The 55385-nt window shown below is 69.0% G+C and carries 56 protein-coding genes, 1 tRNA gene and 1 pseudogene (2 of these 58 running past the window's edge); 26 read left to right on the top strand and 32 right to left on the bottom strand.

From position 1 onward, the window contains the following. Together ACBI99_RS15230 and ACBI99_RS15225 are read right to left on the bottom strand one after the other, a co-directional pair. Positions 1–23 carry the 5' portion of a VOC family protein gene (locus ACBI99_RS15230; RefSeq protein ID WP_375072546.1) on the bottom strand. The gene continues 235 nt to the left of window position 1, outside the view, so 23 of the gene's 258 nt are visible here — the first part of the coding sequence; the start codon lies at positions 21–23; the stop codon falls past the left edge of the window. 190 nt (positions 24–213) lie between these two features. After that, positions 214–1470 carry a protein kinase gene (locus tag ACBI99_RS15225; protein ID WP_375072545.1) on the bottom strand — a complete coding sequence of 419 codons (1257 nt, stop codon included), beginning with the start codon at positions 1468–1470 and terminating at the stop codon, positions 214–216. Positions 1471–1621: 151 nt separating this feature from the next. Here ACBI99_RS15225 and ACBI99_RS15220 point away from each other — a divergent pair, with 151 nt between their 5' ends. The 8 genes and pseudogenes from ACBI99_RS15220 to ACBI99_RS15185 all read left to right on the top strand — a co-directional run bounded on the left by ACBI99_RS15220 (position 1622) and on the right by ACBI99_RS15185 (position 12203). Continuing rightward, the gene (locus ACBI99_RS15220) at positions 1622–2953 is read left to right on the top strand and encodes a 4Fe-4S binding protein (protein WP_375072544.1); all 1332 of its coding nucleotides are present in this window, start codon (positions 1622–1624) and stop codon (positions 2951–2953) included. Next, positions 2953–3627: an NADH-quinone oxidoreductase subunit J gene (locus ACBI99_RS15215; protein WP_219504630.1), complete on the top strand. Its 675-nt coding sequence runs from the start codon at positions 2953–2955 to the stop codon at positions 3625–3627. The genes ACBI99_RS15220 and ACBI99_RS15215 overlap by 1 nt, the downstream gene beginning before the upstream one ends. After that, positions 3627–3950 (top strand): annotated as a pseudogene (gene nuoK, locus ACBI99_RS15210) (NADH-quinone oxidoreductase subunit NuoK); the annotation flags it as partial. The gene ACBI99_RS15215 and the pseudogene nuoK, both read left to right, overlap by 1 nt. Positions 3951–4264: 314 nt before the next feature. Further along, on the top strand, positions 4265–6229 hold the full coding sequence (locus tag ACBI99_RS15205; RefSeq protein WP_375072543.1) for an NADH-quinone oxidoreductase subunit L: 1965 nt from the start codon (positions 4265–4267) through the stop codon (positions 6227–6229). Between the two features lie 43 nt (positions 6230–6272). Next, on the top strand, positions 6273–8129 hold the full coding sequence (locus ACBI99_RS15200) for a NuoM family protein (RefSeq protein ID WP_375072686.1): 1857 nt from the start codon (positions 6273–6275) through the stop codon (positions 8127–8129). Beyond that, a complete protein-coding gene (locus tag ACBI99_RS15195; RefSeq protein WP_375072542.1) occupies positions 8126–9700 on the top strand; it encodes an NADH-quinone oxidoreductase subunit N in 1575 nt (524 codons plus the stop codon). Before ACBI99_RS15200 ends, ACBI99_RS15195 begins: the two co-directional genes overlap by 4 nt. A gap of 144 nt (positions 9701–9844) precedes the next feature. Then, the gene (htpX, locus tag ACBI99_RS15190) at positions 9845–10696 is read left to right on the top strand and encodes a zinc metalloprotease HtpX (RefSeq protein WP_219504636.1); all 852 of its coding nucleotides are present in this window, start codon (positions 9845–9847) and stop codon (positions 10694–10696) included. 16 nt (positions 10697–10712) lie between these two features. Further along, positions 10713–12203: a hypothetical protein gene (locus ACBI99_RS15185; RefSeq protein ID WP_246644698.1), complete on the top strand. Its 1491-nt coding sequence runs from the start codon at positions 10713–10715 to the stop codon at positions 12201–12203. On the opposite strand, the gene ACBI99_RS15180 is transcribed toward ACBI99_RS15185, so the two are convergent. Further along, a complete protein-coding gene (locus tag ACBI99_RS15180) occupies positions 12178–12642 on the bottom strand; it encodes an NUDIX hydrolase (RefSeq protein ID WP_375072685.1) in 465 nt (154 codons plus the stop codon). The genes ACBI99_RS15185 and ACBI99_RS15180 overlap by 26 nt on opposite strands. 17 nt (positions 12643–12659) lie before the next feature. Next, positions 12660–13391, bottom strand: a complete 732-nt coding sequence (locus ACBI99_RS15175) for a TetR/AcrR family transcriptional regulator (RefSeq protein WP_357584588.1) — start codon at positions 13389–13391, stop codon at positions 12660–12662. Between the two features lie 129 nt (positions 13392–13520). Here ACBI99_RS15175 and ACBI99_RS15170 point away from each other — a divergent pair, with 129 nt between their 5' ends. Both ACBI99_RS15170 and ACBI99_RS15165 read left to right on the top strand, forming a co-directional pair. Further along, complete coding sequence (locus tag ACBI99_RS15170; RefSeq protein WP_375072541.1) at positions 13521–15029, top strand: MFS transporter; 1509 nt, start codon at positions 13521–13523, stop codon at positions 15027–15029. Positions 15030–15049: 20 nt separating this feature from the next. Next, complete coding sequence (locus ACBI99_RS15165; RefSeq protein WP_375072540.1) at positions 15050–16441, top strand: serine hydrolase domain-containing protein; 1392 nt, start codon at positions 15050–15052, stop codon at positions 16439–16441. A 177-nt stretch (positions 16442–16618) separates the two neighbouring features. On the opposite strand, the gene ACBI99_RS15160 is transcribed toward ACBI99_RS15165, so the two are convergent. Beyond that, positions 16619–17119, bottom strand: a complete 501-nt coding sequence (locus ACBI99_RS15160; RefSeq protein WP_219504645.1) for a YajQ family cyclic di-GMP-binding protein — start codon at positions 17117–17119, stop codon at positions 16619–16621. 246 nt (positions 17120–17365) lie between these two features. On the opposite strand from ACBI99_RS15160, the gene ACBI99_RS15155 reads away from it, so the two are divergent. Further along, a tRNA-Tyr gene (locus ACBI99_RS15155) sits at positions 17366–17450 on the top strand. Between the two features lie 226 nt (positions 17451–17676). Here the strand turns inward: ACBI99_RS15155 and ACBI99_RS15150 are convergent. The 10 genes from ACBI99_RS15150 to ACBI99_RS15105 form a co-directional block, all read right to left on the bottom strand. Beyond that, complete coding sequence (locus ACBI99_RS15150; RefSeq protein WP_375072539.1) at positions 17677–19041, bottom strand: tyrosine-type recombinase/integrase; 1365 nt, start codon at positions 19039–19041, stop codon at positions 17677–17679. Further along, positions 19038–19226 (bottom strand): helix-turn-helix transcriptional regulator, encoded by a 189-nt coding sequence (locus ACBI99_RS15145; RefSeq protein ID WP_375072538.1) that lies wholly within the window; start codon positions 19224–19226, stop codon positions 19038–19040. The genes ACBI99_RS15150 and ACBI99_RS15145 overlap by 4 nt, the downstream gene beginning before the upstream one ends. Next, positions 19223–20791: a replication initiator gene (locus ACBI99_RS15140; protein ID WP_375072684.1), complete on the bottom strand. Its 1569-nt coding sequence runs from the start codon at positions 20789–20791 to the stop codon at positions 19223–19225. Before ACBI99_RS15140 ends, ACBI99_RS15145 begins: the two co-directional genes overlap by 4 nt. Before the next feature lie 38 nt (positions 20792–20829). After that, positions 20830–20982, bottom strand: a complete 153-nt coding sequence (locus tag ACBI99_RS15135) for a hypothetical protein (protein WP_375072537.1) — start codon at positions 20980–20982, stop codon at positions 20830–20832. Then, positions 20975–21175 carry a hypothetical protein gene (locus ACBI99_RS15130; RefSeq protein ID WP_375072536.1) on the bottom strand — a complete coding sequence of 67 codons (201 nt, stop codon included), beginning with the start codon at positions 21173–21175 and terminating at the stop codon, positions 20975–20977. The genes ACBI99_RS15135 and ACBI99_RS15130 overlap by 8 nt, the downstream gene beginning before the upstream one ends. After that, the gene (locus ACBI99_RS15125) at positions 21172–22590 is read right to left on the bottom strand and encodes an FtsK/SpoIIIE domain-containing protein (protein ID WP_375072535.1); all 1419 of its coding nucleotides are present in this window, start codon (positions 22588–22590) and stop codon (positions 21172–21174) included. Before ACBI99_RS15125 ends, ACBI99_RS15130 begins: the two co-directional genes overlap by 4 nt. 89 nt (positions 22591–22679) lie before the next feature. Further along, complete coding sequence (locus ACBI99_RS15120; protein ID WP_375072534.1) at positions 22680–22994, bottom strand: hypothetical protein; 315 nt, start codon at positions 22992–22994, stop codon at positions 22680–22682. After that, positions 22991–23407, bottom strand: coding sequence for a plasmid replication, integration and excision activator (locus tag ACBI99_RS15115; RefSeq protein ID WP_375072533.1), 417 nt, complete (start codon positions 23405–23407; stop codon positions 22991–22993). Before ACBI99_RS15115 ends, ACBI99_RS15120 begins: the two co-directional genes overlap by 4 nt. A gap of 122 nt (positions 23408–23529) precedes the next feature. Continuing rightward, the gene (locus ACBI99_RS15110) at positions 23530–24240 is read right to left on the bottom strand and encodes a GntR family transcriptional regulator (RefSeq protein ID WP_375072532.1); all 711 of its coding nucleotides are present in this window, start codon (positions 24238–24240) and stop codon (positions 23530–23532) included. A gap of 106 nt (positions 24241–24346) precedes the next feature. After that, positions 24347–24769, bottom strand: a complete 423-nt coding sequence (locus tag ACBI99_RS15105) for a hypothetical protein (RefSeq protein WP_375072531.1) — start codon at positions 24767–24769, stop codon at positions 24347–24349. 41 nt (positions 24770–24810) lie between these two features. Here ACBI99_RS15105 and ACBI99_RS15100 point away from each other — a divergent pair, with 41 nt between their 5' ends. Then, positions 24811–25062 (top strand): hypothetical protein, encoded by a 252-nt coding sequence (locus tag ACBI99_RS15100; RefSeq protein ID WP_375072530.1) that lies wholly within the window; start codon positions 24811–24813, stop codon positions 25060–25062. Positions 25063–25097: 35 nt separating this feature from the next. On the opposite strand, the gene ACBI99_RS15095 is transcribed toward ACBI99_RS15100, so the two are convergent. After that, on the bottom strand, positions 25098–25523 hold the full coding sequence (locus ACBI99_RS15095) for a hypothetical protein (protein ID WP_375072529.1): 426 nt from the start codon (positions 25521–25523) through the stop codon (positions 25098–25100). A gap of 108 nt (positions 25524–25631) precedes the next feature. On the opposite strand from ACBI99_RS15095, the gene ACBI99_RS15090 reads away from it, so the two are divergent. Further along, the gene (locus ACBI99_RS15090; RefSeq protein ID WP_375072528.1) at positions 25632–26849 is read left to right on the top strand and encodes an XRE family transcriptional regulator; all 1218 of its coding nucleotides are present in this window, start codon (positions 25632–25634) and stop codon (positions 26847–26849) included. Here the strand turns inward: ACBI99_RS15090 and ACBI99_RS15085 are convergent. The 7 genes from ACBI99_RS15085 to ACBI99_RS15055 form a co-directional block, all read right to left on the bottom strand. After that, complete coding sequence (locus tag ACBI99_RS15085; protein WP_375072527.1) at positions 26827–27390, bottom strand: NUDIX hydrolase; 564 nt, start codon at positions 27388–27390, stop codon at positions 26827–26829. The two genes, ACBI99_RS15090 and ACBI99_RS15085, sit on opposite strands and share 23 nt — an antisense overlap. A gap of 195 nt (positions 27391–27585) precedes the next feature. Beyond that, positions 27586–29517 carry an AAA family ATPase gene (locus tag ACBI99_RS15080; protein WP_375072526.1) on the bottom strand — a complete coding sequence of 644 codons (1932 nt, stop codon included), beginning with the start codon at positions 29515–29517 and terminating at the stop codon, positions 27586–27588. 3 nt (positions 29518–29520) lie between these two features. Further along, positions 29521–29949, bottom strand: coding sequence for a hypothetical protein (locus ACBI99_RS15075; RefSeq protein WP_375072525.1), 429 nt, complete (start codon positions 29947–29949; stop codon positions 29521–29523). A 107-nt stretch (positions 29950–30056) separates the two neighbouring features. Next, a complete protein-coding gene (locus ACBI99_RS15070; RefSeq protein ID WP_375072524.1) occupies positions 30057–31289 on the bottom strand; it encodes a hypothetical protein in 1233 nt (410 codons plus the stop codon). Between the two features lie 598 nt (positions 31290–31887). Further along, the gene (locus ACBI99_RS15065; protein ID WP_375072523.1) at positions 31888–32487 is read right to left on the bottom strand and encodes a hypothetical protein; all 600 of its coding nucleotides are present in this window, start codon (positions 32485–32487) and stop codon (positions 31888–31890) included. 1047 nt (positions 32488–33534) lie between these two features. Then, positions 33535–34023, bottom strand: coding sequence for a hypothetical protein (locus ACBI99_RS15060; RefSeq protein WP_219509274.1), 489 nt, complete (start codon positions 34021–34023; stop codon positions 33535–33537). Positions 34024–34444: 421 nt separating this feature from the next. Further along, positions 34445–34579: a DUF6461 domain-containing protein gene (locus ACBI99_RS15055; protein ID WP_375072683.1), complete on the bottom strand. Its 135-nt coding sequence runs from the start codon at positions 34577–34579 to the stop codon at positions 34445–34447. Positions 34580–35354: 775 nt separating this feature from the next. On the opposite strand from ACBI99_RS15055, the gene ACBI99_RS15050 reads away from it, so the two are divergent. Further along, a complete protein-coding gene (locus ACBI99_RS15050) occupies positions 35355–36311 on the top strand; it encodes a trypsin-like serine peptidase (RefSeq protein ID WP_375072522.1) in 957 nt (318 codons plus the stop codon). 500 nt (positions 36312–36811) lie between these two features. Here ACBI99_RS15050 and ACBI99_RS15045 read toward each other — a convergent pair whose 3' ends face one another. Further along, positions 36812–37060, bottom strand: a complete 249-nt coding sequence (locus tag ACBI99_RS15045; RefSeq protein ID WP_357584580.1) for a DUF3817 domain-containing protein — start codon at positions 37058–37060, stop codon at positions 36812–36814. 535 nt (positions 37061–37595) lie between these two features. Here ACBI99_RS15045 and ACBI99_RS15040 point away from each other — a divergent pair. Continuing rightward, positions 37596–38243 (top strand): DJ-1/PfpI family protein, encoded by a 648-nt coding sequence (locus tag ACBI99_RS15040; RefSeq protein ID WP_375072521.1) that lies wholly within the window; start codon positions 37596–37598, stop codon positions 38241–38243. 49 nt (positions 38244–38292) lie between these two features. After that, a complete protein-coding gene (locus ACBI99_RS15035; RefSeq protein WP_375072520.1) occupies positions 38293–39477 on the top strand; it encodes an MFS transporter in 1185 nt (394 codons plus the stop codon). Positions 39478–39979: 502 nt separating this feature from the next. Here the strand turns inward: ACBI99_RS15035 and ACBI99_RS15030 are convergent. Continuing rightward, entirely contained in the window at positions 39980–40315 is a 336-nt protein-coding gene (locus tag ACBI99_RS15030) for an SCO4225 family membrane protein (protein WP_375072519.1), read from the bottom strand. Positions 40316–40448: 133 nt separating this feature from the next. Between ACBI99_RS15030 and ACBI99_RS15025 the strand changes: the two genes are divergently transcribed. The 8 genes from ACBI99_RS15025 (at position 40449) to ACBI99_RS14990 (ending at position 46537) form a co-directional block, all read left to right on the top strand. Then, positions 40449–41699 (top strand): hypothetical protein, encoded by a 1251-nt coding sequence (locus ACBI99_RS15025; protein ID WP_357584572.1) that lies wholly within the window; start codon positions 40449–40451, stop codon positions 41697–41699. Between the two features lie 87 nt (positions 41700–41786). Continuing rightward, positions 41787–42299, top strand: a complete 513-nt coding sequence (locus ACBI99_RS15020) for a SigE family RNA polymerase sigma factor (protein WP_219509261.1) — start codon at positions 41787–41789, stop codon at positions 42297–42299. Continuing rightward, positions 42296–43234: an endolytic transglycosylase MltG gene (gene mltG / locus ACBI99_RS15015; RefSeq protein WP_375072518.1), complete on the top strand. Its 939-nt coding sequence runs from the start codon at positions 42296–42298 to the stop codon at positions 43232–43234. Before ACBI99_RS15020 ends, mltG begins: the two co-directional genes overlap by 4 nt. Positions 43235–43279: 45 nt before the next feature. Further along, on the top strand, positions 43280–43615 hold the full coding sequence (locus ACBI99_RS15010) for a helix-turn-helix transcriptional regulator (protein ID WP_219509257.1): 336 nt from the start codon (positions 43280–43282) through the stop codon (positions 43613–43615). 13 nt (positions 43616–43628) lie between these two features. Next, the gene (locus ACBI99_RS15005) at positions 43629–44693 is read left to right on the top strand and encodes a GNAT family N-acetyltransferase (RefSeq protein WP_375072517.1); all 1065 of its coding nucleotides are present in this window, start codon (positions 43629–43631) and stop codon (positions 44691–44693) included. A gap of 59 nt (positions 44694–44752) precedes the next feature. Beyond that, a complete protein-coding gene (locus ACBI99_RS15000) occupies positions 44753–45076 on the top strand; it encodes a metalloregulator ArsR/SmtB family transcription factor (RefSeq protein WP_308125950.1) in 324 nt (107 codons plus the stop codon). After that, positions 45073–46149, top strand: a complete 1077-nt coding sequence (arsB, locus tag ACBI99_RS14995; protein ID WP_219509250.1) for an ACR3 family arsenite efflux transporter — start codon at positions 45073–45075, stop codon at positions 46147–46149. Before ACBI99_RS15000 ends, arsB begins: the two co-directional genes overlap by 4 nt. After that, positions 46142–46537 (top strand): arsenate reductase ArsC, encoded by a 396-nt coding sequence (locus ACBI99_RS14990; RefSeq protein ID WP_219509248.1) that lies wholly within the window; start codon positions 46142–46144, stop codon positions 46535–46537. Before arsB ends, ACBI99_RS14990 begins: the two co-directional genes overlap by 8 nt. Before the next feature lie 3 nt (positions 46538–46540). On the opposite strand, the gene ACBI99_RS14985 is transcribed toward ACBI99_RS14990, so the two are convergent. The 6 genes from ACBI99_RS14985 to ACBI99_RS14960 all read right to left on the bottom strand — a co-directional run bounded on the left by ACBI99_RS14985 (position 46541) and on the right by ACBI99_RS14960 (position 51393). Beyond that, on the bottom strand, positions 46541–47857 hold the full coding sequence (locus tag ACBI99_RS14985) for a M28 family metallopeptidase (RefSeq protein WP_375072516.1): 1317 nt from the start codon (positions 47855–47857) through the stop codon (positions 46541–46543). After that, on the bottom strand, positions 47854–48036 hold the full coding sequence (locus ACBI99_RS14980; protein ID WP_219509244.1) for a hypothetical protein: 183 nt from the start codon (positions 48034–48036) through the stop codon (positions 47854–47856). The genes ACBI99_RS14985 and ACBI99_RS14980 overlap by 4 nt, the downstream gene beginning before the upstream one ends. Before the next feature lie 85 nt (positions 48037–48121). Next, the gene (locus ACBI99_RS14975; protein WP_375072515.1) at positions 48122–49174 is read right to left on the bottom strand and encodes an ArsO family NAD(P)H-dependent flavin-containing monooxygenase; all 1053 of its coding nucleotides are present in this window, start codon (positions 49172–49174) and stop codon (positions 48122–48124) included. Between the two features lie 10 nt (positions 49175–49184). After that, on the bottom strand, positions 49185–49541 hold the full coding sequence (locus ACBI99_RS14970) for a metalloregulator ArsR/SmtB family transcription factor (RefSeq protein WP_219509240.1): 357 nt from the start codon (positions 49539–49541) through the stop codon (positions 49185–49187). 66 nt (positions 49542–49607) lie between these two features. Continuing rightward, a complete protein-coding gene (locus tag ACBI99_RS14965; RefSeq protein ID WP_375072514.1) occupies positions 49608–50996 on the bottom strand; it encodes an FAD-dependent oxidoreductase in 1389 nt (462 codons plus the stop codon). Positions 50997–51075: 79 nt separating this feature from the next. After that, positions 51076–51393, bottom strand: coding sequence for a metalloregulator ArsR/SmtB family transcription factor (locus ACBI99_RS14960; RefSeq protein ID WP_357584554.1), 318 nt, complete (start codon positions 51391–51393; stop codon positions 51076–51078). 59 nt (positions 51394–51452) lie between these two features. On the opposite strand from ACBI99_RS14960, the gene ACBI99_RS14955 reads away from it, so the two are divergent. Then, positions 51453–52520 carry a flavin-containing monooxygenase gene (locus ACBI99_RS14955; RefSeq protein WP_375072513.1) on the top strand — a complete coding sequence of 356 codons (1068 nt, stop codon included), beginning with the start codon at positions 51453–51455 and terminating at the stop codon, positions 52518–52520. A 39-nt stretch (positions 52521–52559) separates the two neighbouring features. Here the strand turns inward: ACBI99_RS14955 and ACBI99_RS14950 are convergent, their stop codons facing one another. Beyond that, a complete protein-coding gene (locus tag ACBI99_RS14950; protein ID WP_375072512.1) occupies positions 52560–54110 on the bottom strand; it encodes a carboxylesterase/lipase family protein in 1551 nt (516 codons plus the stop codon). 370 nt (positions 54111–54480) lie between these two features. Between ACBI99_RS14950 and ACBI99_RS14945 the strand changes: the two genes are divergently transcribed. Further along, positions 54481–55385, top strand: the 5' portion of a protein-coding gene (locus ACBI99_RS14945; protein ID WP_375072511.1) for a cellulase family glycosylhydrolase. Its footprint extends 505 nt past the window's final position; 905 of the gene's 1410 nt are visible here — the first part of the coding sequence; the start codon lies at positions 54481–54483; the stop codon falls past the right edge of the window.

The raw sequence follows: 55385 nt of genomic DNA, 5'->3' as shown, positions 1-55385 counted from the left end.
CGGAACCCTTCCGTGTCGAGCATCACGTGCAGCCCGCCGGGCAGGTCGCACCCGGCATGCTCGGGCGAGGCGGCGTCGAGCTTGAACTCCAGCCCAAGCCCGGTCCCCAGTCTCAGCCCGGCGCTCAGCCCGCGCCCGCGCCCGGGCCCCAGCCTCAGCCCCAGCCCCGAGCCCCTGGCCCCACGGCACCCCGGCCCTGACCTCCCGGTTGGGTCAGTGCACGATGGCCAGCATCACGTCCGAGGCGCTGGGCCGGTCGTCGGGGCGTTTGGCCAGGCAGGAGCCCACGACCCCGCGAATGGACGGCGGTAACGGCGACAAGTCCGGATGATGCGTGAGCACCCGGTTGAAAACCGCCGGCACGCTGTCCTCCCCGAACGCCGGTCGCCCCGTCGCCGCGAACATCATCGTCACGCCCCAGCTGAACACGTCCGACGCGGGCCCCACCTGCTCACCGGACAGCTGCTCGGGCGACATGTACGGCGGCGTGCCGACCATCTTCCCGGACGTCATCGTCACCTGGTCGAGCGCCCGCGCGATGCCGAAGTCGATCACCCGCGGCCCGTCGTTGCCGATCAGCACGTTGCTCGGCTTGAAGTCACGATGGACGACCCCCGCCTTGTGGATAGCCGCCAGCGCACCGGCTGTGGACAACGCCAGCCGCGTCAGGCTGTCCTCATCCCTGGGGCCGTGGTTGCGTACGAGCTGCTCCAGGGACGGGCCGTCCACGTACTCACTCACGATGTACGCGAACTGCCCCGAAACGCTCACATCCAGCACCCGGGCCGTGGAGAACGTCGCCACCCGGCGGGCCGAGTCCACCTCCCTGGCGAACCGGGCCCTGGCCGTCTCGTCGACCAGGTCGTGCAGCACCTTGACGGCCACCCGTACCCCGTTGGGCGCGGTCGCCAGGTAGACGGCGCCCTGTCCGCCGCGCCCGAGCGAACGCACCACCCGATAGTGCCCGATCCACTCGGGCTCGCCGGGGCGGTGCTGGTAGGAGGGCGAGGTGGTGCGCTGGTGGATGGACAGCCCGTGCTGCCGGTGAGCAGGGCCGTGCTGCTGGAGGGTGGGCCCGTGCGGGTGATGGGCGGGGCCGCGCTGCGCGTAGGACGGAGGGTGGGGCTGGACGGGCCGGTAGTGGCGGGCCTTGGCCATCGCGGGCACGAGGATGCCCGAGTGGATCACGCCGCTCACCCACGCCCCCACGAACATCAGCGAGATGATCGTGCCCAGCGGCTCGGGCATGTCCTCGACCTGGTCGTACGTCATCAGCGACACCACGAACGCGCCGATGCAGACGCCGTAGGCGCACGCGGCGACGAACTGCCACACGCTCCGCAGCCAGAACGCCGCGAACCCGATCGTGAACGGAGTCGCCAGACCACACGAGATCAACGACAGAACGGCCCACACCACGGAAGCGGTCCAGGCGCCTGCGCTGGGACGGATCGGATGGCCGTACGACATGGCGAGAGACTATCGCTCCCTACTTGCACAAATCCGGCGTGACGCCTTCCTGTGGATAACTGTCCGCCAGCCTGTGGATAGCTGTGGAAAACCTGGGGACAACGCGCTTGCTCATTCACGTGCGCGGCCAAGTGCGCCATGATGTTGAACCATGGCGCGGATTCCCGGCGTAGGGCTGGCAAAGGGGTTGACCATCACCCTTCGCCACATGCTGCGCAAATCCGTCACTCAGCAGTATCCCGAGGTCAAGCCTGCCCTGCCGCCGCGCAGCCGAGGGGTTATCGCCCTCGTTGAGGAGAATTGCACCTCCTGCATGCTGTGTGCGAGGGAGTGCCCCGACTGGTGCATTTACATCGACTCCCACAAGGAGACCATCCCGGCCCCTGAAGGCGGCCGTGCCCGCCAGCGCAACGTTCTCGACCGGTTCGCCATCGATTTCGCCCTGTGCATGTATTGCGGCATCTGCATCGAGGTGTGCCCGTTCGACGCCCTGTTCTGGTCGCCGGAGTTCGAGTACGCCGAGGGGGACATCCGCAACCTTCTTCACGAGAAGGACAGGCTCGCCACCTGGGTCGAAACCGTCCCGCCGCCTCCCGCCCACGATCCAGGCGCCGAGCCCCCCAAGGAGCTCACGGCCGCCCCCCGCCGCCCCGTACGCGAACCCGCCGCCCCCCGCGCTCGTACGGGCGGCGCCGAGGCCACCCGCCCGGGAACGGCCGGAACCGCGGACAAGTCAGGCGCGACCGGAACCCCGGGCGCCTCCCCGGAAGCGCCCGAAGCCTCGGACGGCCCATCGGGAACGGCCCGAACCTCGGGCGCCGCTCGACGTGGCACGGCCGGGACGCCGGACGCAGGCCCCGGACGCCCTGCCGGGCGCGGCGATGCGTCGGGAGAAGCCGCCGGTCCGAGCGGCCGTCCCCAGCCCGGCGACGCGGAGTCCTCCCAGGTCACCGGCGATGCCGCACCCGCGCGAGACGCCGGTGACGCCCCACGCGCCGAGGCGGGCGCACCTCGCCAGGACACCACTGCGGCTCCTCAGGAAGCGCCCGAACAGCCCACTCCGGGCACCGGAACCCCGCCCGGCCAGGACCAGCCCGCCCGTGGCCGTCCGCGCCGTTCCATGGCGAACGTACGCGGCATCCGCCCCCCTGGCGCGCTGCCGTCCCGCCCCGAGAGCCCCACGCCCGGCTCGCCGGAAGGGGAAGCCCCTGCGGCTGGGGCTGCGGAAGGGGAAGCGCCCGCTACGCCGGGAGCCGGCACGGGCTCGTCCCCTGACAGGGACGCCACCGGCGAGGCGTCATCCACAGGCGCGCCCGCCGAGGGAGAGTTTTCCACAGGCGCGGAGGAATCGGGCCCGGCGTCCGGTCCACCGGGGCAAACTTCTGGCGCGAGCCCACGCAGGCGCAGGATGGCCGATCCACGCTCCATCCGTCCACCTGGGCGGCTCGACCCTGACCAGTCGAGGGAGACCGAGGAGGAGTAGTGACCGAAGCGGTGCCCTCCTACCTGTCGCCCACCGGGCAGGAGATCATCTTCTTGCTCCTGGGCGCTGTGGCAGTCGGATCGGCGCTGCTCGTCGTCACGACGCGGCAACTCGTCCATGCCGCCCTCTGGCTGGTGCTGACCTTCGGCGCCCTGGCGGGCTGCTACCTCGTTCTCACGGCCGAGTTCGTGGCCTGGGTGCAGGTGCTCATCTATGTGGGCGCCGTGGTGGTGCTGTTGCTGTTCGGCATCATGCTGACCCGTGCGCCGATCGGCCCCTCGACCGACCTCGACAGCCGCAACAAGGTCACGGCGGCCGTGGTGGCCGTGGCGACGGCGGCGGTCCTGGTCACGGTGGTGATCGACGGGTTCCGGATGGCCTACTCGCCGCTCACCCCCGGCGCGGGCGCGGCCAGTGAGCTGGGCGGGAGCATCTTCAGCACGTGGGTGCTGCCGTTCGAGGCGCTTTCCGTGCTGTTGCTGGCGGCTCTCATCGGCGCCATCGTCCTGTCCCGCACCGACATCTCCGGCAACTCCGGCGGATCCCGTACGGATGACCCGTCCGCCCCTTCGGACCCCTCCGAGCCCGGCACCTTGAGACGCCCCGACGCCTCCGCGGCTCCGCCCGGAGGAGAGGCAGCCGACGGGCCGCACCGCATGGACGGGGGGCTTTGATGCACATCGTCTACCCCGCTGTCGTGGCGGCGCTGCTGTTCTCCATCGGCGTCTACGGTGTGCTGGCCCGGCGCAACACGATCCTGGTGCTGATGTCGGTCGAGCTGATGCTCAACGCCGTCAACCTGAACCTGGTCGCGTTCGACGTGTGGCTCGGCGATCTGCTGCACAGCGGGCAGGTGCTGACGCTGTTCGTCATCGTGATCGCCGCCGCCGAGGTGGGGGTCGGGCTGGCGATCGTGCTCGCCCTCTACCGCAACCGGCGGACCGTCGACATCGACCACCTGCGCGACCTCGCGGAGCCTGCCGACCCGCCCGCCGAGACGTACGAAGAAGCCCCCGCCGACGACCGCCTCGTCCGCTCGGCCGCCCACAGCGGCGGCCTGACCAGCGCAAGCGCCCGTGCCGACAGCCCGCCTGGCGCGGACCTTCCGGCAGGTGATTCACCCGGTGCGGCGCCCCGGGAGGGCGGGCCGGCCGGTCCAGGGGTGCCGGGTGATGGCCTGACCGGCGCGGATGCCCCACGTCCGGACAGCACCCCGCGGCGCACGAACGATCAACCGGCTCCGGGCGGCCCCGAGGGCGGCTCGGCTGTGCGGGGCGATGGGCGTCGGGTCGATCGAGGAGGGGATACGCCGTGACGACCTTCCCGTTGCTGGCCGCGCTGCTGCCCTTCCTGGCCGCCGCCGCGGGCCTCCTGCTGTCCCGATGGCCCCACGGCCGCGTATCCCCAGCCGGGGCGCCAAGCCCAGGGCATGGCCATGACGGCCGGGGCGGCAACGACGCGGCGGGCTCATCGGCGCCGGCCGATCGGCGAGCCAACCAGCGGGCCGGGTGGATCGCGGTCGTGCCTACAGCCGCCTCGGCGGTGCTGGCCGCGTGGGTGGCGTGGGGGCACGGGTTCGGTTTCCTGACGGGCACGGGAACGTCGGCAGCCGTGGGTGAGACGTACGGGACCATCGAGACCGGCGGCGTGCCCATCTCGCTCACCCTGCAGGCGGACGCCCTGTCCGGCCTGCTCGGGGTGCTGGTGACGGTCGTGGCGCTGGCCGTGCAGGTCTACTCGATCGGCTACCTGCGCGACGATCCCCGCTACCCGTCCTACAGCGCGTTCATCAGCCTGTTCACCGCCGCCATGCTGCTGGTGGTCTACGCGGGTGACCTTCTTGTCCTCTATGTCGGGTGGGAGGTCATGGGCCTGTGCTCGTACCTGCTCATCGGGCACTGGTGGGAAGATCGCGGCAATTCGCGCGCAGCGGTCAAGGCGTTCCTGGTGACGCGGCTGGGTGACGTCGGGTTCCTGTTCGGGATCTTCGTGCTCGGGATGGGCGCGGGAAGCTTCCGGATCGGCGACGTGCTCGCGCGGGTGCCCGAGATGTCCGCCGCGACGCTGGTCACCGCGACGATGCTGCTGCTCGCGGGCGTCGCCGGCAAGAGCGCGCAGGTGCCGCTGCACACCTGGCTGCCCGACGCGATGGCGGGACCGACGCCGATCAGCGCGCTGATCCACGCCGCCACCATGGTCGCCGCGGGCATCTTCCTCGTGGCCAGGCTGTTCCCGGCCTTCGCCGCCGCCCGCCCGACGCTCGACGTGCTCGCGGTGCTGGCCGCGCTCGGCATGCTCGGCGCGGCGCTGGCCGCGTTCGCCCAGGACGACCTGAAACGCGTTCTCGCCTACTCGACCGTCAGCCAGCTCGCCTACATGGCCGGCGGGCTCGCGGCCGGCTCCGACACCGCCGCGATCTTCCACCTGATCGCGCACGGAGCGTTCAAGGCGCTGCTGTTCCTGTGCGCGGGCGTCGTCATCCACCACGTCGGCTCCAACCTGATGACGCGGATGGGCGGGCTGCGACGCGAGCTGCCGGTCACGTTCGCGGCGACGACGGTCGGGTTCGCCGCGCTCATGGGCCTGCCTCCGGCCAGTGGCTTCTTCAGCAAGGACGCGCTGCTGGTCACGATGGAGGGCGCGCTCGCGGGCGGCCTCGCCGACGCCGCCGCGCTGCTCCTGTACGGTTGCGCGCTCGCGACCGTCGCCGTCACCGGCGCCTACGCCACCCGGGCCTGGCTGCGTACCTTCTTCGGCCCGACGCGCACCGTCGCGCTCCCCGAGCCCGAACCCGGCACCGCCCACGTCATCGACACCCGCGAGGCGCCGCGCACGATGCTCGTGCCCGTCGTGATCCTCGCGGTGCCGGCCCTGCTGCTCGGGTTCGCCGGCGGGGTGCACCTCGACGTGCCGGTGGCCGCCACCAGCGTCGCCCTCGCGCTGCTCGGCGCCGGGGTGGTGTACGCCGCCTGGCGCGCCGACCCCGTGGCCGACCCGGCGCGCCTGCTCGGGCCGCTCCGGGTGCCGTGCGAGCGGGCCTTCTACGTCGACAGCCTGTACGCCGCGATCTTCGTACGCCCTGTCGTGTGGCTGTCCAGGCTCGTCGTCAGGACGGACGACACGGTCGTCGACGGCGCGGTGCGCGGCTCGGGCCGGTCGGCGTACGGGCTGTCGGGGATGCTGAAGCTCGCCCAGAACGGCAACGTGCAGCTCTACGTGAGCGGCCTGCTGGCCGGTGTCCTGCTGATCGCGGTGGGGGCGGTGGTGTTCACATGACTCCTGACCTGGCCGTCCCGCCCGGCGGGGCGGTGGTCGCATGATGGGCTGGGTGTCGGTCGCGCTGATCGCGGTGCCGCTGGCCGGGGCCGTGGCGCTGCTGGTGGCGCCGGGCGCGCTCCGGCCGGTGCTGCGAATCTACGGGCCGATCGTGTCCGGGGTGACGCTGGTGCTGGCCGTGGTCATGCTGGCCGCGTTCGACCAGGGCCAGGCGGCGCGGCCCCAGTTCGCGGTGGACCAGCCGTGGATCCCGGGGCTCGGACTGCGGTTCCACCTGGGCGTCGACGGGATCTCGCTGCCGTTGGTGGTGCTGACGGCGCTGCTGACGTTCCTCTGCTTCGCCTACCTGGGCTGGGGCGGCGGCAGGCGGCCAGGGCAGCTCCTGAGCGCGCGGCCGGGAGGAGCGCGGCCGAGGGCGCTGGTGTTCACGCTGCTCGTGCTCGAAGTCGGCATGATCGGCACCTTCCTGGCGCTCGACCTGCTCCTGTTCTTCGTGTTCTTCGAGATCGTGCTCGTGCCCATGTACTTCCTGATCGCCGTCTGGGGCGGCGAAGGGCGGCGGCGCGCGGCGGTCAAGTTCATCCTCTACACGCTGCTCGGCTCGGTCGTCATGCTGCTCGGGCTGCTGCTCGTCTGGGCGCAGACCGGCACGCTCGACATCGTGGCGCTCGGCGACGCGCACGGCGCGGGCATGCCGAGGGCGGTGCAGGTGCTGGCGTTCGCCGCGATCGGGATCGGGCTGGCGGTCAAGACGCCCATGTGGCCGCTGCACACCTGGCTGCCCGACGCGCACACCGAGGCGCCCACGGTCGGCTCGGTGCTGCTGGCGGGGGTGCTGCTGAAGATGGGCACCTACGGGTTCGCCAGGATCGCGATCCCGATCCTGCCCGAGGGCGCGGTGGCTGTGGCGCCCTGGCTGGGGGCGCTGGCGGTGGTCGGCATCGTCTACGGGGCGCTTGCCTGCCTCGCCCAGCGCGACCTCAAACGCATGATCGCCTATTCGTCGGTCGGGCACATGGGGTTCGTGCTGCTGGGGTTCGCGACGCTGACCACGGTGGGGATCAACGGCGCGCTGTTCGCCAACGTGGCGCACGGGCTGATCACCGGGCTGCTGTTCTTCGTGGCCGGGGGGATCAAGGACCGCTATCACACGGGCGACATGCCGTCGCTCGGTGGCGGCATGCTGGCGACGCTGCCGCACCTCGGGGCCGTTCTCACGTTCGCCGCGATCGCGTCGCTCGGGCTGCCGGGGCTGGCGGGGTTCTGGGGAGAAATGCTGGCGCTCCTGGGCGCCTTCCAGCCGGGCGGGGGGCTGCCTCGGGGGCTGTTCCTCACGTTCATGGTCATCGGTGGGCTGGGGGCGGTGCTGACGGCGGCGTACTTCCTGGTGATGCTGTCCCGCGTCACCCACGGCGTCCCCTCAGTCCCCGCCGGCCCCGCCGTTCCCGCCGTTCCCGCAGTTCCCGCCGTTCCCGCAGGTCCAGGCCCCGCCCCGGTGGTGACGGGCCCGGGCAGCGACGCGGTGGAATCGGGCGTGGGCAGCGACGCGGTGGTATCGGGCGCGGGCAGCGACGCGGTGGCGGCGGGCGCGGGTGCCGGTGCGGGGCTTGACGAGCGGGCCGCCGCGGTTTCGGCGACTGCCGAGGTGACCGGGGACGCGGCCGGGTGGGAGACGCCGGACGAACGCCCCGTACAACCGCTGGAAGCGCAGCCGGAGCAGGCCCGGTCACCTGGACGTGACGACGGCGCGCCCGCCGCGGGGATGCTCGACGTGCAGCGGTACGAGCTGGTCGCGTGGGTGCCGCTGATCGTGCTGACCTTGCTGTTCGGGCTCTGGCCCAAGCTGCTGCTCTCGCTCACCACGCCCGCCGTGCAGAACCTGCTGGGGGCCTTGTCATGATCCAGGAGATCGACTACTTCGCCATCGCGCCGCCCCTCACGCTGGCCCTCTTCGCCGGGCTGGTGCTGGTGCTCGACGCCTTCCTGCCCGCCCGGCCGCGGGTCAGGCCGGCGTTGGGGCTGGTCACGCTGGCGGGGGTGCTGGTCGCGCTGGGGTTCGTGGTGGCGCAGGCGGTCAGGGGCGGCTCGGCGCTGTCGACGTTCTGCGTCCCGCCCGGCCTGAACGCCCCGGGCGGGGGCTGCTCGTACGTGGTCGACCGGTTCACGCTGATCCTCGCCGGGCTGGTGCTGGTGGCGGCCGTGGTGGTCGTGCTGATGTCGATGACCGAGCTGGCCAGGGGCGGCATCCCGGTGGGGGAGTGGCACTTCCTCCTGCTCTGCACCCTCGTGGGCGCGGTCATACTGCCCGCCTCGCGTGACCTGATCATGCTCGTCGTGGCGCTCGAACTGGTCTCGCTCCCGGTCTTCGCCCTCACGGCGCTGAAACGCTACGACGGCCGCTCCTCGGAGGCCGCGGTCAAGCTCTTCCTGGTGTCCGTGGTGTCGACCGCCGTCATGCTGTTCGGGGTGTCGCTGCTGTACGGGATCGGGGGGAGCGTCTTCCTGGACCGGCTCGGCGCGGTGCTCGGCGGTGAAGCGGCGGCGCCAGGCCGGCCCGGCGCGGGGGCGTCCGTCCTGGGGGCGTCCGTGCTGGGGGCCGAGCACGGCCTGCCGGGAGTGGTCACCGTCGGGGTGGTCCTGGTCGTGGCGGGGTTCGCGTTCAAGATCGCGGCGGTGCCGTTCCACGCCTGGGCGGCGGACGTCTACCAGGGCGCGCCGATCCCGGTGGCCGCGCTGCTGTCGGTGATCTCGAAGGCCGCCGGGTTCGCCGGGCTCATCCTCGTCCTGGTCACCGCCCTGCCCGGCCAGGCGGGCGCCTGGGTGCCGATCGTGGCGATCCTCTCGGCGCTCACCATGACGGCGGGCAACCTGCTGGCCATGCGCCAGCGCTCCGCCGTACGCCTGCTGGCCTGGTCGTCGGTCGCCCAGTCGGGCTACATCCTGGCCCCGCTCGCGGTGGCGCCCGCCGGGACCGGGGCCGGGGCCTCGGTGGCGTACCTGGTCATGTACGCCGCCATGAACCTGGGGGCGTTCGCCGTGGTCATGCTCGTCTCCCGGGTGGCCCGGCGCAACGAGCTCGACGACTACCGGGGGCTGGCGTTCCGCAGCCCGGTGGCGGCGTTGGCGCTGGCGTTCTGCCTGCTGTGCCTGGCGGGGTTGCCGCCGGGGCTGGCGGGGCTGTTCGCCAAGATCGTGGTGTTCCGGGAGATCGTCGACGGCGGGGCCGGGTGGCTGGCGGTGGTGATGGCCGTCAACACGGTGATCGGGCTGTACTACTACGTCGCCTGGACGGCACGGCTGTTCGTCCCTGTGACTGCGATAGGGGGAGCCGTTCGGGAGGGGGCGGCTCAGGCGGTGGTCGCGCCCCGGTCGGCTCCGGCGGTGTGGGCGGCGATCGGCGTGGCGGTGGCGGTGGCGGTCCTGTTCTCGGCCGCGCCGCAACTGGTGCTCGACCTGACGACGGTGACCTGAAGCCGCCGATTCGTCTCACGCTCGCCCGAGGGGCGGCCCTTACGCAGGGTTTCGTCTCGTGCGTGACCGGTGGGGGCGGCGGGGAACGCTGGAGCAGGGCATCGTCGTTGTACCAGGTGAACCCGGACCACGAAGGGGGGAACCTTGCACCACAACGGTCTGCGCACCGCGATCCTGCTCGGCGGCCTGTCTGCGCTGATCCTCGCCGCGGGCGCGTGGCTGGGCGGCGGCACCGGTCTGCAGATCGCGTTCGTGCTCGCCCTGGTGACCAACGGCTTCGCCTACTTCTTCTCGGACCGGATCGCCCTGTCGGCGATGCGCGCCCGGCCGGTCAGCGAGGTCGAGCAGCCCACCCTCTACCGGATCGTCCGAGAGCTCTCCACCGAGGCCCGCCAGCCGATGCCCCGCCTGTACGTGTCGCCGACCGTGCAGCCGAACGCGTTCGCCACCGGTCGCAGCCCGCGCCGGGCCGCCGTGTGCGTGACGTACGGCCTGACCCAGCTGCTCGACGAAGCCGAGCTGCGGGGCGTGATCGGGCATGAGTTGTCCCATGTGTACAACCGCGACATCCTGATCTCGTCCGTCGCCGGCGCCCTGGCCACGATGATCACCTGGGTGAGCTATGTGGCGGTGTTCTTCGGCGGGTCGGATGACGACGAGGGCCCGGGGTTCGTCGGGGCGCTGCTCATGATGCTGCTCGGCCCGGTGGCCGCCGGGATGATCCAGATGGCGATCTCCCGCAGCCGCGAGTTCCAGGCCGACGAGGCGGGGGCGCGGCTCACGGGTGACCCGCTCGCGCTGGCCTCCGCGCTGCGCAAGATCGAGATGGGCGCGCGCAGGCTGCCGCTGCCCGAGAACAGCCGCCTGACCTCGGCCTCCCACCTGATGATCGCGAACCCGTTCAGCGGCGCCGGCCTGGGCCGCCTGTTCTCGACCCACCCGCCCACCTCCGAGCGCGTGGCCCGGCTGGAGCGCATGGCGGGCTACCGCCGCTGACGCGAGAATCGGGGCCATGCGACGATCTTCACGGCTGACCGAGGCCGAACGGAAGCTCTGGGACGCCTTCCCGACCGGCCGCATGGTGACGTTCGCCCCTTTCGAGCCGGGCCCTGACTGTTCAGCCGGAGCCAACGCGCCCCTGGACGGCCACACCTGGGGTCCCGAGCGCACGGTACGCGCCGAGGTGATCGCGAAGCTGCTGCTGGGCGCCCGCGAGACGGGCACGGGGACGGTCCCGGCGGTGCGGCTGACGGGCGCGCGGATCACCGGCCCGCTGGAGATCGTCGGCGGCACGGTCGACCACGAGCTGGTGCTGCACGGCTGCTACCTGGACGATCCCGTCCTCATGGGCGGCACGACGACGCGGACCATCCGCCTGACCGACTGCCGCTTACCCGGCTTCAGCGGCGGCGGCATGCGGGTGGCCGGCCATCTGAGCCTGTCGGGCTCGTACGTCCAGGGCACGGTCCGGGTGGCTCGCGCGCAGTTCGAGACCGGGCTGTGGCTGGCCGGGACGAAGGTCGTCGCCGCCGAGGGGGATCCGGCGTTCTACGCCGACGCCATGGTGGTGGATTCGGTGACGCACATGCGCAACGCCGACTTCTCCGGCGCCGTACGCCTGGTCGGCGCGCGGCTCAACGGCGGCTTCCAACTGGACCACGCCAAGCTCCGTAATCCGGGCGAAGAGGCGCTCGTCGCCGACGGCCTGGTCGTCGAGGACTCGATGAGCTGCACCGGCGACTTCCTGGCCCTGGGCTGCCTGCGGCTGCGGGGCTCGCGGATCAACGGCCGGTTCTCGCTCCGCGGCGTCGTCCGCAGCCCCGACACCACGTACGCGCTGCACGCCAGCCACATCGAGGCGCGCGAGTTCCTCATCAAGCCGGCCGAGCGGATCGACGGCGTGGTGACGCTGGCCCACTCCACCGTGGGCACCCTGCACGACGACGTCGCCACCTGGCCGGACAAGCTCCGGCTGAACGGGCTCACGTACGACCGCCTGCGCGGCCACGGCTTCGCGCGCCGGATCGAGTGGGTGAGCCGCGATCCGGAGGGCTTCCGGACGCAGCCGTACGAGCAACTGGCCGACTGGTACATGCGCGGCGGCAACGACGCGCTGGCCCGCCGCACCCAGCTCGCCAAGATGCGCGGGCTGCGGGGGATCAGCGGGCCGCGTACCCGGTTCTGGGGACGGCTGCTCGACGCCACGGTCGGCTACGGCTACCGGCCCTGGCTGGCGGCGGTGTGGTTCGGGGCGCTGCTCGTGCTGGGCACGGTGGTGTTCGGGCTGAACCCGCCGCGTGCCGTCAAGCCCGGCGAGAGCCCGGTGTTCGACTCGTTCGCCTACACCTTCGACCTGCTGTTGCCGCTGTCGACGTTCGGGCAGCGGGACCAGTTCGACCCGGCGGGGTGGACGCAGGGGCTCGCGTACGGGCTGATCATCTCGGGCTGGATCCTGGCGACGGCGCTGATCGCGGGCGCTACGCGGGTGCTCCGGCCGTCGTGATCTTGCGCAGCAGCGCGGCCAGGTCCTCCGGGTAGAACGTCTCCCGCGTCGCGTCGAGCTCGCCGGCGCTCCACCAGCGGTGGCCGACCGTGGTGTCCTTCTCGATCGGCTCCATGTGCTCGAACGACACCTCGACCGCCTCGACGCGGACCGCGTAGAGCGTCTCGTCCTGGGTGATCGCGTAGCGGCCGAACGTGAACTCGCGGGTCTCGGTCCGGTAGGGCCCGGTGAACCGGTCGGCCGGCACCCGCAGCCCCGCCTCCTCGAACAGCTCCCGCGAGGCCGCCTCCGGCAGCGTCTCCCCCTCCTCGACGGCCCCGCCGATGGTGAACCAGAACAGCTCGTCCGGCCGCGCCGGATCGAACCCGTGGAGCAGGAGCACCCTGCCCTGATCGTCGAGAGGCAGGACGCGCGCCGTGAAGCGGCGCAACGGGATCATCGTCACGTCCGCCAAGCTTACGACCGCGGCAGCCGCGCCTCGATGCCGTCGAGAACCCGGTCGAGCCCGTACGTGAAGCTGTCTTCGCGGTTCTTGGCCGGATCGGTGTCACGGTAGGCGGTGTAGAGGGCGCGGATCCGTGGATGGTCGCGCGCGGCCTCGTCGGCGGACGGCCACAGCGCCTTGATCCACTCGTGCTCGCTCCGGTTGTCGCGCGCCATCCTGGACAGGGCCGCTGCCTCACTCATCGCGATGCCCAGCACGTACGAGATGAGGGTCTTCCCGGCGCGATCGGCCTCGAACAGGTCGAACCCCGCCTTCTCGAACAGTCCGAGCATTTCATCGGACAGTCGCAGGCTGTTGGGCCCGTGGAAGGACGAGACCACCTCGTCCAGCACGTGCACGGTCCACGGGTGCCGCAGGATCATGTCGCGCCAGCCGCGCGCGAGCGTGGCGGCGGCCTCCCGCCAGCCGGCCGGATCGTCGGCGACGGGCACCTCGATCTCGCCGAACACCTCGTCGACGACCAGCTCGATCAGCTCGTCCTTGTTGGCGACGTGCCAGTAGATCGCGGTGGCGACGGAGCCGAGCTGCCCTCCGAGCCGCCGCATGCTGAGTGCGCTGATGCCCTCGGAGTCCAGCAGCCGCAGCGCCTCGGCCACGATCTGCTCCCTGCTCAGTGACGGCTGCTCGCGTCGCGCGCGGCGCGGCCGGGTCCACACCGAGGGGTACGGCTGCTGTTCGGACAAGGCGTCCTCCTCTTCTCCCGCCCAGCTTAGCGAGCGTTTGCACACTGTGCGAGTCATTGGACGTTGTGCAAGAACTGAACACTGTGCAATGCTAACTGCACACCGTTCAATCAGAAGGGGGTGCTCCTGATGGAGCGTCATCCACGGCGTTGGCTGATCCTGCTGGTGCTCTGCCTGAGCACGCTCGTCCTGGTCGTCGACAACGGCGTGCTCACCGTGGCGATCCCGCCGCTGACCGAGGACCTGGGCGCCGGCGCCCAGGACATCCAGTGGATCATCGACGGCTACATCCTGGTCTTCGCCGGGCTCCTGCTCACCGCCGGCAGCCTCTCCGACCGCTACGGCAGGCGCCGCGTCATGATCATCGGCCTGGTGCTCTTCGGCGTGGCGTCCCTGCTGGCCACGTACGCCGCCAGCCCCGGGCAGCTCATCGCCGGACGCGTGCTGATGGGCATCGGCGGCGCCCTCGTCATGCCGAGCACGCTGTCGATCCTCATCACCGTCTTCGACGACGGCGAACGGCGCAGGGCCATGTCGATCTGGAGCTCCGTGCTGATGGTCGGCCTGGTCGGCGGCCCGGTCGTGGGCGGCGCGCTGATCGCCGAGTTCTGGTGGGGATCGGTGTTCCTCATCAACGTCCCCGTCGTGGTCATCGCCATCGCCGCCGCCCTGGCCTGGATGCCGGAGTCCAAGGGGCCGTGGCGCAAGCCCGACCCGATCGGCGCGATCCTGTCCGTGACCGGGCTGACCGCGCTCGTCTGGTTCATCATCGAGCTGCCGCACCGCGGCCTCGGCGACCCCGGCACCCTGGCCGGGCTGGCCGCGGCCGTGCTGGGCCTGGCCGCGTTCGTGATCTGGGAGCTGCGGACCCCGTACCCGATGGTGCCGCTGCACCTGTTCCGCGACCGCAACTTCAGCGGCGGCAGCCTCTCGCTCGTGCTCGTCCAGATCGGCAACGGCGGGCTGCTGCTGGCCATGGCCCAGTACCTGCAGTTCGTGCTCGGCTTCACGCCCACCCAGGCCGGGCTCGCCATGGCGCCGATGGCGCTCGCCGTGATCCTCGTCAACGCCGTCGCGGCCACCCTGGGCCAGCGGCTGGGCAACCGGCCGCTGACCGTGGCCGGACTGCTCGTGCTGGTCGCCGGGTTCGCGGTGCTGGCGACGTTGTCGGCCGACGACGGGTTCGGGATGGTGGCGGTCGCGCTGGTGCTGTTCGGGATCGGCGGCGGCCTGGCCCAGCCGGCGGCCATCGCGGCGCTCATGGGCGCCGTCCCGCCGGAGCACGCCGGGGTCGGCTCGGCGCTCAACGACACCGTCCAGCAGGCGGGTGCGGCGCTCGGCGTGGCGGCGCTGGGCAGCGTCCTGGCCGGGACGTTCACCGCGACCATGCCCGAATCGGCGCCGGAGCAGGCGCGCCGGTCGATCGGCGACGCGCTCGCCGTGGCCGCCCGCACCGGCGACGGCGGGCTGGTGGACACCGCTCGCGAGGCGTTCACCGGGGCCATGTCGCTGAGCTTCGTCGCGGGAGCCTGTGGCGCGCTGGCGGCCGCCGTCCTGGCCTTCGCCCTGCTACGGGACCGCCGGGGCGCGGCGGCGGCAGCCGCTGGTTCCACGGAAGAACTGACCGCCACTCACTGACGCCCTTGGGGGGATATTTCATGATTGCGCAGCGTTTCGACCGCACCCAGCATTTCGACAACGCCCAGCAGTTCGACCACGCGCGCTGGCAGGCTCGCCTCGACGAGTTGCGTGCCGCCCACCGCGTGCCCGGCGCGACCCTGGCCGTGCTCACCGGCGGCCAGGTGCACGAACTGGCCAGCGGCCTGCTCCACCTGGGCACCGGCGTGGAGGCGACCACCGACTCGGTGTTCCAGCTCGGCTCGATCGCCAAGGTCTACACCGCCACGCTCATCATGCAACTGGCCGAATCCGGCACGCTCGACCTCGACGCGCCCGTACTGGACGTCCTGCCCGACTTCGCCACCGCCGACCCGGCGGCCACCCCGCTGATCACCCCTCGGCGGCTGCTGAGCCACACTTCCGGCCTGACCTGCGACTTCACCTACGACGGCGGCCGGGGTGACGACTGCCTGGCCCGCTACGTCCGAGCCGCCCGGGGCGTCGCGCTCGACTGCCCGCCCGGGATCGCGGTCTCGTACAGCAGCGTCGGCTACAACGTGCTCGGCCGCATCGTCGAGGTGCTCACCGGCCAGACCTGGGACGACGCGCTGAAGGACCGGCTCCTCACCCCGCTCGGGCTCACGAGCACGATGACGCTGCCCGAGGAGGCGCTGCGGTTCCGCGCCGCCATGGGCCACCTCGGCGCCGACCCGGAGCCCGCCCCCGCCTGGGACCTCATGCCCAGGTCAGCGGGCCCGTACGGCAGGGTCATCGCCACCGCGGGCGACGTCGTCAGGCTGGCCGGCATGCACGTCGCGGGCGGCGCCGGCGTGCTGGCGCCCGCGACGGTCGCGGCCATGCAGCGGCGCGAGGTCGAGGTGCCGGACAAGTGGACCGTCAGCGCCGACGCGTGGGGGCTCGGGTGGACGCTGTACGACTGGTCCGGCGTGCCGGGGTTCGGCCACGACGGGGCGTCCATCGGGCAGTACGCGTACCTTCGGGCGGTTCCGGGGGCCGGGGTGGCCGTGGCGCTGCTGACGAACGGCGGGGGTGCGCGGCGGCTCTACGCGGATCTGTTCGCGGAGCTGCTGGGGGAGTTGGCGGGGGTGCGGATGCCGGAGCCGTTCGGGCCGCCGGTGGAGCCGGTCGCGGTGGATTTTTCACGGTTTGCTGGGAAATATCAGCGTGAGGGGGTGGATATCACCGTTGATGCTGATGGGCACCTTGTGTATGAGTTCGTCGGTGGGATGAAGAACTTCTCCCCGCCGCTGGAGGCGGACCTGGTCCCCGTGACGGACACGGTCTTCGCCGCCGAGGCGGCCGGCGCGTCGTTCAGCGACGACTGGATGCCGGTGATCTTCGCGACCCTCCCGGACGGCACCGAGTGCGCGTACATCGGCATGCGAGCAGCCCCCAAGCAGCCTGCCTAGGCGGTACGCCGGGCGGCGGCCATGATGCGGCGGCCTTGATGTGAGGCGGGGACGGCATCGACAGGCCAGTAGGCGGGAAGGGGCCGCCAGGGCGCTGGGCGGGAAGACCTCGCTGGCGGAAAGACCTCGCTGGGCGGAACGCGCCTCCCCACCGGGCAGCGCGTTCTGCCACCCTCGCTAGCGGTAGTTCACGAACTGAAGGGCGATGTCCAGGTCCTTACCCTTGAGCAGGGTGATGACATCCTGAAGATCGTCCTTCTTCTTCGAGCTGACCCGAAGCTCCTCACCCTGGATCTGCGCCTTGACGCCCTTGGGCCCCTCGTCGCGGATCAGCTTGGAGATCTTCTTCGCCTGCTCCTGGTCGATGCCCTCCTTGAGGCTGACCAGCATCCGGTACTCCTTGCCGGACAGCTTCGGCTCGCCCGCATCGAGAATCTTGAGAGACAGGCCGCGCTTGACCACCTTCTCCTTGAACACGTCGAGCGCGGCGTTCGCCCGCTCCTCGCTGTTCGCCTTGATCTCGATGTTGTTCTGCCCGGACCAGCTGATGGCCGCCCCGGTCCCCTTGAAGTCGAAGCGGTGCCCGATCTCCTTGACCGTCTGGTTCAGCGCGTTGTCGACCTCCTGCCGGTCGATCTTGCTGACGATGTCGAAAGATGAATCGGCCAAAGCGCACATCCTCTCAGCTGCTGGGTGTCATCTGGGACATCTGCCTCCGTGCCCGGTGAACACGGGCCCAGCGGATGAGCCTAGCCAGCATCTGCCCGCCGTGCAGGATCCGACCCCGGCCCCCGTCCCCGGGTCGCCCGGCCGACCGGGTTTCGGCGGTGCGCCAGGCCAAGATCCGGCGCGGGACAAACCGGTGTCACGTACACCTCCGAAGTCCGCTATCCTTCTTTCTGTCGCCGCGAGAGCGGATGGCACGGCAGGTTGCCCGAGTGGCCAAAGGGAGCGGTCTGTAAAACCGTCGGCTCAGCCTACGCAAGTTCGAACCTTGCACCTGCCACCAGCAGTAGCTGCAGGTCAGAGGCCCTACGGGGCCTCTTCTGCGTTTCAGGGGTCATGCAGCCGGATGCCGCCCTGAGCGGCCGTTTGTCGCTGGTCACGCAATATACGCGCAATGATCTTGGACGCGTTTTCCCTGGTCGGAGTCGGCTTTCGCGGGTCGATGTACCCCTGGAGACGCAACCGAGCCCCGGAGATCATCCGGGGCTCGGTGTGTGTGAGAGGCAACGTCAGGCCGCCAAGGCGTCGGCTATCCGGCGGTTCGCGATCTCCTGTTGGCCGTCGATGCACTTGGCATAGACCCGCAGGAGGACATCCACGCTGTGGCCTGCCCTCTCGGCCACTTCGGGAGCTGAGACGCCCGCGTTGAGCCAGAGGGAGACGGCCGCGTGCCGGAGGTCGTACGGCCGTTTGGCGAGCGGAGAGGTGACCTGGGAGGGCGTCAAGGCGAGCTTGCGGGCTTCCTGCCAGACCTCCGTGTAAGCCGTCGAGGCGACGACGCCGCCGCGCTCGCTCTGGAAGAGCCGTCCGTCCGGACCAAGGCCGAACTCCTCGATGTGTTGCCGAAGAATCTTCACCAGAGTCGGCGGGATGGGGACGGGACGCACATCGTCACGTCCACGATGCTTCAGCCCCCGCTCTTCATGCGCGTCCCCGGTGTCTGTCCACTGCCTGTTGACCTCAGGGCGGGATACGTCGATGAGGAAGCGTCCCCAGCCGGTTGCCGGAAGATCGCAGTCCTCTCTGCGGAGGGCGATGGCTTCGGCGGGGCGAAGAGCCGCGTAGTACATGCAGGCGAACAGGGCCATGAGCCGCCGGCCTCGCCCCCGCCTGCCTACGTAGGTCACCGCGGTCAGCAGCTCTTGTGCCTGCCGAGGGTTCACCGCGATTCGTGGATCTACGGTCTCGGTCGTCTTGGCCGGCTTCCACTTGATTCGGTGCAGCGGATTTGCCGAAAGCTCTTCCAGCTCTACGGCGTACTCCAGAAGCGCGTGCAGGACAGCCCGCTTGCGCCGGATCGTGTTGGCGCTGGCGGCCTTGCCGTCGAGGCGGAGCGCGATGGCGTCGAGCACCAGCCGGACGGTCTTGGCCTCGCCGAGGGCAGTCAGATCGAGCGAGGCGCCTTCGAGCCAGTGGATCACCCGTGCCGCGTCCGGGGGAGCAGCAGGCCGCTTGCTCTCGGGAAGGAGCGCGTACTTGCGCAGGGCCGACCGCAACGGCTCGACGTCAGGGCGTCCGGGACGGTCCTTCACGAGGGCGGGAAGCGCCGTGGACAGGGCGTCCGAGATGCTGTCCCGGGTCTTGGCCGCCGCGTGAGGCCACTTCATCTCTATGTACGCCCGGACGAAGTCGAAGATCGTACGGGCGCTCTTGGCCTGCAACATGGACAGGGGGAGACCCGTCTCCATATCGAACGGCTCGCCACGCTTGGCCGCTTGCCGGAGGTCGGACAGGAGACTCTCCGCGAGCGCCTTGGTCCTGAGGGTCTTCGACTTCTGCCGACCGCCGACCTTCCAGCGGACGACAAAGGACGGCGTCTTGCTCGACTCGTTCCGGGTGATCGTCCAGAACTTCACGTCGTAGGAGGTGTTCACGCCGCCTCCCGGAGGTCTTCCAGCCAAGCTGTGAGTTCGCTGCGATAGATGCGGATCTCGCCGTTGGGCAGCTTGAAGCCCTGGGGTGCCTTGCCGATCTCACGCCAGCGGTAGAACGTCCGGCGCGAGATGCCGCCGAGTGCGTCGAGGATTTCGGGGACCGTCATCAGCTTGTCGTCCTTCATGCCGCCCTCCCTTCGATTGCCGGAAGACCTTGACCTGCTGCTTGGGCTTCGAGTTGGGCCATGTGGGCTCGCCATCGTTGGCGTTCGGCCACGGTGCGGAGGAGCCGTACGGCCAGCGGCGGCACGTTGGCGTCTCCGGCCGGGACGGGCTTCCAGGCGTATCGGTGTGGGTCTGATGGCTGGTCGGCCTGGCCGAGTGCTTCCAGGACCCACGTACGGCGGTCCTGCTTGTGTTCGGCCAGAGTCTTGTTCGACCACTTGCGTGAGACCAGGACTCGGCGCCCGGCGTAGCCGAGGTGTTCTGGCTTGTGGGCCTTGCCACGGCAGCGGCCCGGGGTCATCCCGGCTCTGGCGTCCTTGGGCTGGATGCCGTAGCGGAGCCAGTTGGCGCAGGTGGGCGAGCAGGGTTCGAACCGCAGGGCTTCCGTCAGGCGGGCGGCGTGATCGCGGCGCGCTTGGTCGTCGGCGTCGAGGCTTTCGCCGAGTGACTTGGTCAGGTACTTGGACAGGTATCGGATGCACTGGTCGGCGTCGGGAGTGCCGGCCAGGACGCCTTGCACGTCCACCTGAGTGCCGAAGCGGATCACGTGGAGGGGTTCGGCGGTGTCGTTGGTGTCGAGCTGGTCGAGGGCCTCGTCCCAGGTCGGCAGGACCTCGCCCGTGGCGGGATCGATGTAACCGGTCTGCTCGTCCCAGACGGGCAGGTGTTCGCCGTCGAAGAGGGCCTGATCGGCTGGAGGCCACCACACTTGGTGGTAGGTGGCCGCCGCGATCTGCTTGATCTCCGCGCGTGGCAAGGTGCCTCTGATCGCGATATGCAGGTGCGGGGCGAGCCGCTTCTGGGGCTCCACGGAGGCGAAGTACTGCACGTCGTAGCCCGCCACCCGGCGGAGGTTTTGCACGAAGCGATCGACCAGCTTGGAGAAGTGCAGCGCGTCCCGGGCCGCGCGAGCGTAGTCGTAGGTCTCGGGATCGATCGGGACGCCGTCGCGGATCTTGCCGTAGCTAGGCAGGGTCAGCGTGACGAACAGCGAAGGCCGGTAGACCTTGCCGTCCGAGCTGGTGAACGTCCGGCCGAGCGTCGTGCTGGCCATCTTGCGGCGGGGCAGGTCTGGAGCGTCCTGCCGACGCCGGGTTGATCGGGTGCGCTTGGGCGTGGTCCGGCCGAGGACGTTGCCGCGCATCCCGGCTGCGTTGATCTCGTCGTCCAGGCCGGAGAGGACCGCGTTCAGGTCGGTGGTGTCCTCGCCGGCCTGCTCGGCGGCGTCCCTGCGGGCTTGCATGTCGGCGCGGAACTCGATCAGCCAGCGTTGTTCGTCGTTCGGTTCGTCCGGGGTGATGGCCGGTTCGTAGTCGAGGTGCCAGCCTTCCCGGCATTGGGCCATGCGGAGTTGCCGGTTGCGTTTGGCGCACGGCGGGCAGACGGCCTCTCGCGTGGCCCCGCAGGGCACGTCGAAGATCTCGCTCTGCCCGGTCTGGAGGTCGATGCGCTTGAGTGCGACGGGGCGGATGCACACGCCGTACTGCTTGGCGACCTCCAGAGCGACGTCACGCGCCCACGGCATCCTCAGCCGTTCGGCCCGGGGCAGAGCGCGGTCGTAGGTCACTGCTCCTCCCCGTCGTCGGGGACGATGAGCGCGCCCTGGCCACATTCGCGGCACTCGACGAGGCCCGGCTCCAGGTCGAGCCAGAGCGTGTTGTCGGACTGGCAGGTCGAGCAGCGTAGCCCTTCCAGTAGGTAGGTCAGGTCACGCATCGGGGCGCACCTCCGTCTCGGCCATCTCCGCGCACAGCCGGTACCGGCCGTCGTAGGGGTGGGCGAGCACGCGGGCCTGGTAGAGCTCGAAGACCCGCATGCGGGGCAGGTCCCGGGCCGTAAGGAGAACCATGAGCGGGCGGCCCGTCACCAGGTCGAGTTCGTCGGCGGTGCCGTGGAAGCAGATCCTCATGCCGCCCTCCCGTAGGTGGCGACCATGGAGCGGATGTCGTTGTCGGAGACGTAGGCCGCGCGGACTCGGACGGGTTCGGGGCTGGTCTCCAGCCGGACGTAGCCGATGCCCGCGCCGAGTTCGGGGACGGGGGAGATGTGGTCTGCCAGGGCGCCCCGGTCGCGGGCACCGTCGCCGAGGACCATGTCCACCTGTTCCGACTCGTCCAGCCGTAGAGCGATCTTGTCGGGGAAGAGGTTGCGGATGTTCATGACCTCCTTGCGGGGGTCCTGGAGTGCCGCCAGGACGCCGACGCCGACCGCGCGGCCCTGGGTGGTGAGCGTGGCCAGCGCAGCGGAGATGCGCTGCTTGAGCTGGCGGTCCGTCTGGTACGCGGTCAGGAACGCCACCTCGTCGACGACGACCAGGATGAACGGGTCATCGACGGTGGGCGTGTGGTTGCGCTGGAGTCCGGCGAACCTAGCGGCCCGCTTCTGCATGATGCTCACGGCCTCATCGAGGAGGTCGGCGCACTCTTCCGGAGTGGCGGCGTAGCGTGACCCGAACAGATCTCGGCCGTAGGACAGTTCCATCAGCTTGGGATCCAGAGCCCACAGTTCGGCCAGGCGCTCGCCTACGGCCGGGAGGAGCCCGCGGATCGCGGACCACAGGATCGAGCCTTTGCCGGCCCCGGTCGCGCCTGCCACTAGCACGTGAGTGCCGTGGACCTTGAGCAGCCAGGGCTGTCCGTCCTCCTGCTTTCCGACCTCGATCGCCTCAACGGTGGCCACGTCCGGCAGCGGACGCGATGGGATCGGGACGGCGAGCGGGTCGTGGCGCGGGAAGGTCAGCGTCAGCCGTCCGGAGTGGGTCAGCGCGACCCGGCAGGAGACGGCGCCGAAGCCCTGGGCGAGGTGGTCGATGCGATCGCCCCAATCCTTGACCGCCTGGCCCTTGAGCATGCGCACGGTCACCAGGTCCGCCCACGGGGTGCAGGTGACCATGACGAGGCGGGGCAGGTAGTCGCGTCCCCGGATGTGCCTGCCCAGGCCGGAGACGATCATCACGGGTTGCCAGTGCCGCTGGTAGATCCAGATGAGCCGCCACCAGGCTTGCAGCCGACGCCCGACCAGCCGGACGAACGAGTCCCGGTCCGTCAGCGCCCAGGCCGCGAGTCCTGCCGGGGTGGGTGCGGTGAGCAGAAGCGCGGTCTGCCAGCCGTACAAGATGGTGAACACGCCTGGAGCGACGACGGCGAGCGTGGCGATGGGGTGCCGCCAGGTCATCCGGACCAGCCCGGCCAGGACACGTCCGGCGAGGATGATCAGGGTGAGGATGGCGGGAGTGGTGACGACGGCCGGGCGGAAGACGACGGCCGTGTCCGGGGTCGTGGAGACGAGGTTGTGCGCCTCGTCGCCAGGTAGGCGCTTGAACATAAGCTGGACACCTCCTCGTTGATGTGGAAGTCGCGGGAGAACAAGGGGGCCGCCGGAAGTTGCCGCTTCTGGCGGCCCCGCCTTACTGGTCAGGCCGCCCCGGGGGTGGCCTGGTCGGTGGCCGACTGTTCGGCGTGCAGGCGCTCGCAGTCGGCCAGGTAGCGAGCGGCGGCGTTGAAGATCTCGCGGGCGGTGTCCAGGTCGGCGCGGGTGACCGGCCCGGCTCCGGTAGTGGAGATGTGCAGGTCCGCGTCACGCGAACGGATCTCCAGGTACGGCCGCGGGTCGTTGAACAGCATCCCGGCGCTGACCCGCAGGCCCGGCGTGTAGAACGAGATGGCCAGATGGGGCTCGGAGCCCGGCCGCATCGACAACGTGACGTAGGTGTACGGCCCGGAGCTCACGCCGCCGCCTCCCTACCGGCCGGTGCGGTCTGCTGCTTCGGGCGGGCGGGCTTCATGCCGGTCGCCCGGTAGGAGTAGGCCAGCCGTCCGGCCGGGTTCACGTATGGCGTGATGGTCATGCCGGTGAACTCGACCGGCGCGATCGGCAGGCCGGCCAGCGCGGGCGGGGCGACGGGCTCGGTTTCCGACAGGATCTTGACCGCGATCGTCTTCTGCCCGGCCTTGAGGTTCGGGTCGCCGTCCATGACCGGGACCTGCCAGATCGGCTCACCGGTCGTCTTGTCCCGCGCGTAGACGGTCTTGCCGCCGGTCGAGGCCTCGAAGTTCTTGACCTGCTCGACCTCGCCGACGATGAAGCAGCCGTGCGGGAACGCCTGCTCGAAGCTGACCGGGATCGGTCCTTGGATTGCCATGCGTACTCCTCCTTTCAACAGGGACGGCCATTCGTACGCTCGTCCACTTGTCCGCATGAGTTGAGAGTAGGTGATCGCAACCCGTCCGCACAAGTGGATAAGCGGTAAGAGGCAGGTAAGAGTTAGCTCACCTTGAAGACATCTTCGAGCTCGTGCAGGCTCCCCGGCAGGGCCAGGCTGATCACCATCAGCGCGTTGCCGGCTGGGTCGTGCACGGTAGCCAGCACGCCGAGGACCGGCCCGGACGAGCCGAGCAACTCGGCCTCTTCCTCGGTGGGCGGGCGGGCGTTGATCCGCTCGGTGATGTGGTCGAAGCGCAGGTGCTTGACGACCTGGAGGTGCTGGCGGATGCCGCGCCGCAAGGGTTCGGGCTTGTCCAGGTCGGTGCCGAGGGCGTGTTCCAGCGGGACCCAGACGGTCTCTACCGCCGAAATCACATCGGCCTGCCGCGCGAGCCGTTTGCGTACGACCACGGGAGTCTTCTCGGCGACGCCGAGCAACCGGGCGATATGGCGGGGAGCCGGAACCCTTCCGGCCTCAAGGACCGCATCCGGGCTCTCACCCTGCTCTGCTGTCGTCAGGCTGGGACGTACCCGGTCGGCCGCGCTCTGCGGACGGCCTTTGACGAACGAGCCACGCCCGTGCTCCCGTTCGATCCATCCCTGCATGGCGAGGGTCTGCAACGCGCGCACGACGGTGGTCCGGCCCACGCCGAGTTCGCGCACGAGCTGGGTTTCGGACGGCAGCATGTCACCAGGGGCGTACTCGCCCGACTCGATGCGGTCCTGAATCGTCCGCATGACCTGCGCGTATTTAGGTGGGGCGAAATCCATGCCCATCTCAACCGCCCGTTCACTCTTCCACTTGTGCGCATAAGCACAGTACCGGCTGAGCCAAGGCCTGTCAGCGGCCCGCGTTCATAAGCGAGCAGGATCTAACTCAGCGGTCCGTAAGCACGGCTACGCATTCGGGGCAAGCCCTGGAGGCATTAGGGGAAAAGCTCACCGACCAGCCGCATACCGGCAGCGGCCCGACCGGAGCCGAGCAGAGAGCGGCCTTCGTGCCGGGGATGATGACGGCGTGCACCCGCCCGAATGACAGGCCGGCCACGTAGTCCAGGGGAGCCGCGGCCAGCTCAACCGGCTCCTTGAGGTCGAGGTCGTCCCATTGCAGCGGCCAGCGCTGGGCACCGCCGGGCAGATCGAACGGCTGCTCATCGAGCTGGACGAGGGCCGCCGTGCCATTACGGAGCACCGCGACCACTACGCCCTCACGGCCTACCAGCGCAGCGCCGTTGGCCCGGACGCGCGCGTGGCTGTGCAGGGTGCTCACGATGGTGGCCCGCCAGCCGATCCGGTTCACAACGGCTCCGCCAAGGTGCCGGCGCAGTGTGAGGTGATCGGGTGGTGCTGGGCGCGCAGCTCGACGTACCGCATGGCGATTCGGCGAGCCGCCCGGAGAGGATCACACGCCGGGTGCCAGGCGTAAATGACGCGGCGGCGATCGGCATTCCATCCGGTACGCCACCAAAAACGTTCGCCGTCACACCACACGACCAAGCCCACCCGGACCGAAACCAATGCCAGCCCGTAACCGTCGTGAACGTCGGAGTTGATGCCGCCTCGCTGCAAAGCGTCGCGGAGTGTTTCCGCTGACCGGCATGGATCCAAAGTGACCACGGCCGGGGAGATCATTTCTCCACCCGCTCGAAGCGCACCGAACCGGCAGGATCCACGTACGCGCGGAAGATCTCGCGTTGCGACTGGGCGCTCTCACCGGCGCCGAAGTCGTAGAAGGTGTGCCGGATGCTGCCCTGGATCGAGGCCTCACGCGGCATGGCACGCATCGCGGTGCGCAGCTCGTCCATCGCGGTTGCCTGGAACGCGCTCCACCCCATCGGGCCAGCGACTTCGCCGTTCTCGGTGAGAACGCGGATGGCCCAGGAGAAGCCCTCGCGCGGCGTCTCAGGGGTGCCTGTGCAGGAAAGGCAGTCCTCCTGAGCGGACGCGGCCAGGCCCAGCCCGGAGGCGGTCACGTGGCCGCGACGAGTGACGATCTTCCAGCCTCGCCCCTCGCACTCTGTGCATCTAACTGGCGTTGTCATGCCGGTCAGCATGAATGTCCATGCTTTTCAGACCTATCTCACGCTGATATAGCACGAGCGCATATAGGCTCCACGGCGGAGCACGACATCATCCCGGCCACGGAAAGCCGGAGGTCCGAAATGCAAAATGGCGCGTTCGACCCAATTGAGCTACCCGCCGCCGTCTGGGATCAGGACGAAACCCGGGAAATACTCAAGAACCGCGACATTGCCGGACTTTTCAGGATCGCCCGTAAATACGGCGCCAGCCAGGTCCGCATCGGCACCGCCACCGGTCTAGGCCAGCCTCGCGTCAACAAGATCCTCAACGGTGGTGGCTGCATCAAGGAGCTCGCCGTCATCGAGCGCGTCGCCAACGGCCTACGCCTGCCCGATCATGCCCGCATGCTCCTCGGCCTGGCCCCGCTCGCCGGTACACCCCAGGCCCATGAAGAAGACGACGAGCACGAGGACCAGGCCCGCGAACTTGCCGAACTGCTGGACAGCACGGCCACCATCGACCCGACCACGGTCATGATCCTGCGCACCGACACCAACAACCTGCGTCTCCTGGACCGGCGGTTCGGGGGAGTGGCCATCGCGGACAAGATGCGCGCACAGATCTCCCAGATCCAGCGTGCACACTGTCACGCCGTACGCCCCGGCATGCGCGCCGAACTCGCCCACCTCCTCGCCGAGACCGCCTCCCTGGCCGGATGGCAGGCAATCAACGCCCTGGCCCTCAAGGACGCCTGGCACCACTACGAACAGGCCAGGGCCGCCGCCTACGAAGCCGAGGACCCCGCAGTCCTGGCCTACGTCTCCGGCGAACAGGCCTATGTCCTGATGGAACTTGGCCGGCCTGCTGAGGCGATGGAGCTCCTTCAGCACGTGCACGCCCAGCATCACACCTGCGTACCCGCCCGACTCAGGACCTGGCTCTCATCCGCCGAAGCGGAAGCCGCCGCCGTCCTGGGCGATGAGGCCACCTGCCGCCGCGCCCTAGATCAGGCCGTCTCGCTGCTCCCCGGCGGGGACGCCGACCCGGACATGCCCTACCTATCGATCAACATCCACCACCTGGCCCGCTGGCGTGGCAACTGCCTGGTCCGCTTCGGTGACCCCGCCACCGCCGAGGACCTGCGCTCAGCCCTGGCCGGGATGGACGGCACCTACAACCGCGCAGAGTCCGGCGTCCGCTGCGACCTCGCCCACGCCCTGCTCGCCGCCGGAGACCCCGAAGCCGCCCAGCCCCACATTCAGCGAGCCCAACAGTTGGCCACCATGACCGGCAGCCGCCGGCAACGCCGTCGCATCAACGACCTGGCCAAGGCCGTCAACCGCGGTCTTGGTTGTTGAGCCACACCTGAGCTTGCAGCACTCCGACCAAGGTCCCCGACGTCCAGATGTCCCCGCGTGCCACCATGCCGGGAATCTCACTCATGGGGATCCACTCGATCCGGTCGGCCTCCACCTCGCCCTCAGGCTTGCCCACCAGCTCGGCCCCACGTCCCACGAACAGGATGTGCTCGGAGTCAACCATCCCCGCCATCGGCTGATACGAGACCAGATGCTCCAAGCCTTTCGGCCGATACCCGGTCTCCTCCTCCACCTCTCGCAGAGCGGCGACCAACGGATCCTCACCCGCCTCAAGCAGCCCGCCGGGAAGCTCCCAGCCCCATCGATCGAATACGAACCGATGTCGCCACATCAGCAACGCGCGATCGTGCTCATCAAGCACTACCGCAATTGCGGCACGATCCAGATGCACCACATGATGCTCGAATCGTTCCCCGCCAGGGATCTCTACATCGGCGAGCCCAAGTCGGATCCAGCGGTTGTCGTAAATCAGCCTCTCGCCGTGCACGAACCATCGCGTCAGTTCAGCGTCACCATCCATACCGCAAAGGTACCCCTCCACGCCTCTACTGGTATATGTGTCTCAGATTTACGGGCACGACCGTGCGCTCACGCGGTGCTGACGTGACGAACCTACGACAATCGCAGCAGCTGAGACAGACCATCGCAATGTTGTAGCTGAGGAGGCTTAGCGTTTGGGCAGCGGGCCGCTCCGCATGTAGAGCCGACCTCCGGCCTATCCCAATTCCACAGCTACGCCACTATCGAGCGTTTCTACCCCTTCGCCCGGATGGAGCACACCGGGGACAAAGGGCTGATCGTAGGTTAGTGACACCTCCTGCTGTATCCATAGCCGCGCTGATGAAGGCAGCTGATTATCGACAATAATCAGCTGAAAGGCATCGCCAGAGGCATCTTGTAGCGTACGCAAACGGCGATAAATTGCTTCGACGACGTCTCGATCCAGCCCGCCTTCACCGACATTCTTGCGGGGGCTATCTACGATCAAAAGAGGAGGCATAAGAACCTCACTCCGATGAGATATTGCCATGCTCAGGTTGGCAAGATGGTAAGCTAGGTTGACTAGAGTCTTGCGGGCACCGCCAACGCTAAGCATATCGAAATGCTCGCCGTCTACGACGGGTAGATAATCTTCCTTATCTATATGAGCCTCTCTGTACCAGGGGTCGCGCAAGCTGCCTAGAATCTCATTGAATGTCTCCGATAGATCATTAAGTCTCTGGAAGCCTTCTTCTTGATCAAGCCTCAAATCCCGCTCTTCGGCTTCCAGCTGCCGAACCTGCTCGTCCGCCTCATCGGCAACCTGAAGAAGCTCTCGATAGTATGCCCACCTTGCCTGAGCAGCAGCAAGCCGTTCGACTCTAGCGTCGGCTTCTGCTGCCATTCGTGAAACGTCGACGACTTCGTCAAAAAGCGGATCTCCTGGTTGTCTGGACCGATCTCGTGCGCGCTCAAACACTGATGTCAGCTCACGCTGCGCCTGCGATATATCTCTATTGATAGAATCGAGATATGTGCGGTCCTCGTCGAGCAGTTCTTGGGTTTCCTTACGTTGATCCGCGATTCGCTTAAGTTCGATAGCCGCCTTAGAGCCGGGCTGGACGGGCTGGGGCTGAACGCACAGAATGCAACATCCTGCATCCACATCACGTTCTCTGATGCTCTGCAAGCAACGCGGACATCTAGTGAACTCGAGCCCGGACAGGGTGGTTGACGCTGCTTCCTCGCGAGCAATGACTTGCTCATCTAGGGCAAGCTGAGCCAGGACGCTCTGGTCTTTCGCCAGGTTCTTTTCTATTATATCTTTTTCTGTTTCAAGAGCGGATATGCGTTTCCGTAGTCGAGCCAGCTCAAGCTCCGGGCCCGAGCCAGCAGTTGGAGCGACACTGCCTTCTCGAAGTCCATCTAACCTCTCGTATGCAACTCGCCTGGACTCTTCGGCCCGCGCTCGCTCGGCTTCGATCAACTGCGGGTCTAGCTCGTTGCTTACTGCCAAGAAGTCTGCGACATTGCGGGCTGCGCTCTTGTTTTTCTCGGATAATTGGACGAACTTCGTGCGCTCAGAAGCAACCTCCAAGATTCTCGGGTTCGTCAACTTGTATAGCAGTTCAAATACTGCGAGGCGCTTCACGTTGAGGTCGCGATCATCATGTCCGACGACACTGCGATCGATGTTGTTCTGTTCCAGATAGAGATATCGATAGACATCAAAAAAACTGACAGGGATCGTCTTTCCCGAAGGCCTCTTCCGGGCTTGGGGAACCCTGAGGTCCCTCGGAAACCCAATGGCGGACAACAGCTCTTGGCCGGCCCGCGGAACGTTCCTTCTATTTGTCGTGGCCCAGCTGTTAAGCCGCTGATTGGTGTTCTTATCGACTATATCGATGAGCCGGCTGGTTAGTGATCTCGAAAGTTCAAGCCTCTGATTGCCTATCCGGAGCGTTAAAATAACCACCTGCACGTTATCGCGCACGGCTGGCATGACCTTTGCTCGTCCCCCTAAGGCAAATTTAATCAACTCGAGCATGCTGCTCTTGCCGCTACCTAGCGGCCCTGTTACCGCAGTAACGCCGGATGCGAAGTTGTATGTTGCGCTTGCGCTAGCTGTCCTTATGGCCAAACTTTCGATAATGAATCGTACGCCCATGATTCAGATCTCCATGCGGTGGGGGCGATTGACGACCTCGGGCAACTCTTGGTAGATGATCTTTTTGAGGGTAGATCCAGATTTGTCGAAGTGTTGCTTCAGCATCTCGGCGCGAAGATCGACGATCTGCCACTCTCTGGAGGACGCAATCTCAGCGGCTCGTTCCATCCCCGCTGGAGTGAGACGCATCGTCAAGGAATTGCGGTCTTTGGCAACCTCGGCTAGCTCACATCCTACAAGTGTTCCCAGAAGGACGTAATAGCGCTCGTCCCATGGTCCATATTTGAATCTGATCATGCGACTCTCAACTGCCTCCATCTCTTCGACGCTGGGTTGTGCTCCAATCGGCCAAGAGACGCCGCGAGTCGCAAGTAGCGTGTCCGTGAAGGCCGGGTACCGTAGCAGGAAGTCAAGCTTTGCGAGCTTTGTCAAACCTTTGAGTATGGATCTGGACCCGAAGTGCCGCAAAATGATGAGCAAGCGGCCGATGTGATAGTCCTGCCCTGCCATTGTGCTTACGGCGCTTCGCGCTATGGCACTCATGACGCTTCGCCTTCTAGTGCGTCATCAACCTCGAACTCTGCTGACCACCAGATTTCGCAATGGGCCGTTAGGTCATACACCAATCCCATGAGCAGGTAGGTGTCAATCGCGTACGCTGGCGGGAGGTTGCGAGATATCAATGCGATTCGACTACGGACATCGTCTAGCATCCGGTTGCCGTACGGTTCGCCGCCATTCTGGGCAGCACGTTGCGCTTCAGCTGCTTCGGCTGTGATCCGGCTTCGCAGGCGTGCAAAGTCGAGGCCTATGGGGTCGCCCGGGATTGGAATTGAGGTTCCCCGTTCGTACTCTGTCCAGTCGCGTCTTGACCTCCGCGCTGCTGCTTGAGTCGAAGGGACTATCTCTCCCGCCTTAAGCTTTTTCACAAGCCTTGTTGTTGGTTGACCAGTGTGGGGTAACACGGTAGCGCTACGAACGGAGGCTCGGCGGATAGATGCCATGACATTTTCTCGAGTGATAGTGCGGCGCTTTCGCTTCTCTCGTATCTGAGCAGCTGCATCCAATGCGCCCCGCGTCGAGAGTAGCCAGGGTTCCGGTGTCTTACCGAGTGACTTAGCGGCCTCGCGTACTAGATTCAGTATTGAGTCATATACGTCTTCTGCTGCTTCGGTAGAAAAGTTCAGCCTCGCCAATATCGGCCGTGCTGCCCCATCGATGTCGATGACTCGAATGAATTCACTGGGGGGCATCGTGTTTACAATGCGAAGTGTGGCCAGGAATTCTTGAGCCAAGTTTGTGCTCGTGTTGAAGCGAGAGGCTAGTGATGGAGAGAGAGCTCCTATGGCCGTATTGCTAGCTTCAGCGCAAGCGGCTTGTAAGTCCCGACACTCCGCATCAAGACCGCCATTGGTCACCCATCTGCTTTCTTGCGGCTTGCCGCACTCCTTCCACCTATCAAATAAACTCTTCAGGCCGCCATCAGAAAACATTCGTGGAACGGTCCAATAGCCCGAGTTGGCTTCACGATGCTTCACGCTGACCAATGACACATCGCCATTCTGCCAGCCAAGCGCATAATCTGTATGCCATTCGCATAAAATCCAGGAAAGCGCTGTGTCTTGTACTGCCATATCCAAGCAGTGGCGTGCAACGCAGGCATACTGGAACTCATACCATCTAGCCGTGTCGCTGCCGGCATCTTCAACGGGTTCCCTTCCGAGCAGAGGGCCGCCATCCGCTTCAGGATCTCCAGAGTTGATCAGATGCACGTTGTCGAACCTACGTCAGATGTAGCTGATTGCCTAGATCCAAATAGTCACAATGAGGTTGAGGCAGACGAATGGAGTTGCCTTCGGCGCCACAAGTCAGCTATGTGTTCGAATGTCTGGTGGCGCGTTTTGGGTTGCCGGAAAGTGGGCTAGTGGCCTGTCCAGATACGTCCTGGCGGAGTGATGTTGTCTTGCGCCCTTAGGGGGATTCGTCGAATATCCGCAGTGAGATGTTCGGATTCGAGGCTTCGCTGTTGCCGAATCGGGCTCATAGGTATCAAGCGGCGGCGCGGCGCGCCGCCGTACTCCCGGCCCTCCGCCCGCCCGCCGTCCGGGCGTGCGGCCTGGGGGCCGGTCCCGGACGGCGGCGGGACACCGGGCCGGGCACCGCACGCCGGCCCCGCCGTACGAACCGAACGCACCGACCGAGGTTGCCGCGCCGCCGCACAGACACAGCCCTACAATCGCCACTGCATGGCTGGACGCCGCATATGGTCGGGGGCGATCGAAGGTCCAGAGCTTCGTTCCTCAGCCCTGGCCCACCGAGCCATATGGTTGATCATTGTGTCGCCATTACGGCCGCAGCAACCTTCCGGGGTCACGTGGGCATCGGCACGTATGTCCTCGGGCCCCTGCTTATCTCCTTGTCCAGACGAATGCCGCTTTCCAACTCGATCACCGCAAGACACGTGCCCAGCACCGATACCTCGGGGTCGTCCGACCAAGTCTCGGGTTCGCCCGACCATGTGTCGTAGACGGCAGCGAACTTGTCCGCGTAGGGCGCCAGCGGCCCGATCTGTTCGGTCCAGGGAATGAAGGGCAACCAATCAGGTTCGGGAAAATGAAGCTGCCCGTCGCTCTCTCCATAGGAGGCATACAGGGTGGTGTTGCCCTGGATGTCGTCACTGAGATACCAGTGCCGGAATCCTTCACCCCCGAGTCGATCCGTCATCTCCCTGCCATCGGGATAAGGGTTGTTCGACCATGTGACGACGCCCGAGCCGACTTGCTGAAGTTCGAGGTCGTTGGGCTCGACCTCTCTCGCAGCGCGCAGGATGGCGACATCCAGCCCGAGCCGGCGCACCGCGTCTTCGACCGTCATCACGCCATGGTCAGGAAGCGTCACCGTGCACGCCAGGTTTTCCCACGGCATCCGGCTAACCAGCTCGGCGTAACGCTTAGCGACCTCACTGAACACAGGACAACCAGCTCTCTCGAATGGATCGACGCCGACAATCTAGAGCACGCGGTCCGGGTCGGTGGGGCTCTGGTGACCGGGTGGCTCTCTGCCGCGGAGGCGATTACCAAGGACGGAGTGCTCCCCGCCAGAGGCGTTCGTCGTGACCTGGCTACGGCGTGGGCACCTCAGGAGGCGTGCAATATGCGTGCAATGATCAAGGTCTTACTCGGCATAGAGCCCACTATGCTCCCAGGTCAGCGGCCGTGAATCGCCAAGAACAGTCACGAGCTGTAAAACCGTCGGCTCAGCCTACGCAAGTTCGAACCTTGCACCTGCCACCAGCAGTAGCTGCAGGTCAGAGGCCCTTCGGGGCCTCTTCTGCGTTTCAGGGGTGTGCAACCAGATGCAGCCCTGAGCGGCCGTTTGTCGGTGGTCACGGGATATACGCGGGATGGATCTGGGGCGTTTCCTCAGATGGGCGCCCATGATCGGGGCTGTATGTGGGATGCTGCCGCCTCTCAACGTCGAAAGGCCCGGGCGACGAAGGACGGCGTCTTGCTGGACTCGTTCCGGGTGATCGGCCAGAACTTCACGTCGTAGCAGGTGTTCACGCCGCCTCCCGGAGGTCTTCCAGCCAAGCTGTGAGTTTCCTGCGATAGATACGGATCTCTCCGTTGGGCAGCTTGAAGCCCTGAGGTGCCTTGCCGATCTCACGCCAGCGGTAGAACGTCCGGCGCGAGATGCCGCCAAGTGCGTCAAGCGGCGGCGCGGCGCGCCGCCGTACCCCCGGCCCTCCGCCCGCCCGCCGTCCGGGAGTGCGGCCTGGAGGCCGGTTCCGGACGGCGCGGGTCTGCGGGCCGGGCGCCGCACGGCCTCACCGTACTGACCGAACGCCTCGGCCGTGGTTGCCATGCCGCCGCGCAGATACAGCCCTCACGACCGCCTCTGCATGGCGGGCCACCGCACAAAGCTGGGGGCGATCGTCTATCCGTGCTTCGTTCCTCGGCACGGCTCACCGGACAACGTGGTTACGGTCCGCTTCCGAACCGAGGCAAGTCCATCGGGTCAGCTGGTTTCCGGTGCCTGGCGGGCAAGGTGCCGCTTGGAGCCCGAGGTGGTCGGTCCAAGCGTGACACCAGCTGGCAGTGGTGATACCGGCTTTCTAATCCTGGGAATCACGCCGACCTGGTACTCGTCCTCGTAGATCAGTTTGCCGGGGTCGCTCGCGCGTACGAGGTCGCATCGCACTCCGTGCACCGTCAATAGATCTCGCAACGGCTCCAGACGGGCGAGCATCGCGCCCGTGGGGGCGCTCTTGAACCACGTGATCGCGCCGATGGAGTTCCCATCGGCATAGAACGGCGGCTCGGGCAGGTGCTCGCGGAACCAGTCGTCGATGTCGAAGTAGAGTTCTTCTTCCTCCGGTGTGAGCAAGTTCTTGCGTCGCAGGTGGTCGACGGCGACGAAGATGCCGACCTCGACCCCCAAACGACCGACGTAGTCGACCTGAAGTCGCAGGTATGGCGTCTCATGACTTGTCACGTCGTCAGGCACAGGATGCTCCGAAGTCTGGGCGGCGTCTGAACTGTGCGTAGGGTTCGAAGACCAGTAAGCCCGAACCCCTAAGTAGCTGCTCCTCGGAGGCGGGCCTGTTAGGGATCATCACCCGGACCGCCGTGCCATACACGTGCAATGATCACGGGCTACACGACCGAGATGCACGCTTGCATCACTGGTGGAAGACCGTTTTGCTGCCCGACAGGTCACGAGCTATAAACCGTCGGCTCAGCCTACGCAGTTTGAACCTTGCACCTGCCACCAGCAGTAGCTGCAGGTCAGAGGCCCTTCGGGGTCCTTTCTGCGTTTCAGGGGTCATGCAGCCGGATGCCGCCGTGAGCGGGCTGTTGTCGAAGCTCCCGGAATATGTCCAGTATGGATCTCGGGGCGTTTCTCCTGGTAGGAGGCCATGATCTGCTCAGCCCCTGCTCGGCGTGACCGCACAGAGATAGGTCGACTCCTCCAGCAGCTGTGCTGTCAGCTTGATCCCCGTCAAGTTTTCGGCCAGTGCGAAGACGGCTCGGCTAGATCTTCTGGTGCCTCGGGGCTCCAGGTTGATCGCGAAGCCCTGTCCGTCGTATCGGCCGTAGGAGGCTGAGGCGGGATCTGATCAACTTGACGCCCGACGACCCGGGCAAAGCTGAGCACACCATCGGGCGGGTCGAAGGGCGCAAGTTCGAACCTTGCTCCCGTCACAACAGCAGGAAGGGGCCTGGTAGCAGCGGAAACGCGGGGATGGGCTTTCTCGTCGTGTCCGCGTTCACGCATCCTGCTCGGACTGTGGACGCCCTGGTACTGATTCCGGGATTCGTGAGTGCCGATGTCGTGGGGGACGGTCGCCGCCGAGACGGACGCGTGTGCCGTACTCGCCGTGCTTGGGGCGGCGATCTCTGCGCTGCGCGGTTCGTCTGGCCCGCGAGCCTCCTAGACCGTCCGTGTGGCTGTCCATGGCCTGACATGCTCTGCCGCTGGGTCTCCGACGTTCGGTGTTCTGGCTCCGTGGGCGTGGGTTCGTCTCCGTGTCGTCCTGGATGGCGCCGGGGTGGCCGAGGCAGGTGGTCGCGCCGGGCTATAGAGAGACGTCTTGCAAGACGAGTGCCATTGTATCGAACATGTGATCTAAAACTTCTAGGATGCGGCCAGAATCGTCCTTACGATCTTGGTGTCCGCGCCGGCCCGGTCGATCGGTCGGCGCTCCACCCTGGCGGGGCGCGATGACGCCCCTGACCGAACGGAGATTCACATTGCGGCGTGCACTGGTCGCGTTAGGCATTGGCTTGGGCGTGCTGGGCTCCGCAGTCGCTCCTGGGCCGGCACAGGCAGCAAGTGTGTGGGCGGAACCGCTGGCTCAGACGACGGCGGAAGCTCAGGACGTCGCGAAGTTCTGGCTCAACGACGGGGGCGCCAACCTGAGGAACGCCACGCCGTACGCCGTGCAGGCCACGGCCGGTGGGGAACGCCTGACCACGGACATCGTTCCGGGCGGTCCTCCGGCTTCCATCCCGCCATTGGAAGGGCCGACCTTGCCTGACGGGTCGGCGCCTGCTGCCTCCGGTCGGGTGTTCTTCATCGGCAGCGACGGCGAGCCGCACTGGTGCACCGGCACAGTGGTGAACTCTCTGTATCGGAACCTCGTCGCGACCGCAGGTCACTGCCTGCTGGACATCGAGGCTCCGATGGGCTCGCTCGGCAAGTGGGTCTTCGTGCCCGGCTACTCCGATGGTCAGATCCCCTTCGGCCTGTACGTCGGGAAGCGGGCCTCTGTTCACCATGACTTCGAGGGCCTTCGGGATTTCGACCGCGATTACGCCTTCGCCAACGTGTACAGCGGTGTCGTCCTCGCCTCTCCAGGCGTGCTGAGCAACGTCGGCAGGCTGGCCGAAAACGTCGGCGCCCAGGGGATAACGATCAACCAGTCGCTCGCACCGACGGTCGACGTCTTCGGCTACCCCGCCGGTCCCCATCCCGACGGGAGCCTGCCTTACACGGGTGGGACGCTCGAACGGTCAACAGGCTCGGCCTTCGCGATGAATACCACGCTCTTCCGGGCCGACCGTCCCATCGGCGCGAACTCCCCGTTCACCGCGGAGGGCTCGCTCGGGTCCTCGTGGCTGACCGGTTATGCGAGCGGCAGCCGCACCGGCCATCTCAACGGCATCACTGTCAGCGTCTCCGACACCGATGGCGACAACCGGTATGACAGTGGCATATCGCCGTACTTCGACAGTGAGCTGTACGTGGTCTACAGGAACGCCGCGAGCATGTGGACCGGCGTCATCGGCTAGGCAAGCTCACATGTAAGCAGTCTTACCGGTTCGATCCGGGTCACGTACGAAGTGATCTGCCGCCAGCAGTAACAGCAGTTCAGAGGCCCTTCGGGGCCTCTTCTGCGTTTCCGGGGTGTGCAGGCAGATACAGCTCTGAGCGGCAGATTTGTAGGTCGAAGCGCATGAATCCTGGGCGAACGGGCTATGCGGCGGTGGCGCGCGGGGTCCTGGCGGGCCGGCGCCGTCGCGGGGGTCACGGTCAGGAGTCAGCAGGTGGGGGTGGCCCTGGTGGTTGTGGGGGCAGGGGGACTTCGAGGATGACGGCGCGGGTGCCGACGGCGTCTACTGGATGCTCATCCACGGTGGGGCCGGTGACGGTGAAGCGATGGCGGTGCAGCCGGCCGAACAGGTCTGTCCGGCGCGCGAACGACGCCGGTCGAAGGGCTGCCCGCTGAGGCTGTTTCGAGGGCAAAGGGACCGGTATGGGGTAAGGGCAGAAAGTCCGTCCTCCACGGAGATCATCCATTCTGTGTGGCGCGTAGGTGACGGAGGGCGAGCTGGCCGCCCACCCCTGGAATGAGGGCGCGCAGGCGCACGCCGGACGGGGTTCGCGCCAGTGAGGCGGCGGCGATGACGGTCACGTAGGCCAGGCCGTGCACGGGCCCCGCCACGCTCGTGATCGTTTCGAGGTGGAGCGTGAGCAGGTTGATGAGCAGGATCGTGAGCGAGACGGCCTCGGCGGTGGCCGCCATCCGCAGGATGCGCACGCCGTCACGCTCCCGGCCGCAAAGCTGATCGAGTACAGATCATGAATTTCTCCAACCATCAGGCAGCCTGAAGCTTAGAGAGCCTTCAGTCTTTCTGAAAGCCGAGGATCGCAGCCGCCGTGTCGGCGTTTGCCCAGGTAATTCAGCCTTGGTGGGCACCGGCGGGGGAGGCGGATGACGTGATTTGTGGGGTATGTGTCGTTGACGCCATCGATCCTTGGGCCGGAACGTGGTGCCGTGCACCCACACCGCATCGCCTTCGTGATTACGGCTCGCGCGGGAGTACCCCGCCGCCTTCGTCCGCCACGGTCACCCGTGATCCGCAGCGGGGGCGACCACGGGCATGGACCTCGCGCCGGCCTGGGTGGAGGAGGACCAAGCGGGCGCTGAAGTACGGCGGCGGACCCCTCGATGTCATCGCCCGCCGCTACGGCTTCGGCACCGTCGAGACCCTGCGGCGCGGCTTTCACCGCTGCCTGGGCGTCACGCCCTCCGACCACCGCGACCGATTCCGAACCACGACGGGAGAACACCTGTGACCACGTACGGACTGCTGATCTTCGACGTCGTCGAAGAGCTCGACTTCGCCGGCCCCTGGGAGGTCTTCACCACCTCGGCCATCCTGCGCGGCGGCATCGACACCGCGCTGCTCATCGCCGAGCACCCCGACCCGGTCCAGTGCAGCAAGGGCATGCATGTGGGGCCCGATCGCACCCTGGGCGACCACCCGCCGCTGGACGTGCTGCTCGTCCCGGGCGGGCGCGGCGCCCGGGAAATCCAGCCGCACAACCCGGCCGTCACCGGCTGGATCGCCAAGACTGCCGAGCAGGCCTCCTGGGTCATGAGCGTCTGCACCGGCGCCTTCCTGCTCCACGCCGCCGGTCCCGCCCGCGGGCGCCGGGTGGCCACCCACTGGAACTACGAGGACACCCTCCAGGCGCGCGGGGACGTCACCGTCGTCCGCGACGCCCGCTACGTCGTGGACGGCAACCTGCTCACCACCCAGGGCGTCTCCGCCGGCATCGACGCCGCGCTCTGGCTCGTCGGCCGCCTCCATGGTCGAGACCACGCGCGTGCTGTCCGCCGCGAGATCCAGTACGAGCCCGCCCCGCCCTACCTCGCCGACGAGCCCCTTCTGGCCGGCACGCGTCGAACCGACCTGCGGGGCGGATCACGGCGATGAGGCGGCGCGGAAACGCTGATGCGCTCCTGCCTGTACAGGGATGATCTCCATGTCGCTTCTGGTCTTCTCACTCATGCTCGTGGTCCTCAGCCTGACCACCGGGGAGTTCGTCATCGCCGGGATCCTGCCCGACGTGGCAAGCGACCTGTCGGTTTCCGTTCCGGCCGCCGGGCTGCTGGTCAGCGCCTACGCCATCGGCATGATCGTGGGCGGACCGGTGATCACGACGCTGACCGCACGGCTGCCCCGCCGGCCGCTCGTCGTCGGGCTCATCGTCACCTCCATCGCCGGCAACGCCATGTCAGCCGTCGCCCCGAGCTATCCGATCCTGCTGGCCGGGCGTTTCGTCGCCGGACTGGTGGTGGCCACCTTCTTCGCCGTCGCGGTCGCCACCGCCGTGTCCACCGCTCCGGCGGGCAGGCAGGCCTCGACCGTGGCCCGGCTGACGTTCGGCATGAACCTGGGCATGATCGCCGGGACTCCGCTGGGCACCTTCATCGGTCAGAGCCTCGGCTGGCGGGCGACCTTCGCCGCGATCGCCGTCTTCAGCGCCACTGTTCTGATGATGGTCCTGCGGTCCTTCCCCGACGGGCCCGCGCCGCAGGTCGGCTCGCTCCTCGGCGAGCTGCGTGTCTTCACCAGCCGGGAGGTGATCCTGGCCATCGCGCTGACCGCCGCCGGAAACCTGGGCGTCGTCACCGTCTTCACCTTCATGGCGCCCCTGGCAACCGACGTCAGCGGCTTCCCCGGCACGGCGCTGCCCGCGCTGCTGCTGGTGTACGGGACCGGCGCCGTCCTGGGCAACTTCCTGGGCGGATGGCTGGCCGACCGGGCGCTCCTGCCCTCGCTCGCCGCTCTGCTGGCCGTCCTGGCGGGCGCCCTGGCCCTGGGCTGGCTGGTCAGCGGGCATCAGGGGGCGGCCGCCGTGCTGTGGTTCCTGCTCGGCGTTCTGGCGTTCGCCATCATCCCGGGCATGCAGACCCGGGTGGTGGCCACCGCGCAGGCTGCGCCCACCATGGCGGTCGCCGTCAACGCCTCCGGTTTCCAGCTCGCCGCCGCGATCGCCGGATGGCTCGGCGGGCGGCTCATCGACGGGCCGGGGCCGCGTTCCCTCTATCCGGTGGCCGCGGCCCTCACGGTCACCGGCCTGCTCATCGCCCTCTACGCGCTGCGGCACGACCGCCGCCGCCCTGCCGCCGCGCCCGCTGCCCAGGAACAGGGAGCTCGCCCATGACGCACTACCAGGCCGACCGGTCGCGCCCGCTTCGTGCCACGAGCTTCCCGCCGACCCCACCCGGCGCCCGCGGCGATCGGAGCTCCCTGATTGCGAGCCTCTTGTGAACTTAGAGATTTTGGACGCCCGGCTTCGACGGCGCTCCCGCCCTGGACCTCTCCACCCTGGAGCTCCGCGGCCTGCCGGCAGAATTGGCCGCGTACACCACTCTCACGCACCTCAAGCTGAACTTCAACAAGCTCAGCGAGCTGTCGGAATGGCTGGGCCGCCTGCACGCCATCCAGGAACTCGGCTTGGCCGGATCTGGCGGCGCTGGAGAAGGCGTGCTGCGGGTTCTTCGCCTTCGACGTCACGCTCGACGGCGAGCAGGTGGTGTGGGACTGCGCGGTGAGCGACGACGACACCGCCCGCGCCATCCTGGAGGAGTACTACCTGCTGCCCGACACCGCGCCGCGAGGTCCGGAGGAGCTGCCTGAGCGTCTGGCCGGCAAGGGCCTGCGTTTCATGGCCGGCCCGACCCGTTCCGAAGCCCCGGCGGGCGGGGGCGGGCGGGACCGCGCATGAGGCGCCAGATCAGATAGACCTGCAGCAAACCGGCTCCGGTGAGGATCGCTATGAGCAGTACGGGGTTCGCCATCTGCGGCGGGACGAGGTCCCATCCCCACCAGACGATCGGCCCGAGAGGGAAGGTGACGAGCATGAGCGCGACGCCGGACAGCAGGATCGGGTCCTGGACGGTCAGCGGGATCACCGCGGAAGCCACGCCGAGAAGCAGCACCAGGCCGGCGTACGCACCGGCGACGACCGACGCGGCACGGCCGTTCCTGTAATGCCTCATGCGGTCACGCTCCTCGGGTGCCCGGCGGAAGAGGCCGAGTGTATGCAACGGCGCAGCGCGGGCGGGGATTGTCGGTGCGGTGAGCCATACTCCGCCGAGCCAGGGTGATCACCGACAACGCGAAGGCGTGGGCATGGCACAGTTGCTGCGGGCGCTCGACGACGAGGTCTACGTCGAGTACGACACGTTCGGGCTGGACGGCACCGACCTGCCGTCGTGGGGTTCGCCCACCGATGAGATGCACCACTTCATCGCCGGGGTGCGGCTGGAGTCGTGGGACGCCGAGCCGGAGCCCGCGGACGACTCGTGGACGCCGGTCAGTTCGGCGACGTTCGTCGCGGAGAGCGGCGTGGTCTCGATCGTCACGATGATGGACGGCAGGGGGCATGACTTCCTGATCGGGCCGCCGCATTTCGAGTACGGCGTGCGCATGTACCTGCGGGAGCCGCGGCCGGGCGACGGGCATGGCACGGGGGAGTGTGAGGAGGCGTGGCTGCTCAGGATCTGGCCGATCCGGGATGTCTTCGACCCGATCACGCATGCGGCGCCGTTCTCCTATATCGCGCGGGGAGTGCTGTACTACTCGATCGACCTCGAACCCGAGCAGCTCGTGCAGCCGCCGGCGCGGCGGGAGGCGCCGGTGCCGGTCTCGGCGGTGGCGGACTGGGCGTCGCTGCGCCCGGACCCGGATCTGGACACGTTCGACGGATGGCTGCGCAGGGTGAGCCGTAAGGCCGAGGAGGCGGGCGTCACCGTTCACGAGCTGCTGCGCGGGGGCGGGCTCGACATCGAGGACGGCGCGGATCTCACCGTGGCCTCCTGCACCCCGCCGCGGGCGCGTGCGGGGCGGTTCACGGATCCGCTGGTCGACCGCTACTACGCCGAGCAGGCGCGGCTCGGCCCGCTGTCCGGACAGGACCCGGGCGAGGATCGGCTGCGTGAGTACGCCGACGGCGAGCGCATCGCCAAGGAGCTGTGCCGCAGCGGCGCCCGTACGTTCTCGGTGCCCGTCGAAGGTCGTGGCGCCCCGTACGTGTCACCGGGTGTGAGCCGTCGCGTGTGGCGGTGGGAGGACGACCTGCTCGGTGGCGAGCTCATGGACGGCGGGCTGACCGTGGACCGGCAGGTTCTGGCCAGGAACCCGTGGACCAGGCAGATCCTCGTCTCCGGCATCGTCACGGTCCTGCGCCGCGATCACGACAGGCGCGGCACCGGCGACACCGTCTGGTACGTGGTGCGTGACGCCGAGCCGCACGAGGCGGCGAGGGTCCTGTGCGCGGAGGCCACCTGGGAGGAGGACCCGGAGCAGCGCCGGGCCCTGGACGAGGTGGCCAGGGAGAAGCTGGTCGAGCTGAGGGCCACGTACAGGAGCCGGGAAGGGTGAGGGTCCTGTTGGCGGGGATCTTGGCGGTTCAGGCATAGATCAAGGCGCCGCCCGCGTCCTTGCCGGTGAATGTCGCGAGGAGGACGGGTGGATCCAGGCTTTGAGGCGGACTTCCGGCAGTTCGTGGTCGACCGGTCGGGGGCGCTGTTCCGTACGGCGTACCTGCTGACCGGTGACCGGCACGCCGCCGAGGACCTGGTGCAGTCGGCCCTGGTCAAGACGGCCGCGAAGTGGCGCAGTCTGCGTGATCCGGGCGCCATCGAGGGATACGTGCGCCGGGCCATGTACCACGAGCAGGTGAGCTGGTGGCGGCGGCGCTCACGTGTCGCGGAGGTGTCCACCGGCCGGCTGCCTGACCAGGGCGGCGACGGGCACGCCGACGTCGTGGATCTTCGCCTGGTGATGCGCGCGGCCCTGTCCCGGCTCACGCCCCGGCAGCGGACCATGCTCGTGCTGCGCTACTTCGAGGACCTCTCCGAGACCGAGATCGCGCGGTTGCTCGGCGTCAGGGTGGGGTCGGTACGCAGCCAGATCTACCGCTCGCTGGAACGCCTGAAGAAGACGGCGCCTGAACTGACCACCGTGAGGGAGTTCCGATGAACCTCGAGAACCTGCTGCGTGAAACGCTCTCCGACATGGCCGACGAGGAGCGGCCGCCCGCGCCCGGTCGGTTCCTGGTGGCCCACGACCGCTCCCGGCCTCGTCGCCGCGGCGTCGCCCTGGTGGCGGCGTCAGCCGTCGCCGTGCTGGCCGTCGGATCGGTGGTCGTGGTGCAGGGGATGTCGTCGCGGGCCCCCGGTGAGGCCGTCGCCGGGCCGCTGAACGCGGCGTCCGAGGCCCCGCGGGCTGTCACCGTGACGGTGGTGGAGGGGGTACGGGTCGCGCGGCTTTTCGAGATGCTGTCGTCGCGCACGGGCAGGCCGGTGGCGGAGTTCGAGAAGGCTGCCAAGGACGGCAGCGCGCTCGGGCTGCCGTCCTACGCGCGGGGGAGGCTCGAAGGGTTCGCCTTCCCCGGGCGCTACGCGTTCGCGCCCACCGCGAGCGCGGGTGAGATCCTCGGGGCGATGGTGGCCGGGTTCGGGGTGGCCGCCGACGGCGCCGGCCTGGTCGAGGGGGCCAGGCGTGCCGGCAGGACGCCGCTGGAGATCGTGACCATCGCCAGCATCGTCCAGGCCGAGGCGGGCCGGGACGAGGACATGCCCAAGATCGCCCGGGTCATCCACAACCGGCTGAACCGGAAGATGTTTCTGCAGATGGACAGCACGGTCCTGTACGGCCTGGGCAAGTACGGCGCCCGCGCCGGGCGCGAGGATCTCAGGAGCCGGTCGCCGTACAACACCTACAGGCGTGCCGGACTGCCGCCCGGTCCCATCGGCAACCCGGGGGAGAAGGCCATCCGAGCCGCGCTGAAGCCGGCTTCCGGACCCTGGCTCTACTACGTGACCACCGACCCGAAGAACGGAATCACGAAGTTCGCCTCCTCCGAAGCGGAGTACGCCGAACTGGTCGAAGAACTGCGCCGCAAGAAGCACTGAGCCGGTCTTCCCTTCCGACGCTTCATCGTCTATCGTCGATGTTCGATGAACACGAACGATGAGTCCCTGCCGCGCGCCGAGGCCGAGGAGTACGCGAGCTGGTTCAAGGCGCTCGCGGACGCGACGCGCATCCAGCTCGTCTCCCTGCTGGCCCGCAGGCGGGCGCCGATGAGCGTGGGCGAGATCGTGCTGGCCTCCGGAGTGGGCCAGTCCACCGTCTCGCACCACCTGAAGATTCTGGCCGACGTGCGGTTCGTGCTGGTCGACAAGCAGGGCACGTCCAGCCTCTACCGGATCAACGAAGCCTGCGTGAGCTGTTTCCCTACGGCGGCCGACGTGGTCATGGGCAATCCCGTGCCCGCCGCGCCCGCCTGTGAGTGAAGGGACGCCGGTCATGGGTGAGGAGAGCGCGGACGGGCAGGGAGGCGTGCTGCCGCGGACGGGGGAGAGCGTGCTCGTTCTCGGCTCCGGCGGCGGCGTTCTCGGTACCGGTGGCGGCTTCGACGTGCTGCCGGCGGCCCAGCGGGTCGGTCCGTACGGGACGGCGTACGTGATGGCGGACGGCCTCCCGTACGGGCTGGACGGCGGCGCGGACGGGATGGAGCGGGCGCGGCGGGAGGCGGCGCGGGCAGGGCTCGGCAACGTGCGGTTCCTGCGGGGCGGCGTCGAAGGGATCCCGCTTCCCGGCCAGTCGGTCGACGTCGTCGTCTGTGGCGGTCTGCCCGGTGGCGGGGAGAAGGCGGTGGCTGAGGCGTTCCGGGTGCTGCGGCCGGGCGGCCGCTTCGGGATGACCGCCACGACCGCCGCCATGACCGCCGATGCGGTCACCGGCGCGGTCACCCTCCTGGCGGCGGCCGGGTTCGTCAGCATCCGGATCGCACCCGCGACCGATCACGGTCAGGACGTGTCCAGCCCGATCATCCAGGCGGTCAAGCCGCCCGTGGGCCCCGGTCTGGAGATCCGGCCGATGCGGGACTCCGACGCCCCACAGGTGCTGGCGATCTACCAGATGGGCCTCGACACCGGGGAGGCCAGCTTCGAGACGGTCGCGCCGAGCTGGGAGGGCTTCAACGCCGGCAGGTTGCGGCACCTGCGCTACGTGGCGGTGGACGTCGACTCCGGGGAGGCCGTGGGCTGGGTGGCCGCTTCGCCGGTCTCCTCACGGCAGGTGTATTCGGGCGTCGTCGAGCACAGCGTCTACGTCCATCCGGGCTGCCAGGCGCACGGCATCGGCCGGGCGCTGCTGTCGGCGTTCGTCGCCGCGACCGAGGACGCGGGCGTGTGGACGATCCAGTCGGCGATCTTCCCGGAGAACGCGGCGAGCCTGTCGCTGCACCAGGCGCTCGGCTTCCGCGTGGTCGGCACCCGCGAACGCCTCGGCTGCCATCGCGGCGTGTGGCGGGACGTGCTGATGCTGGAACGCCGCAGCAGCGCCGACCCCCCTGTCCAGCATGGATAGATGTGTGTCAATATAGACCTCAGTCGACTTCGATAACCATCGATACGAAAGGGGTGCCGGTGAGGTGCAGCCCGCAGCTGGCCCGTGAGCCGCTGGACGCCGAACGGGCGGCAGCGCTGGCCCAGGTGTTCAAGGCGCTGGGCGATCCCGTACGGCTGCGGATCGTGTCGATCGTGGCCAGTCACGACGGCGGCGAGGTGTGCGTGTGCGACATCACCGGCGCGTTCGAGCTGTCGCAGCCGACCATCAGCCACCACCTCAAGGTGCTCAAGGAGGTCGGCCTGCTCACCAGCGAACGGCGCGCCTCCTGGGTCTACTACCGGCTGGTCCCCGAGGCGCTCGGCGAGCTGTCGGCCCTGCTCGACGTGCCGGTCGTCGCATGAGGCCCGCCTCGTCCCCGCCGGGCGTGATCGGCGCGCTGCCGGTCCTCGACCGGCTCCTGCCCGTGTGGATCATCGCGGCGATGGCGGCCGGACTGCTGCTCGGCAGGCTGGTCCCGGGGCTGGACGCCGCCCTGGAGGCGGTGCGGATCGGCGGGATCTCGCTGCCGATCGCGCTCGGCCTGCTGCTGATGATGTACCCGGTGCTGGCCAAGGTCCGCTACGACCGCGTCGGGGCCGTCACCGGCGACCGGCGCATGCTCGCGGCCTCGCTGGTGCTCAACTGGGTGCTCGGCCCGGCGTTGATGTTCGCGCTGGCCTGGACCTTCCTTCCCGACCTGCCCGAATACCGCACCGGGCTCGTCATCGTCGGCCTGGCCCGATGCATCGCGATGGTGCTCATCTGGAACGACCTCGCCTGCGGCGACCGCGAGGCCGCCGCCGTCCTGGTCGCGCTCAACTCGCTCTTCCAGGTCGTCGCGTTCGGCGCGCTCGGCTGGTTCTACCTGGACGTGCTGCCTGGCTGGCTCGGCCTGGCGCAGACCGGGCTCGACGTGTCGACCTGGGACATCGCCCAGTACGTGCTCGTCTTCCTCGGCGTCCCGCTCGTCGCGGGCTACCTGTCCCGCCGGCTCGGCGAGCGCGTCAAGGGCCGCGACTGGTACGAGAGCCGCTTCCTGCCCCGGGTGGGCCCGATGGCGCTGTACGGCCTGCTGTTCACCGTCGTCATCCTGTTCGCCCTGCAAGGCGGCACGATCACCGCGCGGCCCGGCGACGTGGCCCGCATCGCGCTGCCGCTGCTGGCGTACTTCGCGCTCATGTGGGGCGGCTCGTTCCTGGCCGGGAAGGCGATCGGCCTGGGGTACGAGCGGGCCACCACGCTGGCCTTCACCGCGGCGGGCAACAACTTCGAGCTGGCCATCGCGGTCGCGGTCGGCGTCTTCGGCGTCACCTCCGGCCAGGCGCTGGCCGGGGTCGTCGGCCCGCTCATCGAGGTGCCCGTCCTGGTCGCCCTGGTCTACGTCAGCCTGGCCGGGCGCCGCCTGTTCCGCAGCGAGGAGATCGTCCATGCCTAGTGTCCTGTTCGTCTGCGTGCACAACGCCGGGCGGTCCCAGATGGCCGCCGGTTGGCTCACCCACCTGGCCGGTGACCGGATCGAGGTTCGCTCCGCCGGGTCCGCGCCGGCCGAGCAGCTCAACCCGGTCGCCGTCGAAGCCATGGCCGAGGCCGGCATCGACATCCGCGCCGCCCGGCCGCGCATCCTCACCGCCGACACGGTGCGGGCCTCCGACGTGGTGATCACGATGGGCTGCGGCGACGCCTGCCCCGTCTTCCCCGGCAAGCGTTACGAGGACTGGCAGCTCGACGATCCCGCCGGTCAGGGCATCGAGGCCGTACGCGCCATCCGCGACGAGATCCGTACCCGGGTCGAGAAGCTCGTCGGCGAGCTGCTGCCCGACTGAGCGTCACCCACGCCGGGCCAGCAGCTCCACGGTGGCCACCAGGAGCCGGGCGGCGGCCAGCAGGGTGTCGTTCCGGACGCGATCGGGCGTCTCGGCGGGGGTCTGGTAGCCGGGCATGCCCATGCCGATGCCGACGGCGGGCAGCCCGGCGGCGGCGTAGCGGCGGTTGTCGGAGGCCATGGCGCCGGCGCGCAGCGGCACCCCGGTCAGCCGGCCCGCCTGGTCGAGGGTGGCGAGCAGGGCGTGGGCGGGGCCGCCCGCCTCGACGGAGGCGGCCTGGTGCAGCTCGGCCGCCCCGTCCAGGTTGATCACCAGCGTGTCCTCCGGCAGCGTGGCGGCGTGGTGCGCCGAGCCCCGGGCGCCGGCCTCCTCGCCGTCCAGGAACGCCACCGACAGTTCGACGCGGGAGGCGGCCGGGCTCGTCGAGAGGACGCGGGCGGCCTCCAGGACCGCGGCCACGCCTGAGGCGTTGTCGGCGGCGGCGGGCAGCCGGGCGCCGGGGTCATCGCCGACGCCGTCATAGTGCGCCGTCAACAGCACCCGAACCCCCACCCCGCCGCCCGGACCGAGAACGTGCGCTCCCGACTCGCCGCCGGTGGTGCGCGGGGAGCCGGCGTACGCTCCCGGCTCGTCGTCCGTGGTCCACGGGGAGCCGGCGTGTGTCCCCGGCTTGCCGTCACGGGGGAAGTGGGCGTGGACGTTCAGCCCGTGGGTGTCGAGGCGGCGGAGTGGGGCCGATGCCGTCACCTGGACGGGACGCTCGGCCGCGGTGTCGGCCAGCCGCCGGTGCAGGTCGGCGCGTACGGCGAGGATCGGCACGCCGCGCGTGGGCGGCCCGGCGATCATCTTGGGCATCCAGCCCTCGGCGTCGGTGCCGCGCGCGATCAGCACCCCGGCGGCCCCCTGCGCCTCGGCGAGGTCGCAGGCGCGGGCCCAGCCGCCGGGCGCGGCCGGCACCCACCGGCCGCGCAGGTCACCCTCGGCGGAGGGCGCCAGGGGCGCGGTGTGCGGGGTGGGCAGATCGGCGGAGGCGAGGTGTTCGGCGAAGTCCCGGCGATGCCGCAGCCGGGTCGTCCCGCCGTCGTGCCATTCGAGGACCGGCGTGGCGTACAGGTCACGCACGTCCGCGACGGGAAAGCCGTCGAGCCGGACGTCGCCGCCCAGCTCGCGCAGCCGGGCGGCCAGCCAGGCGGCGGCGGCCCGGCCGCCGGGGGTGCCGACGCGCCGCCCGGCGTACCGGTCGGCGGCCAGCTCGTGCACGGTGGCCCGCATGCGCGCCGCCGACACCCGGTCGACGGCGCGCCTGGCTGTGGAGGTCATCCGCAGCAGCCGGTCGAGCTGTCGCTGGGGCCGTCCTGCGCGTCGGCGGGGGCGTTGCCGCAGCAGGTCGTGGCCGTCTCGGTCGCGGCGGCCGTACTGCCGCAACAGCCTCCGGCGGCGGCCGGGGCGAAGGCGTCGTTCAGGTCGCCGATGAAACCGCCGCTGAGCTGAGTGGTCATGATGATCTCCTAGTTAGATGGACATCTAAACAGCGGCCACACTCTCACACTGATTAGAAGAACGTCAAGATAGACGAGGATCGAATCAGCCGGTGATCTCGGCCACCAGGTGCCGCGCGGTCCGGCCGGCGCCGATGAGCGTGGCCGACGCCGGGCCGGTCCAGTCGCCGTACCCGAGCAGGTGCAGCCGAGGCTCGCCCCGCGCGCGGGTGCCGTCGGTGGCGATCAGCCCGTCGGAGCCGCGCAGCCGCAGCGGCGCCAGATGGCCGAGCGCGGGCCGGAACCCGGTGCACCACACGATGACGTCGCACGGCGCCGTGCTTCCGTCGGCCCAGACGACCCCCTCGGGGGTGATCGCCGAGAACATCGGCTCGGCCTTCAGCACGCCGCGGTCGCGCGCCTCGCGTACCGGCGGTACGGCGACGATGTCGCCCAGCTCGCCAATGCTCACGGGGCTCTCCCCGCGCGCGATCGCCTGATGGCGGCGCGTGGCGAGCGCGAACAGCGCGCGCCCGTCGACCTCGTCGGGCAGCAGCCGGGGCGGGCGCGACGCGACCCAGGTGGTGTGGGCGACCTGCGAGACCTCCGCGAGGATCTGCGCGGCCGAGTTGCCGCCGCCCACGATCACCACGCGCCTGCCCCGGAACGGCTCCGGCCCCCGGTATCCGGCGGTGTGCAGGTGCTCGCCGCGAAAGTCGCGCATGCCGCGACAGTGCGGGATGTACGGCCGCCACCAGGTCCCCGTCGCGCTGACCACGACGCGCGCCCGCCAGGTGCCCGCGCTGCTCTCCACCACGAGGCCGTCCGCGGCACGGCGAACGGCCCGGACGGCGGCGGGACGGACCACGGGCAGCCGATAGCGCCGCTCGTAGTCGGCGAGATAGGCGACGACATGCGCGGCGTCCGGATAGCCGCCGTCGGCCGGGATCGGCATCATGCGGCCGGGCAGCGAGCTGTACTGCGCGGGCGAGAACAGGCGCAGCGACGGCCAGGCGTGCCGCCAGGCGCCGCCCGCCGCCTCCTGGGCGTCCAGGATGACGAAGTCGGCGCCCGCCCGCCGCAGGTAGTAGCCCGCCGCGAGCCCCGCCTGCCCGCCCCCGATGACGACGACCTCAGCCACGGCCGACGGTGCTGTCATGAGAGTGCGGTCATACGGTGACGAGCTCCGGTTCGGCCAGCGGGGCGAACAGCGCGCCCAGCTTGTTCACCGTCTCGGGGACGATCCGGTAGTAGACCCAGGTGCCGCGCCGCTCGCCGTCGATGAGCCCGGCGGTGCGCAGCACCTTCAGGTGGTGGCTGATCGTGGGGGCGGTCAGGTCGAAGGCGTCGGTCAGGTCGCACACGCACGCCTCACCGCCCGCGTGGGAGCCGATCATCGACAGCAGCCGCAGCCGTACGGGGTCGGCGACGGCCTTGAGGAGGCCCGCCAGCTCGGCGGCGTCGCTCTCGGCCAGCGGCTCCCGCGCGATCGGCGCGCAGCACGCCGCTGTCGTGTTGGCGGTCATGACGGCACCTCCTGCTTTGAAACCTGTCTAAATGATAGGCGATGGCAGGACGGCGAGGCCCGGCGCTCAGCCGCAGCAGCCGCCGGACCCGGCGGAGGCGCCCACGGTCGCCAGCGGCAGCAGGCCGCCGCCGACGCCGGTGGCCAGGCCGACCCGCTGCTCCTGGGCCTCGGCGAGACCGGAGGAGCACACGCCGGTCTCGGGCAGGTCCAGCCGTACGTCCCGGGCGGCCTCCCAGTCGCCGGCCAGCGCCGCGACCACCGAGCGGACCTGCTCGTAGCCGGTCGCCATCAGGAACGTGGGCGCGCGCCCGTAACTCTTGACGCCGACCGCGTAGTAGCCATCCTCCGGATGCGCGAGCTCGTCGACGCCGTGCGGCGGGACGGTGCCGCACGAATGCCGGTTCGGGTCGATCAGCGGTGCGAGCTGCCGGGTGGAGCCGAGGACCGGGTCGAGGTCCAGGCGGAGCTCGGCGGCGATGGCGTGGTCGGGGCGGTAGCCGGTGGCGCTGACGATCCGGTCCACGGTGACGGACTGCTCGGCGCCCGACGGGTCGCGGCTGATCACCTCGACGCCGCCGGCGCCCTCCCGTGCGCGGTGGGTGAAGAAGCCGGTCAGCAGGCGGATGCGGCCGGAGTCGACGTGCGCGCGCAGCCGGGTGCCGAGCGCGCCGCGTGCCGGCAGCGCGTCGGCGTCGCCGCCGCCGTAGGCGCGGGCGGCGCTCCCGGCGCGGATGGCCCAGGTGATCGGCGTGTCCGGCAGCTCGGCCAGGGCCAGGAGGGTGGTGGCGGCCGAGTGTCCCGCGCCGACGACCAGGGTGTGCCTGCCCTCGTACGTGTCGCGGTCGGCGCCGAGAACGTCGGGCAGGGCGTGGTCGACGGCCACTTCCGCCTCGCCGTGAGCGGGCAGGCCGCTCGCGCCCAGGACGTTGGGGGTCGCGTACGTGCCGGACGCGTCGATGATCGCGCGCGCCCGGATCTCCTCGCCGTCGCCGAGGCGGATCAGGAACGGGACGTCCTCCCGGCCGCTCGTCCGCACCCGGTCGTAGCCCAGGCGGCTGATCGCCGACACGCGGGCGCCCAGCCGTAGCTTGTCGCCGAACAGGGCGGCGAGCGGGGCCAGGTAGTCGCTGATCAGCTCGGCGCCAGTGGGGAGCCAGTCGGGGTCGGGCTCGGTCCAGCCGGAGGCGGTGAGCAGGCGGCGGGCGGCGGCGTCGACGTCGTAGCGCCACGGGCTGAAGACCCGGACGTGCCCCCAGCGGGCGACGGAGGCCCCGGCCCGGTCGCCGGCCTCCAGGACCAGGAAGTCGATGCCGCGCTCGGCCAGGTGCGCGGCGGCGGCGAGGCCGACGGGGCCGGCCCCGATGACCACGACGGGCAGGGCGCCGGTGTCGCCCGCGCTCAGGGGGCGCTCCAGTTCGAGTGAGGTGGTGGTGCCGCAGCAGCTGTCGCTCATCGTCGTCTCCGATCGGTTGATTAGAAATCTGTCGAAGTAACCAGCAGCAGCATGCAACGCTGATTAGAAGATTGTCAAATCAAGGAGCGGGCGGGCAGCAGGTGCTCAGGGCGGCCTGCAGATCGGCCAGCGCCTTGCCGATGCGTGCCGCGTCGGCGCGGTAGTAGACCGTCTTCCACTCCCGGCGCGAGGTGAGCACGCCGCCGTCGCGCAGCGTCGCCAGGTGGGTGGAGGTGGCCGACTGGGCCAGCGACATCCGCTCGGCGACCTCGCCCACGGTCAGCTCCGCACCGCCGGCGAACAGCCCCATGATCTGCTGGCGGGTCTCGCTGGCCATCGCCTTGAGGAAGCCGCGCGCCTCGGCGCTGAGCCCCATCCCGTCGGTCGTCATGGTCATAGCATCACCCCGGGCTCATCATATTGTGATTTCCCGATTTGACGATACGATGTGGCGTCATGGACACCATCGTCATCGGCGGCGGCCAGTCGGGCCTCGCCGCGGCCCGCGCCCTGCGCCTGCGTGGCCGCACCCCCGTCATCCTGGAAGCCGGCCCAGAACCGGCAGGCTCCTGGCCGCACTACTACGACAGCCTCACGCTGTTCTCGCCCGCCCGCTACAGCGCCATGCCGGGTCACGAGTTCCCCGGTGATCCCGACCACTACCCGACCCGCGACGAGGCCGCCGCCTACCTGCGGCGCTACGCCGACAGCCTCGACGTGGAGATCCGCACCGGCGTCCGCGTCACCGCCGTGCGCCCCGACGGGGCAGGCGGCTTCCTGGTCCACCCCGCGACCGGCGACCCCATCCGCACCAGAGGCGTCGTGGCCGCGTCGGGCTCGTTCGGCAACCCGTACGTCCCGATCGTGCCCGGGCAGGACGGCTTCACCGGCCGGGCGCTCCACGCCGCCGCCTACCGTGACCCCGGACAGCACGCCGGCCAGCGCGTCGTCGTGGTCGGCGCGGGCAACTCCGCCGTGCAGATCGGCTACGAGCTCGCCAGGACGGCCACCGTCACCCTCGCCACCCGGGCGCCCATCCGGTTCTTCCCCCAGATCATCGCCGGCCGGGACGCGCACCACTGGCACACCACCACGGGCTTCGACACCCTGCCGCCGCCCTGGCTGGCCCGCATCGCGACCGGCACCCTCGTCATGGACACCGGCGACTACGCCGCCTCACTGGAGGCCGGTCGCTGGGACCGGCGCCCCATGTTCACCGCCTTCGACGGCGACCGGGTCGTCTGGGCCGACGGCAGCCGCGAACCCGTCGACACCGTCATCTACGCCACCGGCTACCTGCCCCACCTGGACTACCTGCGGCCCCTGGGCGCCCTCGACGAGCGCGGGCTCCCGCTGCACGACGGCGGCATCTCCACCACCACCCCGGGGCTGGCCTACGTGGGGCTGGAGTTCCAGCGCTCGTTCGCCTCCAACACCCTGCGCGGCGTCCACCGCGACGCAGACCACGTCGCCGCCCCCGTCGCCGCCTACGCCGGCGGCGCCCTCACCGCCTACGGCCTCTGACCCGCTGTCGGTCAGAGGCCGCAGGCGAGGCCGGGCGGGTCAGCTCGGGTTGAGGTCGTTCTTCCAGATCTCGCGCTCGTCGCGGCGCGGGTCGTAGACGATGACGTTGTCCGGCTTGTTGTCGTGGTGGAAGGACATCACCGGGCGTTCGGTGGTGTTGTAGGTGGCCCACTCGCCGAGCCGGCCGGTGGTGGCGAACTCGACCCAGCGGCCGTGCAGGGCGTCGGCGAGGGCCTGGGGCGGGTTCGGGCCGGTGAAGGCGGTGCTGTCCGGGTTGGCGAGCGTGTCCCAGGCGAAGGGCAGCGGCAGGCTGTGGCAGGCGCCCAGCTTGACGCTGAGGATGTTGGGCGTGACGGGCGAGCGCCAGCCGAACTCGAAGACGTACGTGTCGGCGGACGCGTCGATGCGGGCCTCGGCGATGCGGTAGGTCGGGATGCGGAACATGCGGTCGGTGAGCGTCGCGCAGGCGATGCCGGACGGGGCGTTGCGCGGGTACGGCGCGACGTCGGTCTCGGCGTAGCGGTCGTAGAAGCCGGCCGGAGCCCCGTACACCTCGGTCCTGGTCCGGAACGCCGCGTCGCCGGGCCAGCCCACCATCGGCGTGGGGACGACGAAGGTCCTGAACTCCTCGACGGTGGTGCCGATGAGCAGGGTCACGTCGGCGCCGCGGCCGTCGGCGATGGCGTCGATCGGCAGGCGCGGCACGACGTGGCCGTCGATGACCGGCATGAACGACATGCCGCACGAGGCGATGGTGCTGGCCCCGTAGCGCTCGGGGTCGGCGCTGGAGGTGACGTCGTCGCTGACCTCGGCCTGGGCCGCGATCAGGGCGGCGGTGTCCACTGCGGCGAGCGCCTGGGCGGTGGGCTGCACGTTCAGCCGGGTGGCGACGGCGGCGGTGATCAGGGCGGCGTCCTGGACGGTCTGGCCGATGTGCGCGCTGCCGCTCTCGACGATGGCCTGCTGGAACAGGTTGCGGTCGAGGGAGAGCAGGGTCAGCACGCTCATGGCGCCGGCGGACTCGCCCGCCACGGTGACGTTGCCGGGGTCGCCGCCGAAGCGGGCGATGTTGTCGCGCACCCATTCCAGGGCGAAGATCTGGTCGAGCAGGCCGCGGTTGGCCGGGGCGGGCGCGTCCTCGATGTAGGCGAAGCCGTCCACGCCGAGGCGGTAGTTGACGGTGACGCAGACGACGCCGTCGCGGGCGAAGGTGGCGCCGTCGTAGGTGGTCACCGCGGAGGAGCCGGTGGTGAACGCGCCGCCGTGGATCCACACGAGCACCGGCAGGGCGGCGTCGGAGTTGGGCGCGCTGGTCCACACGTTCAGGTTGAGGTAGTCGTCGCCGGGGACGACCGGGTTGCGGAAGAGCTCGCCGAGGCGGCCCTTGAGTGGCGGCTGCGGCGGGGTGGGGCCGAACGCCTGGGCGGGCAGCGGCGCGCTCCACGGCCTGGGCGGCACGGGCGCGGCGAACCGGTTCTGGCCGACGGGCGCGGCGGCGTACGGGATGCCGCGGAAGGCGGCGATGCCGTTCTCGGTGAGGCCCAGGACGGGGCCGTGGACGGTGGGCACCTCAACGGTGGTGGGCGACATGGCACTCCTCGGCCGGGTCAGGTCGGTGCACGCTCGCCAAGGGGCCGGCCGTCCCCGGAGCACCGTCCAGGCCGACAAGCCGCGGCCAGGCATCTGGGTGATTACCCGGAGTGATGATCGCCGGATCTGGTCCTGACGAAGCATGACGATCTGTTGCCTCAGGATTTCTGTCCGGACTTGCCGGGCACCTGAGTAAGCATTCCTTACCAACTCACTGCTGACGGCTGTGCTCGATGTCGGGATACAGCCTCTTTGGAACTTTGGGTCTTGTGTAAGGTCCGGTGTCAATTTAGGCTCCGCGTCAAGTTAGTAAACCTTCCTAATCGGACCCCTCCCCCAAGGATCGGAGCTGTTCGTGAGGCGAAGTGCAGTGATCACAGTCCTGGCCGTCGTGGCCGCGCTGCTCGCGCCGTCAGGCGCGAGCGCGGCGGCGGCGGACCCGCTGGTGTCGCAGGGCAAGAGCGTGACGGCCTCCTCGGTCGAGGCCGCCGGCCTGGAGCCGGGCAAGGCGGTGGACGGCGACCCGGCCACCCGCTGGGCCAGCGCCGAGGGCGTGGACCCGCAGTGGATCCGCGTCGACCTCGGCTCCGCGCACACGATCTCCCGCGTACGGCTGACCTGGGAGGTCGCCTACGCCAAGTCCTACCGGGTGCAGACCTCGGCCGACGGCTCCACCTGGAGCGACGTCTACACCACGGCCTCCGGCGACGGGGCGACCGACGACCTCACGGTCACCGGAACCGGCCGGTACGTCCGGGTCCACGGCACCCAGCGCGGCACCCCGTACGGCTACTCGCTGTGGGAGCTGGAGGTCTACGGCGCTCCCGTCACGGGCGGCGGCGGGGACACCCCGGTCGAGGCCAACGGGCAGCTACGCGTGTGCGGTATCAAGCTCTGCAACGAGAACGGCAAGCAGATCCAGCTGCGCGGCATGAGCAGCCACGGCATCCAGTGGTACAACCAGTGCCTCAACAGCGCCTCGCTCGACGCGCTGGCCGCCGACTGGAAGGCCGACGTCCTGCGCATCTCCATGTACGTCCAGGAGGGCGGCTACGAGACCAACCCCCGGCTGTTCACCGACCGGGTGCACAACCTGATCGAGATGGCCACCGCACGCGGCATGTACGCGATCGTGGACTGGCACATGCTCACCCCCGGCGACCCGATGTACAACCTCAGCCGGGCCAAGACGTTCTTCACCGAGATCGCCCAGCGGCACGACGGCAAGGACAACGTCCTGTACGAGATCGCCAACGAGCCGAACGGTGACGCCGT

Source organism: Nonomuraea sp. ATR24 (genome assembly GCF_041950485.1).
Lineage (GTDB): Bacteria > Actinomycetota > Actinomycetes > Streptosporangiales > Streptosporangiaceae > Nonomuraea > Nonomuraea ceibae.
Note: the sequence above shows the minus strand (reverse complement) of the source record. Positions and strands in the feature narration are given on the sequence as shown.

Excerpts from the sequence above, each read along its gene's own strand:
- ACBI99_RS15200 (WP_375072686.1), top strand. The coding sequence starts at position 6,273 with ATGGGCTGGGTGTCGGTCGCGCTGATCGCGGTGCCGCTGGCCGGGGCC.
- ACBI99_RS15010 (WP_219509257.1), top strand. The coding sequence starts at position 43,280 with ATGAACACGAACGATGAGTCCCTGCCGCGCGCCGAGGCCGAGGAGTAC.
- ACBI99_RS15125 (WP_375072535.1), bottom strand. The coding sequence starts at position 22,590 with ATGTTCAAGCGCCTACCTGGCGACGAGGCGCACAACCTCGTCTCCACG.
- ACBI99_RS14985 (WP_375072516.1), bottom strand. The coding sequence starts at position 47,857 with ATGACCTCCACAGCCAGGCGCGCCGTCGACCGGGTGTCGGCGGCGCGC.
- ACBI99_RS15165 (WP_375072540.1), top strand. The coding sequence starts at position 15,050 with ATGATTGCGCAGCGTTTCGACCGCACCCAGCATTTCGACAACGCCCAG.
- ACBI99_RS14990 (WP_219509248.1), top strand. The coding sequence starts at position 46,142 with ATGCCTAGTGTCCTGTTCGTCTGCGTGCACAACGCCGGGCGGTCCCAG.
- ACBI99_RS14965 (WP_375072514.1), bottom strand. The coding sequence starts at position 50,996 with ATGAGCGACAGCTGCTGCGGCACCACCACCTCACTCGAACTGGAGCGC.
- ACBI99_RS15195 (WP_375072542.1), top strand. The coding sequence starts at position 8,126 with ATGATCCAGGAGATCGACTACTTCGCCATCGCGCCGCCCCTCACGCTG.
- ACBI99_RS15130 (WP_375072536.1), bottom strand. The coding sequence starts at position 21,175 with ATGAGGATCTGCTTCCACGGCACCGCCGACGAACTCGACCTGGTGACG.
- ACBI99_RS14975 (WP_375072515.1), bottom strand. The coding sequence starts at position 49,174 with ATGACAGCACCGTCGGCCGTGGCTGAGGTCGTCGTCATCGGGGGCGGG.
- mltG (WP_375072518.1), top strand. The coding sequence starts at position 42,296 with ATGAACCTCGAGAACCTGCTGCGTGAAACGCTCTCCGACATGGCCGAC.
- ACBI99_RS15005 (WP_375072517.1), top strand. The coding sequence starts at position 43,629 with ATGGGTGAGGAGAGCGCGGACGGGCAGGGAGGCGTGCTGCCGCGGACG.
- ACBI99_RS15115 (WP_375072533.1), bottom strand. The coding sequence starts at position 23,407 with ATGGCAATCCAAGGACCGATCCCGGTCAGCTTCGAGCAGGCGTTCCCG.
- ACBI99_RS15095 (WP_375072529.1), bottom strand. The coding sequence starts at position 25,523 with ATGCTGACCGGCATGACAACGCCAGTTAGATGCACAGAGTGCGAGGGG.
- ACBI99_RS14960 (WP_357584554.1), bottom strand. The coding sequence starts at position 51,393 with ATGACCATGACGACCGACGGGATGGGGCTCAGCGCCGAGGCGCGCGGC.
- ACBI99_RS15170 (WP_375072541.1), top strand. The coding sequence starts at position 13,521 with ATGGAGCGTCATCCACGGCGTTGGCTGATCCTGCTGGTGCTCTGCCTG.
- ACBI99_RS15090 (WP_375072528.1), top strand. The coding sequence starts at position 25,632 with ATGCAAAATGGCGCGTTCGACCCAATTGAGCTACCCGCCGCCGTCTGG.
- ACBI99_RS14980 (WP_219509244.1), bottom strand. The coding sequence starts at position 48,036 with ATGACCACTCAGCTCAGCGGCGGTTTCATCGGCGACCTGAACGACGCC.
- ACBI99_RS15185 (WP_246644698.1), top strand. The coding sequence starts at position 10,713 with ATGCGACGATCTTCACGGCTGACCGAGGCCGAACGGAAGCTCTGGGAC.
- ACBI99_RS15145 (WP_375072538.1), bottom strand. The coding sequence starts at position 19,226 with ATGAAGGACGACAAGCTGATGACGGTCCCCGAAATCCTCGACGCACTC.
- ACBI99_RS14970 (WP_219509240.1), bottom strand. The coding sequence starts at position 49,541 with ATGACCGCCAACACGACAGCGGCGTGCTGCGCGCCGATCGCGCGGGAG.
- ACBI99_RS15025 (WP_357584572.1), top strand. The coding sequence starts at position 40,449 with ATGGCACAGTTGCTGCGGGCGCTCGACGACGAGGTCTACGTCGAGTAC.
- ACBI99_RS15030 (WP_375072519.1), bottom strand. The coding sequence starts at position 40,315 with ATGAGGCATTACAGGAACGGCCGTGCCGCGTCGGTCGTCGCCGGTGCG.
- ACBI99_RS15035 (WP_375072520.1), top strand. The coding sequence starts at position 38,293 with ATGTCGCTTCTGGTCTTCTCACTCATGCTCGTGGTCCTCAGCCTGACC.
- ACBI99_RS15220 (WP_375072544.1), top strand. The coding sequence starts at position 1,622 with ATGGCGCGGATTCCCGGCGTAGGGCTGGCAAAGGGGTTGACCATCACC.
- ACBI99_RS14955 (WP_375072513.1), top strand. The coding sequence starts at position 51,453 with ATGGACACCATCGTCATCGGCGGCGGCCAGTCGGGCCTCGCCGCGGCC.
- ACBI99_RS15110 (WP_375072532.1), bottom strand. The coding sequence starts at position 24,240 with ATGGATTTCGCCCCACCTAAATACGCGCAGGTCATGCGGACGATTCAG.
- ACBI99_RS15225 (WP_375072545.1), bottom strand. The coding sequence starts at position 1,470 with ATGTCGTACGGCCATCCGATCCGTCCCAGCGCAGGCGCCTGGACCGCT.
- ACBI99_RS15135 (WP_375072537.1), bottom strand. The coding sequence starts at position 20,982 with ATGCGTGACCTGACCTACCTACTGGAAGGGCTACGCTGCTCGACCTGC.
- ACBI99_RS15140 (WP_375072684.1), bottom strand. The coding sequence starts at position 20,791 with ATGCCGTGGGCGCGTGACGTCGCTCTGGAGGTCGCCAAGCAGTACGGC.
- arsB (WP_219509250.1), top strand. The coding sequence starts at position 45,073 with ATGAGGCCCGCCTCGTCCCCGCCGGGCGTGATCGGCGCGCTGCCGGTC.
- ACBI99_RS15180 (WP_375072685.1), bottom strand. The coding sequence starts at position 12,642 with ATGATCCCGTTGCGCCGCTTCACGGCGCGCGTCCTGCCTCTCGACGAT.
- ACBI99_RS15085 (WP_375072527.1), bottom strand. The coding sequence starts at position 27,390 with ATGGATGGTGACGCTGAACTGACGCGATGGTTCGTGCACGGCGAGAGG.
- ACBI99_RS15080 (WP_375072526.1), bottom strand. The coding sequence starts at position 29,517 with ATGGGCGTACGATTCATTATCGAAAGTTTGGCCATAAGGACAGCTAGC.
- ACBI99_RS15160 (WP_219504645.1), bottom strand. The coding sequence starts at position 17,119 with ATGTGCGCTTTGGCCGATTCATCTTTCGACATCGTCAGCAAGATCGAC.
- ACBI99_RS14950 (WP_375072512.1), bottom strand. The coding sequence starts at position 54,110 with ATGTCGCCCACCACCGTTGAGGTGCCCACCGTCCACGGCCCCGTCCTG.